This is a genomic window from Streptomyces sp. NPDC001027 (genome assembly GCF_040299045.1).
In the GTDB taxonomy this organism is placed as follows: domain Bacteria; phylum Actinomycetota; class Actinomycetes; order Streptomycetales; family Streptomycetaceae; genus Streptomyces.
In genome coordinates this window covers 1-56,532 of the sequence record NZ_JBEPBI010000015.1, presented here as the reverse complement: position 1 = coordinate 56,532, position 56,532 = coordinate 1, and the positions used below count along the sequence as shown (strand labels likewise).

Annotated in this window: 54 protein-coding genes and 1 tRNA gene (1 of these 55 only partly in view); 29 read left to right on the top strand and 26 right to left on the bottom strand. The window is 72.0% G+C overall.

Translation table 11 applies throughout. The annotated features are described in order from the left end of the window. From ABT300_RS07580 to ABT300_RS07555, 6 genes are all read left to right on the top strand, one after another. Positions 1–93, top strand: the 3' end of a protein-coding gene (locus ABT300_RS07580) for a hypothetical protein (protein WP_351673074.1). Its footprint begins 195 nt before the window's first position; the window shows 93 of its 288 coding nt (coding positions 196–288); the start codon falls outside the window, past its left edge; its stop codon occupies positions 91–93. 168 nt (positions 94–261) lie between these two features. Beyond that, positions 262–759 (top strand): DUF5949 family protein, encoded by a 498-nt coding sequence (locus ABT300_RS07575; protein WP_351673073.1) that lies wholly within the window; start codon positions 262–264, stop codon positions 757–759. Then, entirely contained in the window at positions 759–1,355 is a 597-nt protein-coding gene (locus tag ABT300_RS07570; protein WP_351673072.1) for a vitamin K epoxide reductase family protein, read from the top strand. The genes ABT300_RS07575 and ABT300_RS07570 overlap by 1 nt, the downstream gene beginning before the upstream one ends. A 124-nt stretch (positions 1,356–1,479) precedes the next feature. After that, positions 1,480–2,001: a hypothetical protein gene (locus ABT300_RS07565; protein ID WP_351673071.1), complete on the top strand. Its 522-nt coding sequence runs from the start codon at positions 1,480–1,482 to the stop codon at positions 1,999–2,001. Between the two features lie 245 nt (positions 2,002–2,246). Next, positions 2,247–2,735 (top strand): tyrosinase family oxidase copper chaperone, encoded by a 489-nt coding sequence (locus tag ABT300_RS07560; protein ID WP_351673070.1) that lies wholly within the window; start codon positions 2,247–2,249, stop codon positions 2,733–2,735. Beyond that, a complete protein-coding gene (locus ABT300_RS07555) occupies positions 2,719–3,585 on the top strand; it encodes a tyrosinase family protein (protein WP_351673069.1) in 867 nt (288 codons plus the stop codon). The genes ABT300_RS07560 and ABT300_RS07555 overlap by 17 nt, the downstream gene beginning before the upstream one ends. Positions 3,586–3,803: 218 nt before the next feature. On the opposite strand, the gene ABT300_RS07550 is transcribed toward ABT300_RS07555, so the two are convergent. From ABT300_RS07550 to ABT300_RS07535, 4 genes are all read right to left on the bottom strand, one after another. Next, a complete protein-coding gene (locus ABT300_RS07550; protein WP_351673068.1) occupies positions 3,804–4,103 on the bottom strand; it encodes a chaplin in 300 nt (99 codons plus the stop codon). 150 nt (positions 4,104–4,253) lie between these two features. Then, the gene (locus ABT300_RS07545) at positions 4,254–4,532 is read right to left on the bottom strand and encodes an acyl carrier protein (RefSeq protein ID WP_351673067.1); all 279 of its coding nucleotides are present in this window, start codon (positions 4,530–4,532) and stop codon (positions 4,254–4,256) included. Beyond that, positions 4,529–5,635, bottom strand: coding sequence for an HAD-IIIC family phosphatase (locus ABT300_RS07540; RefSeq protein ID WP_351673066.1), 1,107 nt, complete (start codon positions 5,633–5,635; stop codon positions 4,529–4,531). Before ABT300_RS07540 ends, ABT300_RS07545 begins: the two co-directional genes overlap by 4 nt. Beyond that, positions 5,632–7,458 carry a GNAT family N-acetyltransferase gene (locus tag ABT300_RS07535; protein ID WP_351673065.1) on the bottom strand — a complete coding sequence of 609 codons (1,827 nt, stop codon included), beginning with the start codon at positions 7,456–7,458 and terminating at the stop codon, positions 5,632–5,634. Before ABT300_RS07535 ends, ABT300_RS07540 begins: the two co-directional genes overlap by 4 nt. Before the next feature lie 535 nt (positions 7,459–7,993). Between ABT300_RS07535 and ABT300_RS07530 the strand changes: the two genes are divergently transcribed. Together ABT300_RS07530 and ABT300_RS07525 are read left to right on the top strand one after the other, a co-directional pair. Beyond that, a complete protein-coding gene (locus ABT300_RS07530; protein WP_319172048.1) occupies positions 7,994–8,374 on the top strand; it encodes an S-adenosylmethionine decarboxylase family protein in 381 nt (126 codons plus the stop codon). A 53-nt stretch (positions 8,375–8,427) separates the two neighbouring features. Then, entirely contained in the window at positions 8,428–9,261 is an 834-nt protein-coding gene (locus ABT300_RS07525; protein WP_351673064.1) for a 4'-phosphopantetheinyl transferase family protein, read from the top strand. A gap of 100 nt (positions 9,262–9,361) precedes the next feature. Here ABT300_RS07525 and ABT300_RS07520 read toward each other — a convergent pair whose 3' ends face one another. Then, the gene (locus tag ABT300_RS07520) at positions 9,362–10,072 is read right to left on the bottom strand and encodes a helix-turn-helix transcriptional regulator (protein ID WP_351673063.1); all 711 of its coding nucleotides are present in this window, start codon (positions 10,070–10,072) and stop codon (positions 9,362–9,364) included. A 657-nt stretch (positions 10,073–10,729) separates the two neighbouring features. Between ABT300_RS07520 and ABT300_RS07515 the strand changes: the two genes are divergently transcribed. The 5 genes from ABT300_RS07515 (at position 10,730) to ABT300_RS07495 (ending at position 14,437) form a co-directional block, all read left to right on the top strand. Further along, complete coding sequence (locus tag ABT300_RS07515) at positions 10,730–10,858, top strand: hypothetical protein (RefSeq protein ID WP_351673062.1); 129 nt, start codon at positions 10,730–10,732, stop codon at positions 10,856–10,858. Between the two features lie 90 nt (positions 10,859–10,948). Beyond that, positions 10,949–11,995 (top strand): 2-oxoglutarate and iron-dependent oxygenase domain-containing protein, encoded by a 1,047-nt coding sequence (locus ABT300_RS07510; protein WP_351673061.1) that lies wholly within the window; start codon positions 10,949–10,951, stop codon positions 11,993–11,995. Positions 11,996–12,593: 598 nt separating this feature from the next. Next, positions 12,594–13,136: a hypothetical protein gene (locus tag ABT300_RS07505; protein ID WP_351673060.1), complete on the top strand. Its 543-nt coding sequence runs from the start codon at positions 12,594–12,596 to the stop codon at positions 13,134–13,136. 132 nt (positions 13,137–13,268) lie between these two features. Then, a complete protein-coding gene (locus tag ABT300_RS07500) occupies positions 13,269–13,625 on the top strand; it encodes a hypothetical protein (protein ID WP_351673059.1) in 357 nt (118 codons plus the stop codon). A gap of 356 nt (positions 13,626–13,981) precedes the next feature. Then, positions 13,982–14,437, top strand: coding sequence for a hypothetical protein (locus ABT300_RS07495; protein WP_351673058.1), 456 nt, complete (start codon positions 13,982–13,984; stop codon positions 14,435–14,437). Positions 14,438–14,884: 447 nt separating this feature from the next. Here the strand turns inward: ABT300_RS07495 and ABT300_RS07490 are convergent. Next, a tRNA-Arg gene (locus tag ABT300_RS07490) sits at positions 14,885–14,957 on the bottom strand. Positions 14,958–15,277: 320 nt separating this feature from the next. Here ABT300_RS07490 and ABT300_RS07485 point away from each other — a divergent pair. The 8 genes from ABT300_RS07485 (at position 15,278) to ABT300_RS07450 (ending at position 25,519) form a co-directional block, all read left to right on the top strand. Further along, a complete protein-coding gene (locus ABT300_RS07485) occupies positions 15,278–16,885 on the top strand; it encodes a dynamin family protein (protein WP_351673057.1) in 1,608 nt (535 codons plus the stop codon). Positions 16,886–16,888: 3 nt separating this feature from the next. Beyond that, positions 16,889–19,045 (top strand): GTPase, encoded by a 2,157-nt coding sequence (locus tag ABT300_RS07480; protein WP_351673056.1) that lies wholly within the window; start codon positions 16,889–16,891, stop codon positions 19,043–19,045. A gap of 463 nt (positions 19,046–19,508) precedes the next feature. Beyond that, positions 19,509–19,991 (top strand): single-stranded DNA-binding protein, encoded by a 483-nt coding sequence (locus ABT300_RS07475; RefSeq protein WP_351673055.1) that lies wholly within the window; start codon positions 19,509–19,511, stop codon positions 19,989–19,991. 285 nt (positions 19,992–20,276) lie between these two features. Beyond that, the gene (locus ABT300_RS07470) at positions 20,277–21,695 is read left to right on the top strand and encodes a TQXA domain-containing protein (protein WP_351673054.1); all 1,419 of its coding nucleotides are present in this window, start codon (positions 20,277–20,279) and stop codon (positions 21,693–21,695) included. A gap of 594 nt (positions 21,696–22,289) precedes the next feature. Then, positions 22,290–22,514, top strand: coding sequence for a hypothetical protein (locus ABT300_RS07465; RefSeq protein WP_351673053.1), 225 nt, complete (start codon positions 22,290–22,292; stop codon positions 22,512–22,514). A 243-nt stretch (positions 22,515–22,757) separates the two neighbouring features. Continuing rightward, positions 22,758–24,422: an energy-dependent translational throttle protein EttA gene (gene ettA, locus ABT300_RS07460; RefSeq protein ID WP_351673052.1), complete on the top strand. Its 1,665-nt coding sequence runs from the start codon at positions 22,758–22,760 to the stop codon at positions 24,420–24,422. A gap of 6 nt (positions 24,423–24,428) precedes the next feature. Further along, positions 24,429–24,842 carry an acyl-CoA thioesterase gene (locus ABT300_RS07455; RefSeq protein ID WP_266717795.1) on the top strand — a complete coding sequence of 138 codons (414 nt, stop codon included), beginning with the start codon at positions 24,429–24,431 and terminating at the stop codon, positions 24,840–24,842. Continuing rightward, entirely contained in the window at positions 24,839–25,519 is a 681-nt protein-coding gene (locus tag ABT300_RS07450) for a DUF8185 domain-containing protein (protein WP_351673051.1), read from the top strand. Before ABT300_RS07455 ends, ABT300_RS07450 begins: the two co-directional genes overlap by 4 nt. 119 nt (positions 25,520–25,638) lie before the next feature. On the opposite strand, the gene ABT300_RS07445 is transcribed toward ABT300_RS07450, so the two are convergent. Then, entirely contained in the window at positions 25,639–26,052 is a 414-nt protein-coding gene (locus ABT300_RS07445; protein ID WP_351673050.1) for a globin, read from the bottom strand. 89 nt (positions 26,053–26,141) lie between these two features. Between ABT300_RS07445 and ABT300_RS07440 the strand changes: the two genes are divergently transcribed. Continuing rightward, a complete protein-coding gene (locus ABT300_RS07440; RefSeq protein WP_351673049.1) occupies positions 26,142–27,191 on the top strand; it encodes a methyltransferase domain-containing protein in 1,050 nt (349 codons plus the stop codon). Positions 27,192–27,347: 156 nt separating this feature from the next. Here ABT300_RS07440 and ABT300_RS07435 read toward each other — a convergent pair whose 3' ends face one another. The 4 genes from ABT300_RS07435 to ABT300_RS07420 all read right to left on the bottom strand — a co-directional run bounded on the left by ABT300_RS07435 (position 27,348) and on the right by ABT300_RS07420 (position 34,457). Beyond that, entirely contained in the window at positions 27,348–29,114 is a 1,767-nt protein-coding gene (locus tag ABT300_RS07435) for an FHA domain-containing protein (protein WP_351673048.1), read from the bottom strand. A gap of 67 nt (positions 29,115–29,181) precedes the next feature. Then, the gene (locus ABT300_RS07430) at positions 29,182–30,528 is read right to left on the bottom strand and encodes a vWA domain-containing protein (protein WP_351673047.1); all 1,347 of its coding nucleotides are present in this window, start codon (positions 30,526–30,528) and stop codon (positions 29,182–29,184) included. Between the two features lie 170 nt (positions 30,529–30,698). Next, a complete protein-coding gene (locus tag ABT300_RS07425; RefSeq protein WP_351673046.1) occupies positions 30,699–32,132 on the bottom strand; it encodes a PP2C family protein-serine/threonine phosphatase in 1,434 nt (477 codons plus the stop codon). Positions 32,133–32,135: 3 nt separating this feature from the next. Next, positions 32,136–34,457: a serine/threonine-protein kinase gene (locus tag ABT300_RS07420; protein ID WP_502977890.1), complete on the bottom strand. Its 2,322-nt coding sequence runs from the start codon at positions 34,455–34,457 to the stop codon at positions 32,136–32,138. On the opposite strand from ABT300_RS07420, the gene ABT300_RS44425 reads away from it, so the two are divergent. After that, a complete protein-coding gene (locus ABT300_RS44425) occupies positions 34,456–34,815 on the top strand; it encodes a hypothetical protein (protein WP_502977889.1) in 360 nt (119 codons plus the stop codon). The genes ABT300_RS07420 and ABT300_RS44425 overlap by 2 nt on opposite strands. A gap of 25 nt (positions 34,816–34,840) precedes the next feature. On the opposite strand, the gene ABT300_RS07415 is transcribed toward ABT300_RS44425, so the two are convergent. From ABT300_RS07415 to ABT300_RS07370, 10 genes are all read right to left on the bottom strand, one after another. Next, a complete protein-coding gene (locus ABT300_RS07415; RefSeq protein ID WP_351673044.1) occupies positions 34,841–36,169 on the bottom strand; it encodes a hypothetical protein in 1,329 nt (442 codons plus the stop codon). A gap of 147 nt (positions 36,170–36,316) precedes the next feature. Then, positions 36,317–37,351 (bottom strand): glutamate ABC transporter substrate-binding protein, encoded by a 1,035-nt coding sequence (locus ABT300_RS07410; RefSeq protein ID WP_351673098.1) that lies wholly within the window; start codon positions 37,349–37,351, stop codon positions 36,317–36,319. A gap of 14 nt (positions 37,352–37,365) precedes the next feature. Continuing rightward, complete coding sequence (locus tag ABT300_RS07405) at positions 37,366–38,760, bottom strand: GlnX family signal transduction membrane protein (protein WP_351673043.1); 1,395 nt, start codon at positions 38,758–38,760, stop codon at positions 37,366–37,368. Between the two features lie 276 nt (positions 38,761–39,036). Continuing rightward, entirely contained in the window at positions 39,037–40,008 is a 972-nt protein-coding gene (locus ABT300_RS07400; protein ID WP_351673042.1) for an N-acetylglucosamine kinase, read from the bottom strand. Further along, positions 39,999–41,264 (bottom strand): 6-phospho-beta-glucosidase, encoded by a 1,266-nt coding sequence (locus ABT300_RS07395; protein ID WP_351673041.1) that lies wholly within the window; start codon positions 41,262–41,264, stop codon positions 39,999–40,001. Before ABT300_RS07395 ends, ABT300_RS07400 begins: the two co-directional genes overlap by 10 nt. An 89-nt stretch (positions 41,265–41,353) precedes the next feature. Then, a complete protein-coding gene (locus ABT300_RS07390; RefSeq protein ID WP_351673040.1) occupies positions 41,354–42,247 on the bottom strand; it encodes a carbohydrate ABC transporter permease in 894 nt (297 codons plus the stop codon). A 4-nt stretch (positions 42,248–42,251) separates the two neighbouring features. After that, complete coding sequence (locus ABT300_RS07385) at positions 42,252–43,196, bottom strand: carbohydrate ABC transporter permease (RefSeq protein ID WP_351673039.1); 945 nt, start codon at positions 43,194–43,196, stop codon at positions 42,252–42,254. A gap of 2 nt (positions 43,197–43,198) precedes the next feature. Beyond that, positions 43,199–44,548, bottom strand: a complete 1,350-nt coding sequence (locus ABT300_RS07380) for an ABC transporter substrate-binding protein (protein WP_351673038.1) — start codon at positions 44,546–44,548, stop codon at positions 43,199–43,201. A gap of 136 nt (positions 44,549–44,684) precedes the next feature. Next, positions 44,685–45,896 (bottom strand): ROK family transcriptional regulator, encoded by a 1,212-nt coding sequence (locus tag ABT300_RS07375; RefSeq protein ID WP_351673037.1) that lies wholly within the window; start codon positions 45,894–45,896, stop codon positions 44,685–44,687. Positions 45,897–46,169: 273 nt separating this feature from the next. Then, complete coding sequence (locus ABT300_RS07370; protein WP_351673036.1) at positions 46,170–47,282, bottom strand: mechanosensitive ion channel family protein; 1,113 nt, start codon at positions 47,280–47,282, stop codon at positions 46,170–46,172. Positions 47,283–47,606: 324 nt separating this feature from the next. On the opposite strand from ABT300_RS07370, the gene ABT300_RS07365 reads away from it, so the two are divergent. After that, positions 47,607–48,143, top strand: a complete 537-nt coding sequence (locus tag ABT300_RS07365) for an HNH endonuclease (RefSeq protein WP_057574627.1) — start codon at positions 47,607–47,609, stop codon at positions 48,141–48,143. Between the two features lie 146 nt (positions 48,144–48,289). On the opposite strand, the gene ABT300_RS07360 is transcribed toward ABT300_RS07365, so the two are convergent. The 4 genes from ABT300_RS07360 to ABT300_RS07345 form a co-directional block, all read right to left on the bottom strand. Continuing rightward, entirely contained in the window at positions 48,290–49,033 is a 744-nt protein-coding gene (locus tag ABT300_RS07360) for an ATP-binding cassette domain-containing protein (protein WP_351673035.1), read from the bottom strand. After that, positions 49,030–49,608 carry a hypothetical protein gene (locus ABT300_RS07355; protein WP_351673034.1) on the bottom strand — a complete coding sequence of 193 codons (579 nt, stop codon included), beginning with the start codon at positions 49,606–49,608 and terminating at the stop codon, positions 49,030–49,032. Before ABT300_RS07355 ends, ABT300_RS07360 begins: the two co-directional genes overlap by 4 nt. Continuing rightward, a complete protein-coding gene (locus tag ABT300_RS07350) occupies positions 49,605–50,648 on the bottom strand; it encodes a hypothetical protein (RefSeq protein ID WP_351673033.1) in 1,044 nt (347 codons plus the stop codon). The genes ABT300_RS07355 and ABT300_RS07350 overlap by 4 nt, the downstream gene beginning before the upstream one ends. A gap of 315 nt (positions 50,649–50,963) precedes the next feature. Further along, positions 50,964–51,389 (bottom strand): hypothetical protein, encoded by a 426-nt coding sequence (locus tag ABT300_RS07345; protein ID WP_351673032.1) that lies wholly within the window; start codon positions 51,387–51,389, stop codon positions 50,964–50,966. Positions 51,390–51,564: 175 nt separating this feature from the next. On the opposite strand from ABT300_RS07345, the gene ABT300_RS07340 reads away from it, so the two are divergent. The 4 genes from ABT300_RS07340 to ABT300_RS07325 all read left to right on the top strand — a co-directional run bounded on the left by ABT300_RS07340 (position 51,565) and on the right by ABT300_RS07325 (position 54,577). Next, positions 51,565–51,699, top strand: a complete 135-nt coding sequence (locus ABT300_RS07340; protein WP_351673031.1) for a hypothetical protein — start codon at positions 51,565–51,567, stop codon at positions 51,697–51,699. A 119-nt stretch (positions 51,700–51,818) separates the two neighbouring features. Further along, entirely contained in the window at positions 51,819–52,040 is a 222-nt protein-coding gene (locus ABT300_RS07335) for a hypothetical protein (RefSeq protein WP_319279181.1), read from the top strand. Beyond that, a complete protein-coding gene (gene malQ, locus ABT300_RS07330) occupies positions 52,041–54,224 on the top strand; it encodes a 4-alpha-glucanotransferase (protein WP_351673030.1) in 2,184 nt (727 codons plus the stop codon). Between the two features lie 68 nt (positions 54,225–54,292). After that, a complete protein-coding gene (locus tag ABT300_RS07325) occupies positions 54,293–54,577 on the top strand; it encodes a hypothetical protein (RefSeq protein WP_351673029.1) in 285 nt (94 codons plus the stop codon). A gap of 132 nt (positions 54,578–54,709) precedes the next feature. Here the strand turns inward: ABT300_RS07325 and ABT300_RS07320 are convergent, their stop codons facing one another. Next, complete coding sequence (locus ABT300_RS07320) at positions 54,710–55,306, bottom strand: MarR family winged helix-turn-helix transcriptional regulator (RefSeq protein ID WP_351673028.1); 597 nt, start codon at positions 55,304–55,306, stop codon at positions 54,710–54,712. A 109-nt stretch (positions 55,307–55,415) separates the two neighbouring features. Between ABT300_RS07320 and ABT300_RS07315 the strand changes: the two genes are divergently transcribed. Then, positions 55,416–56,396, top strand: coding sequence for an EamA family transporter (locus ABT300_RS07315; RefSeq protein ID WP_351673027.1), 981 nt, complete (start codon positions 55,416–55,418; stop codon positions 56,394–56,396). Positions 56,397–56,532 lie beyond the last annotated feature (136 nt).

The window sequence follows — 56,532 nt, the reverse complement described above, 5'->3', positions numbered from 1 at the left end:
AACAAGGACTCCGTCCTCCACACCGTGAACAGCGCCGCCGAGGCCCTCAACACCCACAACCCGCTCCTCGGCGGGCTGCCGCTGCTGGGCTGAGACGCCCCCGTCGCAGGGCCGGTCCCGTCGCCGACGGCACCGGCCCTGCGCGCTGTTCGAGACCGGTCGAGCGGCGCGTCCCTCGTTCGTGTGGAGCAGCGCACCTGCGTCCCCCGGTCGGGTGAGAACGCGCCCGGACGCCCTCCGGCACGCCGATAAGGTCGCGCGGTGACCTCAACCCCCAGCGCAACCCGGCCCTTTCGCGTGACCGACCTGGGCACCCTCGTCGTGATGCCGTGGAGCGGCGAGGCTCCCGACGGCAGCGACATGCCCTACCTCCTCGCGTACTCCCTCGGCGACACCGCGGAGGGCCCCGAGGGGACCGCCCTCGCCGTCGCGCGGCTGCTCGGCGACAACGGCATGCCCGTCGGCGGCGTCGTCGACGGCGCCGAGCGGCCCAGCCTGCCGTTCACCCTGCTGGTCGAGTCCGGCACGGCCGTCCTGAACATGCCCGGCCTCAACGCCCAGTGCCGGCCGCCGGCGGAGTGGCTCGCGGCCGTCGAGCAGCGCGGCTACGCCTACCTCGTCCTGACCTGCCGCGCCTGGCCCGAGGCCACCCCCGGACAGCCCGTCACGCCCGAGGCGCTGGCCGCGTTCGCGGGCGCCGAAGAGACCCTGACGGCGGCGGCGCACATCGTCCTGCCCGCCCGCCGCCTGCGCGGCTGATGAGGCCGCCGCAGCCTGCGGTCGTCGGCGGCAGCCGCGCGTTCGCCCTGCTGCTGGTCCTGGCCGGCGCGGCCGGGCTGCTGGCGTCCTGGGTCATCACCCTCGACGAGTTCAAGCTGCTGGAGGACCCCGGATTCACTCCGGGGTGCAGCCTGAACCCGGTCGTCTCCTGCGGCAGCGTCATGCAGAGCGACCAGGCCTCGGTGTTCGGGTTCCCCAATCCGATGCTCGGCCTCGTGGCCTACGGCATGGTCGTGTGCGTCGGCATGAGCCTGCTCGCCCGGGCCGCCTTCCCGCGCTGGTACTGGCTGACCTTCACCGCCGGCTGTCTGTTCGGGGTGGGGTTCGTGTCCTGGCTGCAGTTCGAGTCGCTGTACCGGATCAACGCGCTGTGTCTGTGGTGCTGCCTGGCGTGGATCGCCACGATTCTCGCGTTCTGGTACGCCGTCTCGTTCGACGTGCGGCACGGACTTCTGCCCGCTCCGGCCGGCGTGCGCACGTTCTTCGCCGAATTCACCTGGGTGCTGCCGCTGTTGCACATCGGGGCGATCGGGATGCTGATCCTGACCCGGTGGTGGAGTTTCTGGACCGGCTGACCGGCGCGGCGGTAGCACTATTACGGCAGCCGGGGGAATTGTGAACTGATGCCGTTTTCCGGCTCGTTACCCGGTACGGACACAAGGCCTCCCCGCTCACCCGTCGAAAGGGACCATACCCGAGATGAAGTCGACCACCCGAGGAACCCTCGCCGCAGTGATCACCTGTGTGGCCGCCGCCGCAGGCGCCGCCGTCTCCGCGACCCCGGCCGCCGCGATCGGCACGGTGCCCGTCCCGGTTCCGCTGGACGGCGTCGAGAAGTCCCTCAACGTGGAACTGCCCACGGTCGGCGGCGAGCTCCCCCTGCCGACGCCGGGCGCGCCCGAGGGCCCGCGCTTCGTCGAGGGCCGGCTCATCCCGGACCGGGTCGTCCCCCAGCTGCCCGTCGCCGCCGGACTGCCGGGCCTCGGCCTGCGCGCGCCCCTGCCGGAGGTCCTCGGCGCCGACTTCAACCACCTCGGCCTCGACGCCCCCGCCTCCGACCTGCGCACCCAGGGGCCGGGCCTGGCGCTGGACGCCCCGCTCACCGCGCCCAACCCCGACCGCTTCGGTCTGCCGGACCTCCAGACGCCCCAGGTCGGTGTGATCACCCCCGTGCTGCAGGCCGTCCCCGGCGCGGACCTCGGCCTGAGCGAGGGGCTGTAGAGGCCGCTGCCGCGAACCCGTGAGGAACTCCTGAGGCACCTTGACGAACCGCTGAGGAATCAGCTGACGAACCGCCACGACCACGGGCCCGGACGCCTCGTCCCGGGCCCGTCGCCGTGTCCGGGCTCCCCGCCGCGGCAGCCGATCGAGGGCCGGGCGGTGACCAGTCGGCCCACCGGACGGTTACCCCCACGAAGGAAGCCGCCGGACCACGGGGGCGAGCGAACCGGGACGAGGAGAACACCATGGCCGTCAGCGCCGACTCAGTACCCCTGGCCGCGCCGGCGGCGGGTCCGGCAAGACCGGTCACCACGCGCCCCACACGGCGGCGCGACCTGCTGCGCGGTCTGCTCGGCGCGTCCGCCGCCCTCGCGATGGTCCCGGTCGTCGCCGCCACCCGGCCGCGCGGCCCGGCGGACGACGGTTCCGCGGACACCTCGTTCGACGAGACCTACCGGGGGCGGCGCATCCGGGGGCTCCTCACCACGGCCGGGACCGCCGGCGCGGGCCACGCCCAGTGGACGGTCACGGTCGACGGCCGCCCACTGCACCTCATGCGCCGCGCCGACGGCACCTGGCTGAGCATGGTCGACCACTACCGCTCGTACGCCACCCCGCTGGAGGCGGCCCGGGCCGCCGTCGACGAACTCGGCCCCGGACAGCGGCTCCGCGAGGCGGGCCCGGCACACCACGACGACACGCACATGGGGGGACACCATGGCCTACATCCGTAAGGACGTCAGCACGCTCACCGCCGCCGAACGGCGGCGCTTCGTGAACGCGCTGCTCGAGATCAAACGAAAGGGGGAGTACGACGAGTTCGTGCGCATGCACATCGACCACTACGTCGCGGACGGCGAAGGCGGCCTGCGCAGCGCCCACATGGCGCCGTCCTTCCTGCCCTGGCACCGCAGGTTCCTGCTCGACCTGGAGGAGGCGCTGCGCCGGGTCGACTCCTCCGTGACGGTGCCCTACTGGGACTGGACGCGCCGGCGCACCGCGACCGGCACGCCCTGGACGGCGGACCTGCTGGGCGGCAACGGACGGCGCTCCGACCACCGGGTGACCACCGGGCCGTTCGCCTACGCCACCGGCGACTGGACCCTCAAGGAGAACGTCACCGACGGGAAGTTCCTCACCCGGGACCTCGGCCGGGCCACCGCCCCGATCGACCTGCCCACCGCCGCCGACGTGGAGTGGGCGCTGAAGGACCCGGTCTACGACGTCTCGCCCTACGACTCGACCCTCACCCGCGGCTTCCGCAACAAGCTGGAGGGCTGGGGGACCGGTTCGGGCAGCGCCGCCTGGCGCAACCACAACCGGGTGCACCGCTGGGTGGGCGGGGTCATGCTGGGCGGCGCGTCCGTCAACGACCCCGTCTTCTGGCTGCACCACGCCTTCATCGACCTGCTGTGGACCCGCTGGCAGAGCCGCCACCGCGAGCACCGCTATCTGCCGGCCGAACCGCCGGGGCCGGCCGACGGCCAGTACCGGCGGGTCGTCGCCCGCCGGGAGAAGCTGCCGCCGTGGGACGTGACGCCGGATCAGCTGGAGGACGTGTCCCGGATCTACCGGTACGCCTGACGGGTACGCCCGACCGGTACACCCGAACGCCTGACGGGCAGGCCCGGCCCGGTGCGCCCGACCCCGGCACGGGTCGCCGGCTGCCGGGGGCGGCAGGGGATGTCGGGACGACAAGGGGAGAGCCCCGGCGCTCGAGGTGCCGGGGCTCTCCTGGTGGTGCGAACGGTGCGTACCGCAAGTACGACCGGGGTGTACGCGGGGGGCGTACGAGCGACTGCTCAGCCGCCGTAACCGCCGCCGCCGTGGTGCTTGTCGCCGCCGTGCTTGCCGTGGTCGCCGCCGACGTTGGCGCAGGTGTTGCCGAAGGCCGGGTTCAGCAGGCCGATGACGCTGATGGTGTTGCCGCAGACGTTGACCGGGATGTTGACCGGAACCTGGACGACGTTGCCCGACACGACACCCGGCGAGCCCACGGCCGCGCCCTGCGCACCCGCGTCCGCCATGGCCAGGCCGGCTCCGCTGACCACCACGGCGCTGGTGCCGAGGGCAACAGCGGCGACCTTCGCGATGCGAGACATCACGTTCTCCTTAAGTGATTCGGTACGTGCGGCAGCAGGGGGCGCCGTCGCACGCCCCGTTCAACGCCGCCGCCCCCGACCGGTCACGGGGCGTCTGTACGGATCACCCTTTTTGAACAGGCAGTAGTACAGACGGGTGGCTAGTCCCCGTCACGGCGCCGCGAGACAGGCCGCGACGAAGTCGGCCAGGGTGGCGATGGACTGCAGACTGTCCAGGCTCAGGTCCAGCGCGGCCACGTCGACGCCGTAACGCCGGTCGATCGCGCCCAGCAGGGCGACGCCGGCCAACGAGGTGAGCCCGATGCGCGGACCGAACAGGTCGGCGTCCGCGGGGAGTTCCGCGACGAAGGTCTCGTCCAGTCGGGCGGCCTCGGCGATCATCGAACGGATCTCCCGTTCCACCGCGTCCCGGTCCGGGGTGTCGCTCACGCCTCGATGTCCTCTCGGTCGGATACGTGCAGCCATGCGGGCGGCTCGGGCAGGTCGCCGTGCAGGGACCTGCCGAGGACCGCGGCGCCTGCGCCCGCCGCGCCTGCGCCCGCGGCGGTGGCGGTGGCGGCGGTGTCGTCCGTGCGGCGCAGACCTGCCTGGCGCAGCAGGATGCGCATCTCGAGGTTGGCGTCCGTCGGGCGCAGCGTCACCCTGAACTCCTCGGCGCCGGCCGTGCGGGAGCGCTCCATCAGCCGGAACAGGAAGGCCGCCGCCGCACCCCGTCCGGCCACCCGGCAGGACAGGGCCAGCAACGGCACCGACCGGACGGCGGGAGCGGTGCCGTCGACGAGCGCGGCGCCGATGACGCCGTAGTCGCCGAAGCGGTCCGTCATGGCGGCCGTGAACAGGTCGTGTCCTGCCGAGCCGACCAGCTCGCGCAGCCGCTCGGGGGTCAGACCGGAGGAGTTCAGCCGGTGCGTGCGTGCGGCGAGCTCCAGCGCGCGCGGGATCTCCTCGGGCGTGGCGGCGCCCACCGTGAGACGCATGCCGCACCAGCGCAGGAACTCCTCGCGGGTGCCCTCGAAGCGCTCGGCCTCGGCCCGGCGGGTCTCCTCGGTGCGGTAGCGGTGCACGCGCGCGCGTGCCTCGGGGGTCTGCTCCCGGTCCTCGAACGCGGCCAGCAGCGCGGGGACCTCCGCGGGGTCGAGGGTGCGCACGCCCGGCAGCAGGGCCTCGACCTCGGCGCGTTCGTAGGGCGAGTCGTCGACCAGGAGCAGGGCCTCCACGGCTATGCCGAGGTCCTTCGCGATCGCGCGCAGCGACTCGCTCTTGTCCTGCCAGGAGACCTGCGGCGCGAGGAAGCGCGCCCGCAGGTCGGGCACGCCGTCCAGGCGGCCGAGCACCGAGGGCGCGCTGCGGCTGGCGATGCTGCTCAGCACGCCGCGGGCCGCCAGTGCGTCGATCGCGGCGAGCATCCGGGCGCGGGGCGCTGGCAGCGCGTCGGTGGCCGACTCGACGGCGATCTCGTCCCAGAGCGTGCCGTCGAGGTCCCAGACGACGCACTTGACCCGGTCGGGGTCGAAGCCCTCCGTGCCGCTCACCGCACGCCGTCCTGCTCCGGCAGGAACAGCTTCATCGCCAGGCTGGTGGGGTCGAAGCCGAACTTGCGGTAGACGGTGCGCATCGGGACGTTGCCCACGTGCACCCGGCCGACGACCTCGGTGATGCCGTTCGCCAGACAGAACTCCAGGCCTGCCGTGAGCAGGAGTTCCGCGACGTCGCTGCGGTTGTCGACGGGGGACGCCGCGAGGGAGCGGAAGTTGGCGTAGCGGTCGCCGGTCATCGCGTTCTGGTTGATGCTCACCCAGCACCAGCCGACGGGCTCACCGCCCGGCGCATGGGCGACGATCATGCCCTCCTTCGACTTCTCCATGGCGCGGCCGAGCCGGGCCGCCCACCGCTCGGGGTCGTCGATGGCGTCCTCGCCGAAGGAGACCCGGGCGATCTCGGCCTCGAACCGTCCGATGGCCGGCAGGTCGCGCTCGTCGGCCTGGCGGGTGACGTACGGCTGCGCCCGCGCGGCGAGAGCGGCCCGTTCGTCGTCGGCCGGGGGACGCCAGCCGTGGACGCGTCCGGGGGCGGGGGCGGGCGTGGGGGCGGTTGCGGGCGTGGGGGCGGGCGCCGGAGCAGGGGCGGAGGCGGGTGCGGTTGCGGGCGTCGGGGCCGCGGCGGGGGTCGGCGCGGGGGCCGCGTCCTGTGGGGCCGAGGGCGCGGCTTCCTCCGCCGGGACCAGCCGGCCGGGGCGGAAGGGGCCCTTGCCGCAGTTCGGGCAGCCGTCGGCGCGCAGGGCGGCCACCGACGTCCAGCGGGCGCCGGGACCGACTCGGATCCGGGTGTCGCACGCCGCGCAGGTGTACTCGCGCTGCCGGGTCCGCTTGTCGCCCGTGTAGAGCGGGCCGCTGAACTCGCCCAGGTGGGAGGGGGCGGTCGAGGTGGTCGTCAGGAGGTGCTGGAAGAAGCCGACGCCGCCGAGGATGCCGCTGCCCTCGTACTCGTTGAAGTTGCGGATGTAGCCGTTGGTGACCAGGCCGAGGGCCATGATCTCCCGCTGCACCTCGAGCATCTCGTCCGGGCTCTTGCCGCCGAAGGAGAAGAAGACGCTGTGCGCCGGACCGGGCCGCAGACCCTCCACGGCGCGCGAGAGGAAGAGCCGGGCGCCCTCGGCGGTGTACGGCGGGTCGGTCATGGCCACGTCGTGCCGGGCGTGCAGCGCGGCGGGCAGCGGCAGCCGCAGGTCGTGCCGGACCGTCTCCACGCGTGTGCCGAGACCGGCCGCCGTCTTCTGGATGTGGTCGAGGATGTCCTGGGAGATGTCCACGACGGTGACCCGCTCGACGATCGGGCCGCCGAGCACGTCTCCCACCACGGCGACGGCGAGCGAGATCAGGTCGTCGTCGCCGATCAGCAGGAGCGAGCCGCCCGGCAGCGCGCCGGCCGTGAGCAGCGCGAGCACCCGCCGGACCTTGGTCTCGGCCGTGCAGTGCGACTGGTCGATCGCCATGTCGGCGGCGGGACCCGACTCCATCAGCGCGCGCAGCCGCCGCACGGCCTCGTCCAGCACGTCGGGGATGACCAGCTCGCGTCCGTCGCAGGTGCGGCAGGTGGCGTCGAGGACGAGGTCCATGCCGAGCCGGGCGACGAGCTCCTGACCGGCCTCGGTCAGCCGCGAGGGGCGCTGCGTGGTGACGAGGCCGCGCCGACGCAGCTCGTTGCCCAGTGCGGCGACGATAGGGACGGGCAGCCCGGTGGCCCGGCTGAGGTCCTTGGTGGAGGCGGGGGCCAGCCGGCGCAGGGCGCGCAGGACGGACCGCACTCCCGGCGGACCCTCCTGGAGCCGGACGGCGTCCGCGACTTCCGTGAGCACGGATTCGGCGGTGCTGCTCCCAGGGTGCCGACGCGCGTTGGTCACAATGCTGCTCCAGGCAAGCTGAACGGTGGATTGCGGGACCATCCAGTATACGGGCTGGTAGTCGGCCGAAGGGACCCACTCCCATACTGCGGAAACAGCGGGAAAGCGCGATGCGAAAGGGGAAGTCGAGGAATGTCCCTTGAGGTGTTTCGGAAGCGGTGTTGAAGCGTTTCCGGAGAGATGTCGGAAGATTCTCGGAAAGAATTTCACAACGGCTTGCACAGCGGCATCGGCGGCGATTCCCGTAGCGGCTTCCGTAACCGCTTCTGCAACAGCTTCACGAGGACTTCCGAAACAGTTTCGGAACGGTTTCCGCAAAAGTTTCCGCAGCGGTCCGGAAGGAGCGTCGCCGCAATGCCCCGAGTGACCCCGTACCCCCTTGACACGGGGCGCGCGCGAGCCGTAGGGCGTCCCGGATGCTACGCTGGGGGCCACCGAGCGCCTATGTGAAAGGAGACGGGGGGAAGCTGTTCGTCACCCCCGGTTCCCCATGACCAACTCCGCCAGCCTCGCCACCGAGGGTATAAACGTCGACGATCTGTGCTCTTATGCGGTCGACGTATGGGTGAGCGATCACAGCATCCTGACCGATGAGGAGCGCCTCCTCAAGGTGCTGCGCACGGCCGCCGAAAAGGGAAACGCCACGGTTCTCGGTGAGGCGTCGCACGTTTTCCCGAACGGCGCCGTCACCGCTATTCTGCTGCTTTCCGCATCGCATCTGAGCATTCACACCTGGCCTGAGTTCAGTCTGGCCAACGTCGATCTCCTGGCTTACGGCCGGCTGAACGGCGAGCGGATGATGCAGAGCGTCGAACTCGGCCTCTCGCCGACGCGGATCAACGTCACGCGCATGCTGCGCGCCGTGCACTGACCCGTCCCTTTCTCACCGGCACAGGCACAGGCGCCGGCACAGGCGCCGGGCCCGTGGTCTCCGTGCAGGTCGCGTGGGCGCGCCTCGGCGACGCCCACGCCGGTCTGCTGGCGCTCCTCGACCCCGTGGAGCGCGGCCGCCACGACGAGACCGTTCCCCCGGCCGACCGGGCCCGCTTCCTCGTCGGCTGCGCCCTGAGCCGCCTGCTCCTGGGCGAACTGCTCGATCTGCCCCCGGCCCGCGTGCCGTTGCGGCGAGTGTGTCCCCGCTGCGGCGGACCGCACGGAAAGGTCCGGCTGGACATGCCGGACGCCGCCGCGCGATACGACTTCTCCGTGACCCACAGCGGCGCGGTCATCGGCGTGGCGGTCTCCCCGGACGCGGCCGTGGGCCTCGACGTCGAGGACGTCGAGGCGCCCCTCGACGTCGAGGGCGCCGCACGGACCGCGCTGTCCGAGGCCGAGCTCGCCGCCCTGCACGCCCTGTCTCCCGCCGAACGCCGCCCGGCCTTCCTGCGCGTCTGGACCAGGAAGGAAGCCGTGCTGAAGGCCCTCGGCGTGGGCCTGCGGATGCCGTTGCGCGGACTGGAGGTCTCGTCGGCCGCAGCGCCCCCGGCCGTGCTCGTCTGGCCGCCCCCGTCGGCCGTCCCTCCCGCATCGCACCCGGCCGACCCGCGCATGGCGGATCTGCGACCGTCCGACCTGCGCATGGCGGATCTGCTGGTCGACGGCGTACACCCGGCGACCGTGGCGGCGGTGCCGACGGCGGCCGCAGGTGCGACACCGGTGAGGGGGGCCGGGCCGCGCGGCACGGTGAGCGGGCCGGGAGGGGCGGTGCGGGTCGTCCTGCGCGACGGCTCGGCCCTGCTCGCGGTCCACGGCCGCTGAGCGGCCGTCCCACAGCCGGGCTCCGCGCCTCACGCGCGTCCGCCGCCGCCGATTCGTCGGCGTTCAGGAGCCGGGGAGAGGCCGCATGCGGTGCACGACCTCATGCGGGATTCCTGGTCCGTCGCGGTGTCGGTACGAGGCCGGAGTTCGCCGGATCGGCGTTCCGGGCGGCGACCGAGGAGCCGCCCACCGGGAACTGCTCCACGTACTGCGGCTTGAGCCGGGGCGGCCAGCACTGCGGCATGAAGATGTTCAGCGTGTAGGCGCGCGCCACGAGAGCGGAGCGGTTGCGTGCCTTCAGTTTCCGCATCATCACGCTGATGTGGTACTCGACGCCGTGGCTGCTCAAGTCGAGCCGAGACGCCAGTTGCTGTGTGGACAGGCCGGCCGCCACCCCTTCCAGGATCCGGGCGGGCACGGTCGTCAACGCGGCGGGCGCCGACACCGTGCTCTGAGGGGTGCTGCCCGCGCCGTCCAGAACGAGCAGGACGACGGTGGTGCAGTCCGCCCAGTCGATGTCCAGGGCGATGCCCGTGACCATGCAGTCGGCGTATTCGCCGTCGGCGCCGATTAACTCCAGGGGAACGCTGAAATCACGGTGTCTGTCCACGAGAAGCCGAGCGAAGTGTTCCCGCAGGCTCTCCCAGGAGGCCGGATGGAAGCAGCGGGACAGGGAATCCCCTCTCGCCTCCGCCGGGGTGAGGTCGAGTTGCCGGCAGAACGCGTCGTTGGCCGCCACGATACGGAGCCCGGAGTCGCGGTCGACTGTGCCCAGAGCCGTGGCGGTCGCCGACGAGGCATTCGGCGCCATGTCTGAGCGCAGTTCTGGGAGTTCGTCGACAGTGGTGACGGTTTCGGGGTGGGGCCGAGGTGACGGGGACAAAGCGGTACCTCTTTCGGGGGGTGGCCGGAAGCGACCCGGTGCGCTGCATTCGGTCGTGACCATGAGAGGCGGCCCCGTGGATGGACGCCCTTGTCTCTTCCGCCTAGGTCGAACGGTGACGCGGAACGCTGCAGATGATCGGCCTGAGCGCTCTGAACGCATGAGGCATGAGAAGTGCTGAACGTGGGGGAAGCCGGTGGTTCCCTGTCAGTTTGCCTTGCAGCAGCGGTAGTTGGTCAAGGGTGTCCTGCCCCTGTGTGCAGAGACACGTTCGGATGGCATGCCGGCCTGCGGCGGGGGCCGCCTCCTTTGAAAGGCTTGGACCAATTACGGGGGGAACCCGCGAGTAACACCGAAGTTCATGCGGGAGCGGCGGGAGAACGGCACTCGGTGCCTTCTCGTGAAGCGGTGCTCCGTTTTGGGTGGTTTGGGGGTCCGGGACTAAGGATTCTCGTAGTCGACCGCAGATACTTGAGGGTTGTAGAGTCCGGGTGTTCTTCCGGAGAGGCGGTCGTTTCACGACCTCACGCGAAAGTGCGTGCTTCTGTCGATATTCCCTCCCGAGGAGACGTGCTGGACCTTTGCATGCCTCTGGACGGCGAATCAGGAGAATGCACGGTGAAAGTCGCGAGTTCCATCGAGCGTATTGCCGTCGGCGACGCCTTCGTCGATGTCGCAGAGTTGCCGATGCCGTCGGAAGACCGGAAACGGTGAAAGCCGCTTCACGGGAACCGGTCGTGGAGTGCGTCGCGAAATCCCCGGCGTGACCCGTCTCTCGCGTAATCCCTCTCGAAAGGAACGCAGTTGACTGACCTAGTGACCTTCGACGTCCCGGAGACCGTCACCGGGACGCCGGAAGACATCCGGCTCGGACAGCGGATGATCGAAGCCTGGCAGCGGGACGGCATCTTCCAGGTCGCCATGCGGCCCGCGCAGGAAGCCGTCGTCGCCGACGCCTACGCGGCGAGCAAGAGGTTCTTCGCGTTACCCCTCGCCGACAAGTCCCGGCACGTCAGCGACCTCACCTACAGCGGCTACGTCGCCTCCGGCGAGGAGGTGACGGACGGCGTCCAGGACGGATCGGAGATCTTCACCGTCACCAAGGACGTGCCGCTGGACGACACCAGGGTCGCCGAGAGCTGGCCCTGTCACGGGCCCGTGCCCTGGCCCGACGAGCAGTACCGGCAGGCCGTCAACGCCTACATGGAGCAGTCCGGCCACCTCGGGCACAGGCTCCTCCAGCTCGCCGCGCTCGGACTCGGCCAGGACCTCGACGCGTTCACGCGATTGACCGACGACGGCTGGCACCACATGCGCGTGCTGCGTTTCCCGGCGGCGTCGGCCGCCAGTGACCGCGGCATCGGCGCCCACACCGACTACGGTCTGCTGGTCATCGCCACCCAGGACGAGGTCGGCCAGGCCCTGTACATACGGCCCCCGATCGAAGGCGAGCGCCGCAACCGCAACTGGCTGCCGGAGGAGAGCGCCGCCGGCGTGTACGAGGACGACGACGCGTGGACCTACGTGCGGCCTGTACCGCACACCTTCACCGTGTTCCCCGGCGATCTCTTCCAGTTCCTGACCGGCGGGACGCTGCTCTCCACCCCGCACAAGGTCAAACTGGCCGACGACGAACGGTACGCCTTCGCGTACTTCCACGAACCGAGCTTCCAGGCCGCCGCCCGACCGCTCGACAGCACGGACGACGCCGAGATTCTCCACTACGGGAGCCACTTCACCTCGATGTTCGTGCGCTGCTACCCGGATCGGGTCACGACACAGCGCATCCACGCCGAGGGCAGACTGGCCGTCCTGGACAAGCTCCGGGAAAAGGCTGCATCCCGCCCCTGACCCGTTCGACGCCGAGATTCTCGACACGCACTCGACGACCCCGCCCGCAAGAACCCGGTGACGGCCGGACAGCGCCTCGGACCTTCCCCGTGATCGTCGGGGGAGGGGCCGGGGCTCGGTCGTTCGCACGGTGACTTCGGCACGCATGCGGCGCAAGGGCGGCGGACGCGTGCCGGCTGAAGCCGCCCGCCCGGGGTATCCGCCTGAACATGCTTGCTCTGATCGCCTACCGCTCATACCACGGAGCAACGACCGTGTGGGCCTTCGTCGTTGCCATCCTCATCGCGCTGGTCGCCGGTTGGTACATCCGACACCGACGCTAGCCCCGCCTCCGTTCGCTTCAGATCGTCGCGCCGCTACGGAACGGTGAGTCAACCGGCCCGATGGTTGCCGTACTCCGCTGACTCGGAGCCGGACGTGGCTGATCTGAGACACCGGATCGGTCGATCGTCGCCGAGGCTGATGTGTGCCGATTGGCGTACGGCGGTGAGCACGAACAGAGCCATGGTGCCGTCGTCCCCCGGTAGGGGAGGATGCGGGAGGGGGCAACCATCGACGGCGCGACGGGGTGGGGATGAAGCAAGGTGATTCCGAGTCTGTGGTCGGCATCGAGAAGCCGACGGGCCAGGAGGCACGCGATGCCTGGGGCTCAGAGGCGTACTCGATCCTCGTAGGCGTAGCGCAGACGTACCACGCAGTGATCACTTACAAGGAGTTGGCGGAGGAGATCCAGAGCCGGACTGGCATCCGGACCAAGAGTCTCCTGCACAACTGGATCGGTCCGATCTTGGGCCGGGTGGTGCGCGAAGCCCACCGTCGCGGCGACCCACCACTGACGGCGCTGGTGGTTCATACGGACGACGGCAAGGTAGGCAGCGGCTACAAGGAAGTGCTGATAGTCGCTGGAGAGCCGTCGGTGGATGACGAACTGGAACGCGAGCGGCACGCGGCCGACGCCCGCCTTGACTGTTACCGCCGCTTCGAGGCGACCATGCCGCCTGGCGGTGGTGTGCCGGCCCTCGCCCCCAGACTGCAGGCCGCCGTCGATCGCCGGCGCGAGCGCACCGAAAAGCCCGTCCGGGTTTGCGAGCGCTGTTTCGTCCAACTGCCGTCGACAGGCATGTGCGATTCGTGCGGTTAGCCGGCGACGGCTTCGTCCCGATAGCGCACTGGAAGATCGTCTCTTCACGGGGAAGGGGGTTGGGTGGGGGTGGTGTGGGCGGCGACGTCGCCAGAATCGGGACTTTTTCATCCGGTTGAGAGATGTTCAGAGGTGGCGGATCTGGCAGACCGTTTCAACGAACTGCGTTCCCGCGGTCAGGGATATGTCGAGGTTCGTTCGCCGAGCAGGCAGTTCCCGGTACTGAGCCTGGCTTTCCGAGATGATCACGCGGTCGTCCATCTGATGAGCGGCACCGAGCGGATGTCTCTGCTGGCAGGAGACGGCAGCGTGTCCTCGGGTGCGGAGGTCGAAGTCCCGATCATGGATGACCTCACCGCCTTCACGGGCGACTTCGTTCTGGATGTCGACCGAGCGTGGGACGTGTTGCACAGCTTCACCCAGACGCGGGCGGCCGATTTTGTGGGTGAGTGGCGGGAGTTGGAGCTGAAAGCCCGTGACACAACATGATGGCTGCTTCTTCAGTCGCCTCCAGGAGATGAGGCCGCTGGCCATTGTGGCGAAGGCGAGTTCGACATCGGCCTCGACGGCAATCAGGCGGCGATCTGGTCCAGGAAGCGTCACCGCCGGATCCTGCTCGAAGCTGCGGGGATCCTCCCGAGGTGTCGGGGCTTGGTCGTCTTTCCTGCACGGGCCTGCCGTCCGCCAGGAACTCGTCCGGCGTACCGACGCACGGCCCGCCCCCCCCGCAGTGCCCCGCCGTGCCGCGATCTCCGCCGGTGTGGGCGCCTTGGCGTCCGGGCGGGGCCGCAAACGTGCCCGGCGTGGCACCATGCCCCCTTCAGCACACCGTTCATGGGGGACACATGCGCACCCGCGCCACCATCGCACTCGGCACCGCCCTGCTCGCCACCCTCGCCGCCTGCTCCTCGTCCGGCGACGACAAGGCAGACACCCCGAAGAGCAGCCCCACCGCGGCCGCCGAGACGGCGGCAGACGCCACCCCGGCGGCGCCCGGCGCCGCCGAACTCGAGCGCGTCGCGGACACGTACGTGAACCTCTACTTCGGAGGAGCCGGGGAGGCGGCGTACGCCTTCCTGTCGAAGCGCTGCCGCGCCAAGGCGGACCCGGCCACGTACGCGGCCACCGCGGACCGGGCGGCGAAGGGCTACGGGCCCGACCATCCGGCGACGGACGTGCACGCCACGGTTTCGGGGGACATGGGGCGCGTCTCGTACAAAGTGAAGGGCCTGCCCAAGTTCGACCAGCAGGGGCAGCCGTGGAAGGTCGAGGGCGGCGCCTGGAAGTACGACGCCTGCTGACCCCGCGCGCCACCCGGGGCCCGTCTACCGGCGTCGGCGGGCCCTTGTCGTGCCCGGCGGACTGCAACCCTCAAGATCGCGTCCCGCCCGACCCCGGCCGACGTCAGCCCGCCACGTCTTCGATTCCCCTACGGGGAGGCGGTTCACGACGACCGGCACACGCGCCTTACGCAGTGGCTCAATGACGGAATTCCAACCGCCCAGGTGGCCGACTGGGCCGGGGCTTGGAGGCCGCAGGGGATCTACCCGAGCTGCCCGACGTGGGCTGAGGGTCCGCGGTGAAAACGTCGACACGCATTCGACGGGGGCACTCGCGAGGACCCGGTGACAGGCGGACGTCGTCGGACCGCCCCCATGATCATCGAGGGAAGGGTCGGGACTTTGTCACGTCATCTTTAACGTGCTCTGAGCAGCAAAAATGCCCTCCCGGAGGAGGGCGGAGACTTGCGCCCCCGGCAGGACTCGAACCTGCGGCCAAGCGCTTAGAAGGCGCCTGCTCTATCCACTGAGCTACGGGGGCCGGTGTGGTGGCCTCGTACGTGCTGCCCGGGTGTGGGCTGATCCGTGACGTTGCCGGGGACAAGGATAGGGCTCCCGGTTCCTTGTCCTGGTTGCTTCGCCTCCGTGGCTCAATGTGGAGGTTCGGTGAAGCGGTCCTGATAATCGCAGGCAGGTGCGAATCGTGCACCGCTTTTGGCGTCCCTGGCCACGGGTGTTGTGCACTCGTTATGCCTGCGCAGTGCCTCTGCCCCACTCGCGCCTTCCGTCCCTTGTGTCCTATCGGCGCGCAGACATGCCTATATGCTTCATAAATCCCCTAAAATTGGGCATTCTTCGCGTGTGGTGACCTTGGACGTAAGGCCTCAGCTGCTCGACGCACTCTCCGCCCTGCGCGACCGTGTCGCCGCCGCACGCTTCCCGCTGCCCCTGACAGGGGCCCCGCGCGCGCGTGCCAACCGCGACGAACTGCTAGCCCAGCTCGACGACTACCTGGTGCCGCGGCTGCGGCAGCCCGACGCGCCGTTGCTGGCGGTGGTGGGCGGTTCCACCGGCGCCGGCAAGTCGACGCTCGTCAACTCCCTGGTGGGGCGGCGGGTCAGCGAGGCGGGCGTGTTGCGGCCGACGACACGGACCCCGGTGCTCGTGTGCCACCCGGAGGACCATCACTGGTTCAGCGGCATGCGGGTGCTGCCCGGCCTCGCCCGCGCGTGGGCCCCCCGTCGGGAGTCGGCGGACGATTCCCTCCTCACCGGTGAGAACGGCAGACCCGTGCTGCGGATCGAGACCGCCGACACGCTCCCGCCCGGTCTCGCTCTTCTCGACGCGCCCGACATCGACTCGCTCGTCGCCGACAACCGGGTACTCGCCGCCGAACTGATCTGCGCCGCCGACATCTGGGTGATGGTGACGACGTCCTCCCGCTACGCGGACGCCGTGCCCTGGCACCTGTTGCGCACCGCCAAGGAGTACGACGTCACCCTCGTGACCGTCCTCGACCGGGTGCCCCACCAGGTCGTCTCCGAGGTGTCCCGGCAGTACGGCGCGCTGCTCAGCAAGGCCGGTCTGGGCGACGTGCCGCGTTTCACCGTCCCAGAACTGCCCGAGTCCGCCTGGGGCGGCGGGCTTCTTCCCGCCACGGCCGTGGCGCAGCTGCGCGCCTGGCTCGTCCACCACGCCCAGGACCCTGCCGCCCGTAACCACGCCCTCGCCCGCACGGCCCACGGCGTCCTCGACTCCCTCAAGGCGAGGATGCCCGAACTGGCAGGCGCCGCCGCCGCGCAGCACGCGGCCGCGCTGCGGCTCACCTCGGCCGTCGAAGGGGCGTACGACAGCGAGTACACGCGCGTGCGGGGGCGTCTGCAGAGCGGCGCGGTCCTCGCCGGAGACGCGCTCAAGCGCTGGCGGGCCTTCCCCCTGGACTGCACCGCCGACGAACTCCTCGACGCCCTCGTGGAGAGCCTCGTCGCACTGCTGCTGTGCGCGGTGTCCGCCGCCGAGGATCGCGTCGACGAGGCCTGGCGTCGCGAACCGGGCTCCAGCGCCTCGGCGCTGATGGACCGTGACGCCTCGCAGGAGAGCGCCGAGCACCGCATCGGCCTCGCCGTTCGCCGGTGGCGGCGCGAGCTGGAGGAGTACGCCGAGGACGAGGTGCGGGGCCTGGAGCGGAGTGCCGCGCCCGACCCGGAGTCCGTCGCCGCTCTCGTCGCCACGGCGCTGCTGGGCGGCCGCAGGGCGCGTTCCGCGGGTGAGGGACTCGCCGAGCGGATCGGCGCGCACGGGGCGCTGCGGCTGCGCGACCGGGGCGGGCGGCTGCTCGCCGAACACCTCGACCGGATCATGCACGCCGAACGCGAACGCCGGCTCGCCCCCCTCGACGGACTCGAAGTCCACCCCGAACCCCAGGCCGAACTCATCGCCGCGCTGTCCGTACTGCAGAAGGAGAGGTGACCGGTGACCGCCGTCACTGACCAGGACCACACGGACCGGACAGGCCACACGGACCGGACCGTCCACACCGACCAGACAGGCCACACGGACCAGCCCGCCCACTCGGATCAGACAGACCACTCCGAGAGTCACTCAGAGCACCAGGAACAGCACGAGCAGCACGGGCAGCCGGATCGTGACGGTCGTGACGGTCGGCGGCATCAGGACGGTCGCGGGGGCCAGGAGGGGGCCGGGAGCCCGGGGTCGGAGGGGGCGGAGCCGGAGAGCGGCGGGGACCTGTCCGAAGCGGCGGACGCCCCGGCGCAGGAGCCGGGCGACGGCCACGCGCGCGTACTCGACGGCACCGAGGACGCTCTGCCGCGCCCGAACGCGGGCCCCGCCCCGGAGTCGTCCGGGCCGCCGGCCGCGCGCCCGTCCCGTGCGGACGCCGACGAGGACCCGGCCGACGCCTGGGACGACGGTCTCATCGCCCGCCGCGTGAACGAGGCCGCCGCCGCCGAGCAGGCCGCTGCGGCCGACAAGGCGGCCCGGTCCGGGGGAGGCGGCGGGGCCCTGCCCTCGACCCCGCTCGTCTACGACGGACCGCTGCGCTCACGGCTGGAGGCGCTGCGCGAACTCGTGGGCCTCTCCCGCACGCGCCTCGACAGCAGGACGCTCGCCCAGGCCGGCCGGGTCCTGGACGAGGCGGCCGCCCGGCGCAGGCACTCAGGGCAGCACACCGTGGTGGCCCTCGCGGGCGCCACCGGCAGCGGCAAGTCGCAGCTGTTCAACGCCCTCGCCGGCGTCGCGCTCTCGGAGACGGGCGTGCGTCGGCCGACCACGTCGTCGCCCATCGTGTGCACCTGGAGCGACGGTGCGTCGTCCCTCATCGACCGGCTCGGCATCCCGGGACGGCTGCGCAGACGGCCGGTGCAGACCGCGGAGGCGGAGGCGCAGTTGCGCGGGCTGGTCCTGATCGACCTGCCCGATCACGACTCGGCGGCCGTGCAGCACCGTGAGCAGGTCGACCGGGTGCTGGCGCTGGTGGACGCCGTCATCTGGGTCGTCGACCCCGAGAAGTACGCCGACGCCGTCCTGCACGAACGGTATCTGCGGCCCATGGCCGGACATGCGGAGGTCATGTTCGTCGTCCTCAACCAGGTCGACCGGCTGCCCGGCGAGGCCGCGGAGCTGGTCCTCGACGACCTGCGGCGGCTGCTCGACGAGGACGGCGTCGCCCTCGGCGAGTACGGCGAACCGGGCGCGACCGTGCTCGCGCTGTCCGCGCTCACCGGAGACGGCATCGGTGAACTGCGCGAGGCGCTGGGCCAGTTCGTCGCGGAGCGCGGCGCCGCCGCCCGGCGTATCTCGGCCGACGTCGACGCCGCCGCCTGGCGACTGCGGTCCGTGTACGCCACCGGACGACGCGTCGGTCTGAGCGAGCAGGCGCGGGACGAGTTCGCCGACCGGCTGGCGGACGCGGTGGGCGCCACCGCGGCGGGCGAGGCCGCCGAGCGAGCCTGGCTGCGCAACGCCAACCGCGCGTGTGGGACGCCCTGGCTGCGTCTGTGGCGCTGGCACCAGGACCGGCGCGACCCTCCCAGCGGGCGGTTTCCGGTCCGCGCCCAGGCCGACGAGGAGGCCACGGCACGGCAGCGCGTCGAGCAGGCGGTGCGCACCGTGTCCGAGCGGGCTTCTGCGGGGCTGCCGGCGCCCTGGGCGCAGGCCGTCCGGGAGGCTGCGGTACGCGGAGCGCAGGGGCTGCCCGAGGCGCTGGACGACCTGGCGGCGCGGGCCGGACTGCCCCCGGGACGACCGCCCCGGCCGGGCTGGTGGCCGGTCGCGGTCCTGGTTCAGGCGTGCATGACGCTCCTGCAGGTCGTCGGCGGTCTGTGGCTGGTCGGCCAGATCGTCGGAGTCATGGCCCCGAACCTCGGGGTGCCGGTGCTGCTGATGGTGTCCGGCATCGTCGGCGGCCCGCTGGTCGAGTGGAGCTGCCGGATGGCGGCACGGGGGCCGGCCCGGCGGTACGGGCACGACGCGGAACGCCGGCTGCGGGAGGCCGCGGCCGGCTGCGGACGGGCCCGGGTGCTGGACCCCGTCGCCGCGGAGCTGCTGCGCTACCGGGAGGTGCGGGAGCAGTACGCCAGGGTCACGGGGGCGGTGTCCGGGGCGCGGTGAGGGGGCGCCGGCGCGTGGCTTAAGGGCCGCGCGGGGACCGGATGACTGGGACCGGATGGCCGGGAGGCTGCGGCCGGATGGCCGGATGGCCGGATGGCCGGATGACCGGGTGACTGGGTGACTGGGTGACTGGCACCGGATGGCCGGAGGGGGAGTGAGCGCCTGAGGCCTGGGCGGTGGGCGGTGGGGCGGTTCCGCCGGGTGATCACGGGGAGCGCCGGCGGGGATCACTCTTCCGGGTGGTGGGATTTTCCCCAGGCGGGCGGTGGTCCACAGCGCTCGGCGGGCCCGGCCCGGCAGAGGCAGTCTGGTTTCGCGGCGGTCGCGACGGACGCGGTCGCCGCGGACGGCGCTGACAGCACGCGGTGAACGCCACCGCGGCCTTCGCGGCGGACGCAGCCGTACGGGAGGGGCCCGTGCGCGTGACCGGGCGGCAGGACGTCCGGGCGAGGGAGGGGTTCGCATGAACGAGACGATGGTCTGCGCAGTGGGCAACGTGGCGACGCAGCCGGTCTACCGGGACCTGGCGGCGGGCGCGTCGGCGAGGTTCCGGCTGGCGGTGACCTCGCGCTATTGGGACCGGGAGAAGAGCGCCTGGACCGACGGCCACACCAACTTCTTCACGGTCTGGGCCAACCGGCAGCTGGCCCAGAACGCGATGGCCTCGCTGAACGTCGGGGATCCGGTGATCGTGCAGGGCAGGCTGAAAGTGCGCACGGAGTCGCGCGAGGGGCAGCAGGTCCGGACCTCGGCGGACCTCGACGCCGTGGCGATCGGTCATGACATCGCGCGGGGCACGTCGGCCTTCCGGCGGCAGGGCCGTGCCGAGCCCGCGGGGGCGGGGCCGCCGGCTCAGCCCGAGCCCGACTGGGAGACGCCGGTCGCCGACGCGGCGGACGCGAAGTCCGACGACGCACGCCGTCGCGAGCCGGCTGCGGTGACCTGAGCGGCCCCCACGATCCGCAGCGGAGTGCGATGGTGACGGTCAGTCAACAGTGGGCTGCGGCATTTCAGCGCATCTGCACGAAGCCGCGAGGTGGACAAGTCGACATGCCCTACGCGCGACCGATCTTGGGATAACGATTCCGAGTCGGATCGGTGATCCGACGAGATGACCGGTAAGCGTGGTGCGCGGCGTCTCTAGGATGCCGGACGTAGCTCACTGTGGCTTCTGATTCTGCTGGTGGGACCGTACCCCCACATCAACGGGTCCTGCTCGAAGGGGAATTGTGTGATTTCTTCGATCTCCGCGTTGTTCGCGCGCGGGCGGGGCCCGGTCCGACTCGCGGCGGCGGCCGTGGCGTCCGGCCTCGTCGCCGTCGGCGTGCTCGCCACTGCCGGCACGGCCGCCGCAGCAGAGGTGACGCAGAGTCAGGGCGGGGCCACGGCGACGATCGGCGGTCTCAAGACCTACGGCGCTGCCCTGGTCCACGCCAAGAGCGGGGACCAGGAGGTGTCGGCCGGCCTGTTCGAGATGTCCGTCGAGGGCGGCGGCACCCTGCAGACGTACAGCGTCGACCTCTACAACCCCACGCAGAGAGACGCCAAGTACCACGAGACGCCCTGGAGCGGGACGCTGCTGGCCGCCAACCGGAACGCGGGCCGCATCCGTTGGATCCTGCAGAACTCCTACCCGCAGGTGAACGATCTCGCTTCGCTCGCCGACAAGGCGGGCATCGGCGCCGGTCTCACCGAGCAGGACGCGGCCGCCGGCACCCAGGTGGCCGTCTGGCGCTACTCGGACGGCGCGGCGGTCGACGCCGTCGACCCGCAGGCCGAGCGGCTCGCGGACTACCTCCAGAAGGCAGCCCGGGTGGTCGCCGAGCCGACGGCGTCCCTCACCCTCGACGTGCCCGCCGTGGCCGGCCGCCCCGGCGGGCTGCTCGGCCCGGTGACGGTCCACACCGGCGCGACGAGCGCCACGGTGACGCCGCCGCTGGACGCCGCGACCAGCGGCGTGCGCATCGTCGGCAAGGACGGCAGACCGCTCACCGCCGTGTCGGACGGCAGCCAGCTGTTCTTCGACGTGCCCGCGGACACGGCCGCGGGATCGGCCGAGCTGACCGTGCAGGCCTCCACGACCGTCCCCGTCGGCCGCGCCTTCACCTCCGACAGCCGCAGCCAGACGCAGATCCTCGCCGGCTCCAGCGAGTCCACGGTGTCGGCGACGGCGAGCGCCACCTGGGCCCAGAAGGGGGCCATACCGGCACTGTCCGCGGCGAAGAACTGCTCGAAGGCCGGCGTCGACATCGCCGCCGCCAACCAGGGCGACGAGGCCTTCACGTTCGAACTGATGGGTGTGCAGCACACCATCCCCGCCGGCGGGTCCCGGACGGTGACGGTCCCGCTGCAGGAGGACCAGGCCTACGACTTCTCGATCGTCGGCCCGCGGGGCGACCAGAGCAGGTTCACCGGCGTCCTGGACTGCCGGACCCAGGCCGACGAGATCGCCGGCCTGACCACGCAGACCCTGAGCGAGCCGAGCCCGGCAACGGTTGGCGGCGTCTCCGCCGCGGACGACACCGATCTCGCCGCCACGGGCGGCAGCAGCGCCACCCCGCTCATCGCGGGCACGGCCATCGGCCTGGTGGTCATCGGCGGAGCGGCGCTCGTGCTCGTCGGGCGGAAGGAGAACGGCTCGCAGGGCTGACGGATCCGGAGCCGCGGGGCTCCGGACGGACGCGGTGCCGTGCGCTTCCTCGTCCGGATCTCCGGAGTCCGGTTGCGCACCGCCGCGTGCACGCGGCGATGGTCCGTTCGACGTTCGAATCCGTGTGGTCTGCGATGTCTGCCGTGTCTGCGAACACTCCCGCGAAGACTCCGAGAAGCAGAATGTCGGCGGGCGTCGTCCCGGCCTGGTGATCGAGGAGCGACGCGTCGGCGGCGGCCTCGCTTGGGTGGGACCGGCCGACGGGACGACGTCGAGGGCCGCGCCGAAGTGGTGCCGATCAAGCTCCGCCGGTCGCGCCCGCACCTCCTCGCGGCATCGACGACCAGGCAGAACGCCCAGCAGGTCGCGTCCTCGTCCGGCGCGGGGACCCGTCGCCCGGCGCGGGCGGGGCGGGGCGTCGTCCGGCGTCGGCCGCACTCGTTCCCGCGCCTTCTACTGCCGCCGGGCGAACGTCGAATCCGGGGCGTCGTACCGGTCGTGCCACCTGTTTCGGTCCATCCGCGAGCCCCCTGCGGACCCCGGACCGCGGACTCCAGCCGATTTCCACCCCGATCCAGGCGCATACTGAAGGCAATGACAAAACCTTCTGCACCGAAGCGTCACTTGCCCACCAGCCCCTTCAAGGCGCCGGCCACCCTCGTGCCGAAGCACTTTGCCGTGGGTGACCAGGTGACACACGACATGTACGGCCTCGGCCGAGTGATCGGCATCGAGGACGGGATCGCCGCGCTCGTGGATTTCGGCTCGGCACAACCAGAGCGAATCCTGAGCCCCTACGCCAAGATGACCAAGCTCTAGCACCGCACGGCACCACACGGCACCACGGGCGGCGTGCCGCGACGGAGCACCGCCGCGGCCGCCCGCCGACCATCGGCGCCGCTTGCCCGTCAACGGCGCCGCCGGCGCCCCGCCCCGGGACCTCCCGGCGAAAACCCCAGATCAAAGCCCCCCGGCCGGACGGGTTTCCCCCGAGGGGCGGCCGTCCGGCAAGATGGGGTGTATCTGCCCACTGCCAGATTTCAAGCTGCCGGACGGTTTCTCTTGGCTGAGTACATCTACACCATGCGCAAGACGCGCAAGGCACACGGCGACAAGGTCATCCTTGACGACGTAACGCTGAGCTTCCTGCCCGGCGCGAAGATCGGTGTGGTCGGGCCGAACGGCGCCGGTAAGTCCACCGTTCTGAAGATCATGGCGGGACTGGAGCAGCCTTCCAACGGTGACGCGTTCCTGTCGCCGGGCTACAGCGTCGGGATGCTGCTGCAGGAGCCGCCGCTCGACGAGTCCAAGACCGTTCTGGAGAACGTGCAGGACGGCGCGGCCGAGGTCATGGGCAAGCTCAAGCGCTTCAACGAGGTCGCCGAGCTCATGGCGACGGACTACTCCGACGCGCTGCTGGACGAGATGGGCAAGCTGCAGGAGGACCTCGACCACGCCAACGCGTGGGACCTGGACACCCAGCTCGAGCAGGCCATGGACGCCCTGGGCTGCCCGCCCGGCGACTGGCCGGTCACCAACCTCTCCGGCGGTGAGCGCCGCCGCGTCGCGCTGTGCAAGCTGCTGCTCGAGGCCCCCGACCTGCTGCTTCTCGACGAGCCCACCAACCACCTGGACGCCGAGTCCGTGCAGTGGCTGGAGCAGCACCTCGCGAAGTACCCCGGCACCGTCGTCGCCGTCACCCACGACCGGTACTTCCTCGACAACGTCGCCCAGTGGATCCTCGAGCTCGACCGCGGTCGCGCCCACCCCTACGAGGGCAACTACTCCACCTACCTCGACACCAAGGCCAGCCGCCTCAAGGTCGAGGGGCAGAAGGACGCCAAGCGTGCGAAGCGTCTGAAGGAAGAGCTCGAGTGGGTGCGGTCCAACGCCAAGGGGCGTCAGGCCAAGTCCAAGGCGCGTCTGGCCCGCTACGAGGAGATGGCCGCCGAGGCCGACAAGATGCGGAAGCTGGACTTCGAGGAGATCCAGATCCCGCCGGGCCCGCGCCTGGGCTCCATCGTCGTAGAGGTCAACAACCTCTCCAAGGCGTTCGGGGACAAGGTCCTCATCGACGACCTGAGCTTCACGCTGCCGCGCAACGGCATCGTCGGCGTCATCGGCCCGAACGGCGCCGGCAAGACGACCCTCTTCAAGATGATCCAGGGCTTCGAAGAGCCCGACTCCGGGTCCATCAAGGTCGGCGAGACCGTCAAGATCTCGTACGTCGACCAGAGCCGCGAGAACATCGACCCGAAGAAGTCGCTGTGGGCCGTGGTCTCCGACGAGCTCGACTACATCAACGTCGGGCAGGTGGAGATGCCGTCGCGTGCGTACGTCTCCGCGTTCGGCTTCAAGGGTCCCGACCAGCAGAAGCCGGCCGGCGTGCTCTCCGGCGGTGAGCGCAACCGCCTGAACCTCGCGCTCACCCTCAAGCAGGGCGGCAACCTGCTCCTCCTCGACGAGCCGACCAACGACCTCGACGTGGAGACGCTGTCCTCCCTGGAGAACGCGCTGCTGGAGTTCCCGGGCGCGGCCGTGGTCGTCTCCCACGACCGGTGGTTCCTGGACCGGGTCGCCACCCACATCCTCGCCTACGAGGGTGACTCCAAGTGGTTCTGGTTCGAGGGCAACTTCGAGTCGTACGAGAAGAACAAGATCGAGCGGCTGGGTCCCGACGCCGCGCGTCCGCACCGCGCCACCTACAAGAAGCTGACCCGGGGCTGATCGATCTTGCGGCACATCTACCGCTGCCCGCTGCGCTGGGCGGACATGGACGCGTACGGCCACGTCAACAACGTGGTCTTCCTCCGCTACCTGGAGGAAGCCCGTATCGACTTCCTGTTCCGTCCGGAGAAGGACTTCCAGCAGGGGTCCGTGGTGGCGCGCCACGAGATCGACTACAAGCGGCAGCTCGTCCACCGGCACACGCCCGTGGACATCGAGCTGTGGGTCACGAACATCAGGGCGGCGTCCTTCACCATCTCCTATGAGGTGAAGGACGACGACGTGGTCTATGTGCGGGCGTCCACCGTCATCGTGCCGTTCGACTTCGCGACGCAACGGCCGCGCCGGATCACCGCCGAGGAGCGCCTCTTCCTCGAGGAGTACCAGGACGACGACGCCGAGAAGGCCGTCGCCGCATGACGGTGCTCCATCTCGCCGACGAGGGGGAGGCCGCGGATCTCGCGGCCTTCCTCTCCCGGCTGCTCCACTACGACCGCGGAGCGGCGGTGCGACTGCAGGCGGCCGGCACCGCGCTCGCCGTCTTCGGACGGCCGCCGTCCTTCGAGGTGCTCGCGATCCGCGCGGTGCGGCTCGCGAAACCCTACGAGGACGGCCTCGACGTCACGCTGGACGTGACGGTGTCGGCGGGCGAGCTGCTGGAGTCCGTGGCCGAGAGCGCCGCCACGGCCGGCGTCCCGGCAGCGGTCACCGGGCCGCCGTGGGCCGGCGTGCTGCCGCCGCGCGGCGGCTGGCGGCCCGAGGCGGGCCTGCCCGCGCCGGACACGCTGCGGGCGGCGGTCGGTTCGGCCGTCGCCGAATTCCGCTCACGCACCGAGGAACTGGCGGCCGAACTGCGAACCCGTGCGGAAGTCGACCGGATCGGACGGGAGATCTGGTCCCGGACGATCGGGGACACCGCGCTTCCCGTGCGGGCCGTGCACGCGGCCCAGTCGCTCGGCTTCCTCCGGCCCGCGGCCGCGCCGGGCGACCTGGCGCTGCTCTCGCTCGGCGCGTGGCTGCGGCTGCGCACCCCTTACGGGTCCGTCGCGGTGCGGCGCGCGGGGCGGCTGGGAACGCTCGACGTCAGCGTGCGCTGACACCCCTTCGACCTCGACGTCAGCGTGCGCTGACGCGCTTCGACGCCGTCCGACACGGTTCGATGCCGTGCCCGACGCCGTCGTTTCTGTGCGCCGCGCCCGCGTCTCGTCGTCGGCGCCTACTCCGGGGTGTTCACCATCGACGCCGCCGCGTACGTCAGGTACTTCCACAGCGTGTACTCGTGCTCCTCCGACAGGCCGAGCTCGTCCACCGCGACCCGCATGTGCTTCAGCCACGCGTCGTGCGCCGCCCGGTCCACGGCGAAGGGGGCGTGCCGCATGCGCAGCCGCGGGTGACCGCGCTGCTCGCTGTACGTCGTCGGGCCGCCCCAGTACTGCATGAGGAACAGCGCGAAGCGCTCCTCGGCCGGGCCCAGGTCCTCCTCCGGGTACATGGGCCGCAGCAGCGGGTCCTCGGCGACCCCCTGGTAGAAACGGTGGACCAGTCGGCGGAAGGTCTCCTCCCCGCCGACCTGCTCGTAGAAGGTCTGCTCCTGAAGCGTGCCGCGCCGAATCTCTGTCACGCCTCCCATGGTCTCAGACGGCGCGACGGAGGACTCGAGGCGTAGGACCACCCCCACGGGTGCTCGCTTCCGGGGGCCGCGCGCCGCACAGTGGAGTCATGGGCGCCCACGATCCCGACCCCGCCGACGCGGCCGCTCTCGCCGCCTCCGCTCGGGCCCTGCTGGTGCGGGAGATCGAGGCGAGCGGAGCGTTCGCCGGGGATCCGCGATGGCGGGAGGCCTTCACTGCGGTGCCGCGCCATCTCTTCGTGCCGTACTACTACGTCGCCGGCGCCGGCGGCTACGAGCGGCGCTGGGGCGAGAGTCCCGACCGGCGCGCCAGGGAGCGCTGGATGCGGGGCGCGTACGAGGACACCCCGCTGGCGACCCGACTGCGCGACGGGGTGCTGCTCACGTCCAGCAGCCAGCCCTCGCTGATGGCGCTCATGCTGACCGAGCTGCGCGTCGAGGACGGCGACCGGGTCCTGGAGATCGGCGCGGGCACGGGGTACAACGCGGCGCTGCTGTCGTACCGGCTCGGCGAGGAGAACGTCACCACCGTCGACCTGGATCCGGAGATCACCGAGTCCGCCCGTCGGCATCTCGCGGACGCCGGGTACCGGCCCGCCGTCGTCACCGGGGACGGGGCGCGAGGGGTCTCCGAACGCGCCCCCTTCGACCGGATCATCGCGACCTGCACGCTGGCGTCCGTGCCGCGCGCCTGGCTCGCCCAGTGCGCCCCCGGGGCCCTGATCCTCGCGCCGCTCGCCACCGGGCTGATCGCTCTGACGGTACGGGACGCCGGACACGCGGAGGGACGCTTCCTGCACACCCCGGCGTACTTCGTGCCGCTGCGCGGGTCGGACCGGCCCGACCCGGAGCCGGTGGCCTTCTCGGGGGCGCCCCGCAGGGCCAGGGAGAGCGACCGGTTCCGCTTCCTGCTGACCCTGACCCGCGAAGCCCTCGACCCGCAGGAGGCGTACTCCCTGTGGGAGCGCGAGGGCATGCCGGGTCGGGAGCGTTACGGAGTCACGGTCGGCGACGGGCACGCGTGGGCGTGGCTCGACGATCCGGAGGGCCCGTACGCCTGGCCGCTGCCGGGTGCGCAGGGCCTCGACCCGATCGAGCGTCGACCCGACCGCCGCCCTGACCGCCGTCCCGATCGCTAGAACGAGCGGAACGGCACGGCGGCAGGACGGCACGACCACAGGACGGCAGGACCACGTGGACGGCAGGACCACGTGGACGGCCCGGCCGGTGTCTCCGTCAGCCGGTCGCCCTCGGTCCGGTCGCCTTCCGTGCGGTCGCCGTCCGTCCTGTCGCCGTCAGCCGCGGCGGACGGTGATCGTCGTCCAGGCGCCCACGTGGACCTGGTCGCCGTCCTGCAGCGGCACCGGGACGAACGGCTGGATCGGCTCCTCCGAGCCGTTGACGGTCGTGCCGTTCGTCGAGTTCTGGTCGACGACGGCCCAGCTGCCGTCGGGCTGCTGGACCAGCACCGCGTGCTGGTGCGAGACGCCCGGGTCCTCCGGCGGCACCGACAGGTCTATGTCGGGGGTCTCGCCGGTGGAATGACGGCGGCGGCCGATGGTGATCTGGTTGCCGGTGAGCGTGCGCTGCTGCTCGGGCGAGTACGCGGGCAGGTTCAGCCCCGCGGCCTCCGGACCCGAGCGGTGCATCATCGCCATGAAGTACGAGCGGTCCGGGCCGATCGTCGCCGTCCAGGTCGCCGGCTGCTGCGAGTACGCCGGGTTGGGCGGGGGCGGGGCCTGGGTGGCGCCGGTCTGCGGGTAGCCGTAGCCACCGCCTCCCTGGGGCGCGCCCTGACTCCTCGGGTCTCCCTGGCCGGGGCCCGTGTGCGACGGGGGAGAGATCACCCAGTCGTCGTCACCGCCGCCGCCGAAGGGCCGGCCGCCGGGCTGCTGCCGGCCGGTCTCCTGCGGGTAGCCGGGCGGGGACGTCGGGCCGGACGGCTGGTAGGCCTGCGGAGCTCCGGGACCACCCGGGCCGCCGGGGCCGCCCGGACCACCATGACCTGCGGGACCGCCCTGGCCCGGGAATCCGCCGGTCGTGGGCGCCGGCCCGGGAGGGCCAGGCCGCGAGGGCTCGCCGCCGAAGCCCGAAGGGCCGCCGTCACCGGGGCGGGCCGGGCCGGGCGGACGGCCGCCGGGGCCGGAGGGCTCGCGTCCGAAGGGGTCGCCGGACGGGCCGGTGGGCTCGCGTCCGAAGGGATCGGCGGACTGCCCGCCCTGCTCACGCCGGTACGGGCCCGAAGGCTGCCCGAAGGGATCGCCGGCCGGGCCGGGCGGACGGCCGCCGGGACCGGAGGGCTCGCGTCCGAAGGGGTCGCCGGACGGGCCGGAGGGCTCGCGTCCGAAGGGATCGCCGCCCGGAGCGGTGGGGGGGCCGCCGAAGGCGCCCGCCGGGGGACCGCCGGCCGGACCGGAGCCGCCACCGGGCCTGCCCGGAGCGCCCGGGCCGCCCGGCTCACGTCCGAACGGGCCGCCGGCCTGTCCCGCGGGGCCGCCCACGCCGCCGGGACCGCCCTGCCGTCCCGACGGCTCGCCGCCGAACGGCGGACCCGAGGGAATCGGTTCCGCGGGACGGTTCACCTGCGACGGGCGGGAACCCTGGTACTCGAAGGAGTCGCCGCCCCCGTACGACGGCGGTGGCTGGAAACGCCCGCCGGGACCCTGACCGCCGGGACCGCCCGGACCGCCGGGACCGGCTCCGCCGGGGCCCATGGGCCCGGGGCCACCCGGGCCCGGGCCCGGAGTGCGGGGGGCGGCCGGGGTGTACGAGGTCGCCGTGTTGGTGAGGAAGTTCCACCGGCACTCCTCGCAGAAGGGCGCGCCGCCCTCTCGGGGCGTGCGGCACTGCGGGCAGAGCTCGGACTCGTGACCGGGCGCCGAGGACAGATGGCGACCGTCGGGCCGGCCGCCGCCCTGACCGGGCGGGGGCGGCGGGAAGCCGTAGCCGCCGCCCGCGGCGGGGGGCGGCGGGGGCGGAGGCACGGCACCGGCCATGCGGTGACCGCAGACCTCGCACCAGTCGTCGGAACCCGACTGGTGTCCGTTCGGGCAGGTCGGCATGTCGGCGCGTCCCCCTCTCTTCTTCGGTGTCCCGGAAGCCTTTCGGCGCCCCGGGAGCTCGTTCAGGTCACTTCTTTACACGAACAGTCTTTGTGGACCGGGTCTCGAGCGTCATCTCGTCGGCGTCCGCGACCTTCGCCTTCAGTCGCACAGTACCTGTCGTGGCGTCGACCACGTCCACCACCTTCGCAAGCAGTTTCGCAGTATCCGCGTTCCCCGAGACGCTCGCGAGCTGGACAGCACGCCCCAGTTTGGCCGTCGCCCCATCCATATCGCCTGCTTTGCGAAGGTCGAGACCTTGTTGGATGACCTGTGCCAGTTCGGCCTGGCCGGTGTAGTGGGCGACCTGGGGGTTGATCGACGTGGAGGCGGCCATGTCGTCGGTCCAGACGGCCTTCACGAGCCCCTGCGCGCCCAGGTTCCGGACACTGCCCCCGGTCTCCGGGATCACCAGCGAGACCCGTGCGGCGAGCATCTCCTGGCCGACGTTCGCCGCCGGGACCTCGACGCACACGTGGTAGTCACGGGACTCGTCGCCCCAGGAACCGGTGGGGTAGTCGCCCGCGCGCGGGCCCGCTTCCGTACGGCGTCCGGTCAGCTCCTCGACCGTCGGGGCGACCTGCTTGACGAACCTGACGGCGGTGCCGACCGGGGTCCAGAGCCGCAGCGCGACGTCCGCGACCTCCTTGCCCATCGCCGTCTCCATCATCTGCGTGAAGTCGGCGGCGAGGCCGGCCGGGTCGGCGACGATGTCGGCGGTGCCGAGCAGGGCCGACGCGATCCCTGTGACTTCTTTCACTTCCCAGTCGGTGCCCACGCCGCGTGCGTCACAGGTGAAGCGCCCGGCGCAGTCGTCGAGGGCGGCCTTCAGGTCCTGCGGCGACTCGTGCTCGTTGCGGCCGTCGGTCAGCAGGATGCCGTGCCGGATGGCGACGTCCGCGGTGGACAGCAGCCGGTCCGCCAGCCGCAGCCAGGTGCCGATCGCGGTGCCGCCGCCCGCGCTCAGCCGGCGCAGCGCCTGCTTGGCCTGCGCGCGGGTGGTGGCGTCGGCGACCGCGAGGCGGCCCCCGCCGGGGTAGACCTCCCTGGCGACGTGCGTGCCGTCGACCACCGAGAAGTGCACCCCGTCGCGCAGGGTGTCGACGGCGGCGGCGGTGGCGTCGCGGGCGTTGCGCATCTTGGTCGGCGGGTAGTCCATCGAGCCGGAGCAGTCCACCATGATCACCACGGCGGCGGACGGGCCCTGACTCGGCGAGTAGAGGTGCGGCGAGGCCACGGCGCTGCCCACCGTGCCGCCGCCGGTGGCGGTCACCGTCACGATCGCGTTGACCTCGCGGCCGCCTTCCGGCAGGTACTCGTTCTGATAGACGTCCACCGAGAACTGCGGCACGTTCGACTTCGAGAAATTGGCCATGCCTACTCAAATCCCCCTCGGAAACCCCACATCGGTGGGGCGATGTCTGGGCACGGACCGGTCCCCTCCGGTCCGCACGCGTGCTTCCCCGTGATTGCCGTGGTCGCCGTGAATCCCGGGGTTCGCGTGCTGCCCGTGATTACCGGTTTCCCGTAGTTCGTTCTGCGGCCTCAGGCCGATCCTGCCCCCTGCACGGGGGCGGGGAACGGCACGACGGCCACTGTTACGTTGTCGTGGCCCCCGCCGTCCAGGGCGTGGCCGACCAGTACGCGCGCACTGTGCAGGGGCCGGGCCGAGGCGTCCGGCGGGACGACGCCCGCCATCTCCTCCGCGGCCTCGGCGTAGTTCCACAGGCCGTCCGTGCACACCACCACCACACCAGGGCGGTCCGGCTTGAAGGAAGCCGTGTGCGGCTCGAGTTCGTAGGCGTCGGCGCCGAGCCAGCCGGTGATGGCGTGGGCGCGCTCGTCGGCGTAGGCCTCCGCCTCGTTCATCAGGCCCGCGGCGACCATCTGCGCGGCCCAGGAGTCGTCCTCGGTGAGGCGGGCCGGGGGCGAACTGCGGTCCGCCGGGACCCAGTAGGCGCGGCTGTCGCCGACCCATCCGACGACCAGCAGCCCGGCGGTGACCACCGAGCCCACCAGGGTGCAGGCGGGGGCGTTCTGGTGCGGGGCGTGCTCGCGGGCCGTGGCCGGTTCCTCGGCCAGCGCGTTGACCGCGTGCGAGGCGGCGACGATCGCCTCGTGCATGGCCTGTTGGGGGTGCGTGCCCCGCGGCAGGGCGGCCAGCAGCGTCTCGCTCGCCGCCCTCGACGCGGCGAGGGAGGCGTCGTCCGGGCGGGTGGCGGAGGACACGCCGTCGCAGACGATCGCCACGAGCGCCGGGGAGCCGTCGGGCAGGGCGGCGCAGCCGAGGCCGAAGGCGTCCTCGTTGCGATGGTGGCGCAGGCCGCGGTCGCTGACGGCGGCGATCGGGCCCGACTCCAGTTCCATGTGGTCGCGTTCGCGCGGCTGGGCGTGGCCGCAGTTCTCGCAGTAGCCGTCGTCGTCGACCCGGCCCGCACGGCAGGCCACGCACACCTTCGCGCTCTCCGCCGCGACGGCGGCCTCGGCCGCGACCCGCGGGTCCGGCGCCTGCAGGGCGTACTCGTCCGGCTCCGCGGGCCGGTCGAACCGGACACCGGAAACGCCGGGAGCGCCGGGGACGTCAGCCGCACCCTGGACGCCCGAGACGCCGGGAGCTCCGGAGACATCGGAAACACCGGAAACACCGGAAACGTCGGGAGCGCCGGAGACGTCGGCCGTACCCGGGTCGCCGGGAACACCGGAAACGCCGGAAACAGCGGGGGCGCCGGGGGCCGCGGGGGCGCCGGGGGGCGTCTCCTGGGCTCGCCGGTCCTCCCCGGCCTCGCGGACCGCGCCCGAGGTCTGCGAAGGAGCCGGCAGGGCCGAGCCGTTCATCGTCAGGGTCGGGTGGTCGTCCGGGCTCGGCGGCACGACGGACAGGTCGTATCCGCACGCACCGCAGAAACGGTCACCCGCGTCGAGCGGCTCCGCGCAGCTCGGACACGTCGGCAGGGCGGCCTGCCGGGGCATCTGCGACATCAACTACACCCACGTCCGGGGGCGGTAACGATTGGCACGTTCCACCAGGTCGACTCTCTCCTCACCGCCGGTCGCCAGCCGGGCCAGCGTGCGGTACGAACGCTCCAGTCCGAAGCGCAGCCCCCGTTCGTCCAGTCGGCTGCCGAGCAGCACCCGGGCGGCGGGACCGGCGCCCTGGCCTCCGGAGAGTATCCAGTCGAGGGCGCAGCCGAGGACTTCGGCGGACAGCTGCTCGCGCCGCGTCGGGTCCAGACCGTACGCGTCCAGCGCCTCGACCTGGGCCGCTGCGGCGGTGAGATCCTCCAGGAAGGGTACGTCGGAGGCGGCGGCGGTCCGCTGCCGGAGCCTCGCGCGCACGGCGGCCACCCGGGCCGCGGTGTAGTGGATGGAGGACTCGGGCACCGACTCCAGCGTCCGTACGGCGCCGGCCCGGTCGCCGGCCGCGAGCTGCACGCGGGCGAGCCCGAACGCCGAGCTCACATAGCTCGGGTCGGTCGTCCACACCAGCCGGTAGTACTCGGCGGCGTTGTCCAGCTGTCCCAGCACCTCCGCGCACAGGCCGAGCGCCAGCTTCGGCGTGGTCTCGCCGGGGAAGGCGTCGTAGATCGCGTCGAAGGCCAGCGCGGCGCCCTCGTGGTCGCCGGTGACCAGCGAGGCCATGCCCCGGTACCAGACCACCCGCCAGTCGTCGGGCCGTTCGCCCTCCAGTTTCGCCAGCGACATGAGGGCCGCCTGGTGGTCGCCGTTCTCCAGCCAGGCGCGGATCTGCCGCAGCCGGGTCTCGACCGACGGCGCCGGCGCGGCCGCGAGGGCCGTGATCAGTTCGCCCGGCGCGGACGCCAGCAGGCCCGCGAGGAAACCCGCGTTGGGGTCGGCGGGGTCGACATGGGGGGCGGGCAGCGCGAGGGCCGCGGCGGGCGCGGGAACGGCCCTGACGAGGCCCGGGGCGACGACCGGCGTGATCGGCGCGCCGGGCGCGCTCGCGCCGCCCGCGGCCGGCAGCGCGGCGCCGGCCGCGACCGGAGACGCCGTGCCCGCGAGGGCGAGAACGGCGCCGCCCGGCGGCGCGGAGGACGAACCGGCCGTGGCGGCGGGAACGCCAGGAGCGGCGGCGAGGGCGGGCGGGTGACCGGCGCCGCCGGCCGTCGCCGTCGTGGACCGTGAGCTCCCGAACAGCCTGCGGGACGTCACGGCGACGCGCGCGCCCAGTTGTGACACCTCCCCGTCCAGTCTCGGGAACAGCTCGGTGTCCGTGACCTTGACCTCGGGGCCGAACAGCGTCGACAGGGCGGGCCGCGCCCGGCCGCTCTGCAGGGAGACGACCTCGCGCAGCACACCCGTCAGCTGCTCCGCCATCTCCTGGGCGGAGGCGAACCTGCGGTCCGGGTCGGGGTCCGTGGCGCGGACCAGGAACCGGTAGAAGGACTCGTACTGCCGGAAGACCTCGATGTTGTCGGGGTCGGGCAGCGAGTCCGCGAAGACGGTCGTGTAGCCCTGGAAGTCGAAGGTCAGCACGGCGAGCGTGCGGCCCACCGTGTACAGGTCTGAGGCGACTGACGGGCCGACCTCGGCGACCTCCGGCGCCTGGTAGCCGATCGTGCCGTAGATGGCCGACTCGTCGTCGTCCATGCGCCTGACCGCGCCCATGTCGATCAGCTTGAGCTCGTCCTGGCTCTGGATCGCGTTGTCGACCTTGAAGTCGCAGTACAGCAGGTTGCGGCTGTGCAGATGGCCGAGCGCCTCCAGCGCCTCGATGCCGTACGCGCAGGCCTGCTCGACGGGGAGCGGGTCCCGCTTGCCCTGCGCCGTGCGGCGGTCGTTGGCGATCTCCTTGAGGGACTTGCCGCCGATGTACTCCATGACGATGTAGCCGTCGAGGGAGCCGGTGCGCTGGTCGAGGTGTTCGACGAAGCTGTAGATCCGCACGATGCTGGCGTGCTCGATCTCGGCGAGGAAGCGCCGCTCGGAGATGGCCGCGGCCATCGCGTCCTGGTCGCCGGTGTCCAGCAGGCCCTTCAGGACGACCCAGCGGTCGCCCACCGGACGGTCGATGGCCAGGTAGATCCAGCCGAGGCCGCCGTGCGCGAGGCAGCCCACGACCTCGTACTGGCCGTGCACGACGTCGCCGGCCTTCAGCTTCGGAGCGAAGGAGTACGGGTGGCCGCACTTGGTGCAGAAGCCCTCGGTGCGGCCCTCCCGCTCGCCGCGCGAACGGCCCACCGGAGCGCCGCAGTCGGAGCGCGAGCAGAACCGCTTGCGCTCGGGCACCTCGGGGTTCTCCAGCACCATCGAGCGCGGGTCCGGCTTCGGCACCTGCGGCACCATGACCAGTCCGGCGCCCAGCCGGGCCCGCCCCGAGGAGCTCGACGTCGAGCCGGAGCTGCGCACCGACACCGACCGGCCGGTCGACGTGCCCGAGAGGGAACGCGACAGCCGCCCGGACACCGAGCGGCGGGACTTCGCCGACTGCGACGTCGTACGGGAGCTGCGCGCGCTCTCACGCGAACTGGAACTGCCCGACGAGCCCTTGCCGCCGCCGGTCACCCCGGTCGGCGGCGAGCCCACCAGACCCTCCCCGGAGGAGGGGCCCCCGGACGCCACGACGGGGGCCAGACCGCAGGTGTCGCAGTACAGCTCGCCGCCGCCCACGTCCTCGTACGATCCCTCGCAGCCCGGCCGCTGACACGCCTGCCCTGCCTGACTCATGGCTACTGCTCCCCCCTGTGGTCCTGAGGCCCGCCCTGCTCCGGCACGCGTGGCGCGCTGAGCAGTTCGGCGGCCGCCTGCTGGAAGCGCAGGACGGCTTGTTCGGCGACGCGCAGATCGCAGGGCGCGCTCCACAGCATGCGCCGCGCCGCGTCGTAGCGCTCGATGAGGAACGGGTCCTCGGCGAGCCCGTGACGGGCGACCTTCGCCTTGTACGCGTCGAGACGGCCGCGCAGCTCCGCGCGGACCGCCAGCGGCTGGGTGACCGCGCCCAACGACTCGCGGGCGCGCAGCAGTTCGTCCTCCGCCTTCTGCTCCAGGGACTCCAGGAGCGGGGACAGACGGTGCCACTGGGCATGGCGGCGGTACTCGGCGGCCGTCGCGAGCTGCTCCTGCAGCACGGTCGGCGGGCCGCTGACCACCGGCACCTCGATGGCGGCGATCTTCGCCAGCACCTCGCCGCGCGCGGCGCGCGCCTCGGCGAGGGTGCGGTCGGCGCGACTGAGGACGTCCCGCAGCCGCACCAGCCGCTGCTCGGCGTCCTGGCGGACCGTCAGGACGGCGTCGATCTCCCTGCGCACGTCGTCCAGGGCGCGGGCCTCACGGTCGTACACCGTGGTGTCGGGACGACCGCCGCCCGGCGCCGAACTGCCCTGCGTCGGCGTCCAGTACGCGAGGGGGTCCGACACCACCTGTTCGCGCAGGGCGGTCAGCGTGTGCGTGATGCGCTCCAGGTCGTCGCCCGCCGGGTGCTCGCCGGGACGGACGCCGACGGAGTGCGCCAGCCGGCGGGTGCGCTGGAGCTCCGCGGCCAGTAAATCTATCCGGGCGGGCAGCGCCGACCACACCGCGTCGGCGGCCACGACCATGTCCAGCGACGACGCGTACAGCTCGTTCATCCGGTCGACGAGCGTCGTCAGCGAGAAGCTCTGGCTGAGCTTGCCCGCGCCGTGCAGCGTCGGCGCGTTGGCGCTCGCACCCGCCAGGGAACCGGCGACGGTGACGGACTCGCCGCGCAGCAGCTCCGTCAGCTCCACCAGGTCCTCACGGCTGGACCAGCGGCGACGCGAGCGGATCTCGCGGGCGCCGCGCAGGGCGGCCGTGTACGCGTCGAAGTACGCCCACAGCAGGGTGATCGACGCCTCCGCGGACGCCCAGCGCTCCTTGGTGACGCCGGTGAGCTCGGCGCCTTCCAGGAGCCTGCGGCCCGCGTGGTCCTGCAGGGCGAGGAGCGAGGTCTCGATCGCCTCGTGTTCCGCGCCGAGCCGCGCCAGCGCACGGTCGACCTCGTCCCGGTCCATGACCGGCCCGGGGGGTCCCGTGACGCCCATCGATCACCTCTCGCTGCTGGTCGGTCCGCTGATCTGTCTGCCTGCCCTGCCCGCCGGCCCCGCTCGTACCGTCGGTCCCGCCTGTCCCGCTCGTGCCGGCCGGCCCGCCCGTCGGCGGTCGCTGCGGCGTGCCGCCGGCGGTGGCCGTCAGCTCGTGCGCAGGTACTGCGGCGGTGTGGGCGGCCTCGAGGTGGCCGCGTCACCGCCCAGTGTGGCCGACAGCCACTTGTCGTACGACGTCTGCCAGCCGCTCGCGCTGTACGACACCAGGATCTGGTTGACCCGGCGCACCAGATCGCTCGCGCTGCTCTTCATCGCCACGCCGTAGTACTCGGTCGTGAACGGCGCGCCCTTGAGCTCCACCGTCGGGTCCTGAGCGGCCTGACTGGCCGCGAGCGCACCGTCGGTGACCACCGCGTCCGCCTCGCCGAGCTGCAACCGCACCAGGCAGTCGAGCTGGTTGGGGACGGCGGCGATCGTGGCGCCGGCGGCGAGCTTGCCGGCCTTCTGGTCGTCGGTCAGCCTGGTGTAGGCCGTCGAGCCGGCCGCCGCGCAGATCTTCTTCTTCGCCAGCGTGGCGTCGTAGCCGTCCACGGACGAGGACTTGGGGGCGAGGACCTGCTGGCCGGTCTTGAAGTACGGCGCGGAGAACGCGACGTCGCCGAGCCGGCTGCAGGAGATCGTCATCGTGCGCACCACCATGTCGACCCGGCCCTCCTGGATGGCCGGGATGCGCTGGTTGGTCGGGATGGCCTTGAACTGGACCGCGTTCGGGTCGCCGAGGATGTCCTGCGCGATCCGGTGGACCAGGTCGATGTCGAAGCCCTCGAGCTCCGCCACGGAGTTGTTGGGGTCGCGGTAGCCCCAGCGGTAGCTGTTCTGGTCGACGCCGACGATCAGCTTGCGCTTCTCGCCCTGCCGGGCCTTGATCGCGGCGATGGTCGCACCGTCCGCGCTCGACGGGGCCAGCGTCTGCTTCTCCGGGTCGGTGCAGCCGGCGTCGGCCGCCGCAGCGCCCGAAGCGAGGCCCCGCCCGCCCTGGCCGGCTCCCGTGTCGGAGACCGGTCCTGAGCCGGCCGACGGCAGCAGCAGCACGAAGGCCAGCGCGAGGGCGCACAGGCCTGCCATCGCGCCTACGCCGCCCCAGCCCTTCAGGCCCGCCCGCACCCGTCGCACAAGCATCGTCACGCCCCCCATCACCGGTACTCCGACAGTCTGCGGCCGATGCCGAGGACCGCGCCCGCCGCGCCCAGGACGGCGAGCACGGCGGCGCCGACCGCCAGCCCCGTCATCGCGTCCAGACCGCCGCTCGCCGCCTTCCGGAACTCGAGCCGCTCGTGCTCCAGCGCCGTGGCGAGATTGTCGTCGACGCTGTCGAAGCACGCGCCGGTCGCGTCCTTCCCGCCGATCACCAGGGCCAGCGCCTGCTCGTAGTTGCCGTTGTCGTCCTGCGCGCGGGCCGCGGCGTGGCGCTTCTTCCACTCCGTCATGTTGCTCTCGGCCGAGGCGACCGGCTTCTCGCCGGACTCGTCGTCGGCGAGCTTCGCCGCCCGGGCGAGACCCTTGCCGAGGTCGGCCATGTCGGTGGTGAAGTCGTGGTCGTACTTGTCGAGCGTCACGTCCTTGCCGTCGGCCGTCACCTTCACCGTCTCGGCACCGCGCGCCACCAGGGTGAGGTTCTCGTTGCCCCGGGCCTTCAGGGAGGCGATCCGCGCGTCGTGCAGCACGTTCAGCGAGCGGACGCCGTGTTCGTAGGAGTCGTCGAGCCCCGCGCGGGCCACACTGTGCCCGACCACCAGCCAGAGCAGCACGACCGTGGTGGCGGCCGTCGCGGCGACCAGGCCGTGGTTCAGGACCCGGTTCGTACGGCGGTAGTTGCGGTGCTGCGCCCAGGCCAGGCCCGCCAGCGCGACCACGCCGAGCGCGATCGCCGCCCACGGGTAGGGGGTGGCGTCGCCGTAGTCGTCCTGCAGCCGCCGGTTCTCGCTGTCGTAGAGCTCCTGGGCAGCCGGGAGCATCTCGTCCTGCATCTTCTGGTTGGCGTAGCGCAGATAGGCGCCGCCGACCGGGAAGCCCTGCCGGTTGTACGTCCGTGCGCGCTCCACCAGGCCCTTGTACTCGGGCAGCATCGTGTTCAGCTTGACGATGTACTCGTTGGAGGCGGAGTCGGGGTCGGCGCTGTTGGCGGCGTTGACGAGCTTCTCGGCCGCGTTGTCGATGTTCTCCTCGTAGCGCTGCCGGGACGTCGCCGTCTCCTGGCCGCCCGCCAGGAAGCCGCTGGAGGCTGCCGTGTTGGCGCCGGCCAGCGACCGGTAGATGTCGGCCGCGGCCGAGCTCAGCGGCTGGCTCTTGTGCAGCACGTCGTCGGCTGCGGCCGCGCGGTCGGTGGTCTGCCACGCGGTCACCGCGCCGAAGGCGAGGACGAGCAGGGCGAGGACGGCGCCGATGACCCGCAGCCGCCCGGGCTCGGTGGTCGCCGCGGCACGGGCCTTGTCGAGGCCCTCCGCGAAAGCCGTCCGGCGCGGGCCGGACGGCGTCGGCGCGGGCGCCTTGACCGGCGGTGGTGCCGTGCTGGTTGCCGGATCTGCCACTGTTCGACCTCCCCCATGGTCATCTCCCGCCGGTCAGTATCCCTGGCGGGAACCGTACTGCGCACCGGCCTTCACTGGATCTTGATCAGATCGCAGCTACCCCTGACCATGAATACGCCTGGGGCGGGTGTTCGGTTCCTTCCCGGGGGTATGCGCCGGTTTCGGTGCGGGGGGCGTCGTGGCTGGTCGCGCGCCCCCGCGGCGGAGCCACGGCCCGCGCCCCCGCGACGCCGCCCGCGCCCCCGCCGCACAGCCCGCGCCCCCGCCGGGGGAGGCTCAGCCTTCGAAGAAGGCGCGCGTCCTGTCCTGCGCCGCCACCTCCGCTCCCGTCCGGTCCATGCCCAGCAGTGCCGCCCCCAGCACCGGCCGTGCCCGCACCACGCGCGCGACGGCCTTCGGGGCCCGCGCGGCGAGCAGCTCCCGGACACGGTCGTCCAACTGCCCGTGCCCCGCGGTCAGGACGCCGCCGCCCAGCAGCACCGGCGTCTCCTCCGCCAGCAGATCCAGCCGGGAGAGGGCCACCGCCGCCATCGTCACCACCTCCTGGGCCAGCCGGTCGACGATCGTGCGCGCCACCGGGTCGCCCCCCGCCGCCGTCGCGAAGAGGACCGGGGTCAGCTCGTGGCGGCGGGACGCCGGGACGCGCTCCAGGTGCAGGGCCTCGATCAGCGCGTACATGGACGGGAGCCCGAAGTGGGCCGGGAGCGCACGCGCCAGGTCCGTCGGCTCGCCCCTGCCGTCCGCCGCCCGGGCCGCGTGCCAGAGGGCCTCCTCGGCCAGGCCCCAGCCGCCGCCCCAGTCGCCGGACACCCGGCCCAGGGCGGGGAAGCGGGCGGTGCGGCCGTCGGGGCGCATGCCCACGCAGTTGATGCCGGCGCCGCAGACCACGGCCACGCCCCGGGGCTCGGCCACGCCCGCCCGCAGGATCGCGAACGTGTCGTTGCGGACGTCGACCGACGCGCCCCACGCGCGCGCGTGCAGCGCCGCCGACAGCTCCTCCTCCTCCACGGGCAGGTCCGCGTTGGCCAGACAGGCCGAGACATGGGCCGCCGCCGTCACCCCGGCCGCCCCGTACGCGCGCGTGACGGTCTCGGCGAGGGCGTCCATCGCCGCCGTCACGCCCACCGCGGGAGGACGGAAGCCGTCGCCGCGGGCCGTGGCGAGGACCTCCCCGTCGGCCGCGACCACCGCGACGTCGGTCTTGCTGTTGCCCGCGTCGATGGCGAGGACACTTGCCGTCAGGCCCACGCGAGGTGCTCCCGGTTGTGTGCGATCAGCCGGTCGGTCAGCTGCTCGGCGTACGCGAACTGGCCGATCAGGGGGTGTGCCAGCAGAGCCTTGAACACCCGGTCGCGGCCGCCGTGCAGGGCCGCCCGCAGGGCCAGGTCCTCGTAGGCCGTCACCTGCGCCGTCAGACCCGCGCAGAGCGGATCGAGCGGCGTCACCGGGAGCGGCGTCGGTCCCTTCGGGCTCACGGCCGCCTGGACCTCGATCACCGCGTCGTCCGGGAGGAAGGGCAGCGTGCCGTCGTTGCGCGTGTTCACCACCTGGTAGGGGCTGCCCGTCCCGGTCAGCAGCGCCGCGGCCAGGTCGACCGCGGCCTCCGAGTAGTAGGCGCCGCCGCGCTTGGCGAGCAGCTCCGGCTTCTCGTCCAGCGCGGGATCGGCGTACAGCGACAGCAGCCGGCGTTCCATCTCCGCCACTTCGGAGGCCCGCGAGGGCTTGGTGCGCAGCTCGCGGACGACCTCGTCGTGCGCGTAGAAGTAGCGCAGGTAGTAGGACGGGACCAGACCGAGGCGGTCCAGGAGCGGGCGGGGCAGCCTGAGGTCGGCGGCGATGGCGTCGCCGTGGCCGGCCAGCAGGCGGGGCAGGACGTCCTCGCCCTCGGGCCCGTGCAGCCGCACCCCGGTCTCCCAGGTGAGGTGGTTGAGGCCCACGTGGTCCAGGTGGACGTCCGCGGGGGCGACGTCGAGCAGCGCGGCGAACTTGCGCTGGAGCCCGATCGCCACGTTGCACAGGCCGACGGCCTTGTGGCCGGCCTGGAGCAGCGCGCGGGTGACGATGCCGACCGGGTTGGTGAAGTCGATGATCCAGGCGTCCGGGTTCGTCCGGCGGACCCGCTCGGCGATGTCCAGGACCACCGGGACCGTGCGCAGCGCCTTCGCCAGGCCGCCCGCGCCGGTCGTCTCCTGGCCGACGCAGCCGCACTCCAGCGGCCAGGTCTCGTCCTGCTCACGGGCCGCCTGGCCGCCGACGCGGAGCTGGAGCAGCACGGCGTCGGCGCCTTCGACGGCCCGGTCGAGGTCGTTCGTCGTCACGATCGTGCCGGGGTGGCCCTGGCGGGCGAGGATGCGCCGGGCCAGGGCGCCCACCAGTTCCAGGCGTTCGGCCGACGGGTCGACGAGGACCAGTTCCTCGACGGGCAGCGTGTCGCGCAACCGGGCGAAGCCGTCGATCAGTTCGGGGGTGTAGGTCGAGCCGCCGCCGACCACGGTGAGTTTCACTGGGAGCCGCCTCGCTTCGCTGTGCCGGGGTCGGGGATCATCGGCCGGGGGTACGGGGGTTGTCCCCCGTGAAGACTGCGCATGCCTTGTTAACCCTTCACTCCGGTGAGGGTGACACCTTCGACGAACGCCTTCTGCGCGAAGAAGAACACGAGGATCACGGGGGCCATGACCAGCACGGTGGCCGCCATGGTGAGGTTCCAGTCGGTGTGGTGCGCTCCCTTGAAGGACTCCAGGGCGTAGGAGAGGGTCCACGCGTCCGGGTTCTCGGAGGCGTAGATCTGCGGGCCGAAGTAGTCGTTCCAGGCGGCGAAGAACTGGAAGAGGGCCACGGCGGCGATGCCGGGCTTCGCCATCGGCAGGACGACCTTCAGCAGGGTGCGCAGGTCGCCGCAGCCGTCCACCTTCGCCGCGTCCAGGTACTCGTTCGGGATGGTCAGCAGGAACTGGCGCAGCAGGAAGATCGAGAACGCGTCGCCGAACGCCAGCGGGATGATCAACGGCCACAGGGTGCCGGACAGGTCGAGCTGCTTGGCCCAGAACAGGTACATCGGGATGACGACCACCTGCGGGGGCAGCATCATCATCGAGATCACCAGCATGAGCGTCAGGTTCCGGCCCCGGAAGCGGAACTTGGCCAGCGCGTAGGCGACCGGGATCGACGACACCACGGTGAGGACGGTGCCGAGGCCGGCGTAGATCAGCGTGTTCCGCCACCAGGTGAGGAAGCCCGGGGTGTCGAAGACCTTCCGGTAGTTGGCCCATTCCCAGGTGTGCGGGATCAGGTCCCGGCTGAGCGCCTGCGAGTCGCTCATCAGGGAGGTCAGGAACACGAACACGAACGGGAGGGTGAAGAAGAGCGCGGCGGCGACGCCGAGGGAGTGCACCGCGATCCACTCCAGCAGCGCTCTGCGGCGGGCGGTGCGCTCGGCGGGCGTGGCGGGCGCCGTCAACTCCGCCGGGCGGTCGAGTACTTGCGTCATGGGGTCAGTCACCTGCCTGGATGAGCCCGCCCCGGCGCCGCATCAGCAGCGCGGTGAACGCCATCGACAGGGCGAACAGGACGAGGGCCACGACGCACGCCGAGCCGTAGTCGAAGCGCTGGAAGCCGAGGTTGTAGACGAGCTGGGGGAGGGTGAGGGTGGAGTGCTCCGGGTAGCCGGGCTCGAACATGGTGCCCGCGCCCTGGATCACGCCCGAGGCGACCTTTCCGGCGACCAGGGGCTGGGTGTAGCACTGCATCGCCGCGATCACGCCGGTGACGACCGCGAACATGATGATCGGCGAGATGTTGGGCAGGGTGACGAACCGGAACCGCTGCCATGCCGAGGCGCCGTCCAGCTCAGCCGCCTCGTACTGCTCCTTCGGCACGTCGAGCAGCGCGGCCATGAAGATGACCATCAGGTCGCCGACCCCCCACAGGAACATCAGCGTGAGGGCGGGTTTGGACCAGTGCGGGTCGTTGAACCAGCCCGGCGCGGGGATGCCGATGCTCCCGAGGAGCGAGTTGACGGGTCCGGTGCCCGGGTTGAGCAGGAACGCGAACGCCATGGTCGCCGCCACCGGCGGGGCGAGGTAGGGCAGGTAGAACAGGGTGCGGAAGACTCCGGCGCCGGTCTTGATCTTCGTGATCAGCATGCCGATCCCGAGTCCGAACAGGACCCGCAGGGTCACCATGAAGACGACCAGCCACAGGGTGTTGCGCAGCGCCGGCCAGAAGAAGGGGTAGTGCTCGAAGACGTACGTCCAGTTCTGCGTGCCGCTCCAGGTCGGCGGCCGGAAGCCGTCGTAGTGCATGAACGAGAAGTAGACGGTCGAGATCATCGGGTACGCGAAGAACACCGCGAAGCCGATCAGCCAGGGCGAGAGGAAGGCGAGGGTGCGCAGGGCCGAGCGCCGGTGCTTCGCCCTCAGCGTGTGGGTCGTCGCCATCGTCACTTCGCCTGCGCGATGTCCGTGTCGATCTGCGCGGCGGCCTTCTTCAGCCCGGCCGTCAGGTCGGTGACCTTGCCGCTCTCGTAGTCGTAGCCCAGCTGCTGGATGGTCGTCAGGTAGACGCCGCCGTTGACGGAGGCCGGGGAGGTGGTGGAGTTCGGGTTCGCGGCGATGTCCAGGAACGTCTTGAACCGCGGGTCGTACTTCAGGGCGGGGGACTTCAGGGCGGCCAGGGTGGAGGGCACGTTGTGGATGGCGTTGGAGAAGGCGACGACCGCGTCCGTGTCGGTGGTCATGTACTTCACCAGTTCCCAGGCCGCGTTCTGCTTCTTGCTGGTGGCGGCGATGCCGGCGATGGTTCCGGTGATGTAGCCCTTGCCGTACCGGGCCGCCTGGTCGTCGGGGACGGGCAGCGGGGCGACGCCGATCTCGAAGGCGGGCTTGGCTTCGAGGGCCATGCCCAGGCGCCACTCGCCGTCCAGCTGCATGGCCACCTGGCCGGTGTGGAAGGGGTGCTTGGGGCCCCACTCGTCGCCGAGGCCGGCGCGGAAGGTCTCCAGCTTCTTGAACCCGCCGAGCTCGTCGACCAGCTTCTTCTGGGTGGCGAAGGCCGCAGCGACGGCCGGGTCCGTGCCGATGGTCGACTTGCCGGACGCGTCGAAGTAGGTCGGCCCGAACTGGCCCATGTAGTGCTCGGTGGTCGTCTCCCAGCCGTGGTAGTTCGGCATGAAGCCGAGCTGCTTGTACGTGGCGCCCTGGGTGATCGTCAGCTTCTTGGCGTCGGCCTCGAACTCGGACCAGGTCTTCGGCGGAGCGGTGATGCCGGCCTTCTCGAACGCCGTCCGGTTGTAGTACAGGCCGTAGGCGTCGCCGAGCAGCGGGACGGCGCACCGGTCGCCCTCGAACTGGGTGTACTCGTTCATCGCCTTCGGGAACGTCGTCGCCGGGTCGATGTTCGCCTTCTTGAAGAAGGGGTTGAGGTCGACGAGGGCGCCCGACGAGCAGAACTTGCCGACGTTGTTCGTGGTGAAGGACGAGATCACGTCGGGCGCCGTGCTGCCGCCGGCCCGCAGCGCCTGGTTGATCTTGTCGTCGGTCATGTTGCCGACGACCTTGACGTGGATGTTGGGGTGCGTCTTCTCGAAGCCGGCGACCAGCGCCTGCACGGCCTTCACCTCGTTCGGCGCGCTCCAGGCGTGCCAGAAGGTGAGGGTCGTGTCCTTCGACGCGTCGTCGCTCGCGTCGGAGGCGGACTGGCCGGTGCAGGCGGTCGTGCTCAGCAGCAGGGCGGTGGAAGCGGTGAGGGCGAAAGCCGCTTTTCGGACGACCTCGGGTATGCGTACGGGCATGGCGGAGCCTTCCAGGGGCAGGGCTGGGTGGAGGTGAGGTGAAGTGAGGTGAGAGGAAGAGGCGGAGGAGGAGTCCGCCGCGGGGTTACGGGGTTGCCGGGTTACGGACTGGCTGGCGAGGGGTGCGGGGTGTGGCTCAGCGCGAGGTGTCGAAGACCTCGTCGCGGGTGGCGGCCAGCGCGCTCTCCAACGCGCCGCGCAGCACGGGCCGTTCGGTGACGTCGCCCATGACCAGCTTCGGCCGGGACGCCGCCAGCTCCTCCAGTTCGTCCTGGACGAGGGCGCGCAGCACCTCGCCGCCGGCCGTCAGGGAGGCGCCGCTGAGGACGACGAGCTCGGGGTCGAGCACGGAGACCAGCGAGGCGAGACCGGTCGCGAGCCGGGTCGCGTAGGTCTGGAGCAGCAGTCGGTGCACGGCGGTGTCCTCGGCTGCGGCCCGCCGTACGAGCGCGGCGGCGACGTCGGCGTACGGCCCCTCGGGGACGTCGTCGATGCCGAGCTCCCGGGCCAGCCGGGGGACGGCCTGCGAGCCCGCGAGCTCCTGGTAGCCGCCGCTGTTGGCCTTGGTGACCTGACGGACCAGGGGCGCGCCCGGCACCGGCAGGAAGCCGACCTCGCCCGCGCCGCCGGTCCAGCCGCGGTGCAGCCGGCCGCCGAGGACCAGGGCGGCGCCGAGCCCGCCCTCGTTCCACAGCAGGACGAAGTCCTCGTGGCCGCGGGCCGCGCCGAGCCGCTGTTCGGCGACGGCGGCGAGGTTGACGTCGTTCTCGTACTCGACGGGCATCGGCAGGGCTGCGGCGAGTTCGTCGAGCAGCGCGGGGGAGTGCCAGCCGGGCAGGTGGGAGGCGTAGCGCAGCCGACCGGTGGTGGGGTCGAAGGCGCCGGGGGTGGCGACGACGAGCCGGCGCACGTCGTCCCGGGTGAGACCGGCGGCCTTGACTGCGCCGTCGAGGGCGTCGGCGACCTGCCGTACGACGGCCCCGGCGGTGTTCCTGCCGGGTGTGGGCACCTCGTGGGCGCCCACGGTCCGGCCGGTGATGTCGGCGACGGAGGCGAGGACGCGTTCGGGGGTGACGTCGAGCCCGGCGGCGTACGCGGCGACCGGGTTGACCGCGTAGAGCTGGGCGTTGGGGCCGGGTCGCCCCGCGGTGGTGCCGGTCGCGAGGACCAGCCCCGCGGCCTCCAGGCGGGCCAGGAGCTGCGAGGCGGTGGGCTTCGACAGGCCGGTGAGCTTGCCGATGCGGGTGCGTGACAGCGGGCCGTGCGCCAACAGGAGGTCGAGCGCGGCGCGGTCGTTCATGGCGCGCAGGACGCGCGGGGTGCCCGGCGTGCCGGCGGTTGCTGCCATGGGGTCGACACCTGCCTCTCTGAACTGCCCAGCTTCTCAAGTCCGTCGGACGCACGTCCACATCCGGTCACTGTTAGGAAAGTTTCCTATCGGTGGAAGGGAACGTAAGCCCGGGGCGAAGGGGTCGTCAAGGTGCGAAACGACAAACGCCCCCGCGGCAACGCAGTCGTTACCGGGGGAGCGCCTTGTTCGCCGTGGGCGGGAGACCCCGACGCCGTCGGAATCCCCGCCCTTGTCCCGAACGGGTGTGCTGAGCTGTTCCGAAGTGTTCCGCTACCTCGGCGAGGGGGTGGTCGTCGCCGCGCGGGGCTGGGCGATCGGCGTCGCCGCCGCCGACTGCGGGGACTCCGCGTCGGCGAACGCGGAGGGGGCCGCGACCGCCGGGGACGGGTCCGCCGGGTCCTCCGCCGCGGTGGCGGTCGCGCCGCCCACGATGCGGATGTCGGCCGCGTCGAAGGCGCGCTTGACCCGCCAGCGCAGCTCCCGCTCGACCGTCGCGGACTTGCCCGGCATGGTCTTGGCGGAGACGCGGACCACCATCGAGTCGAGCAGGACGCTGTCCAGGCCGAGGACCTCGATCGGGCTCCACAGGAGCTCGTTCCAGGGCTCTTCCTTGCTCATCTTCTCCGCGACCTCGTCGAGGGTGGCCTTCACCCTGTCCAGGTCCTCGGACGCCTTGACGGTCACGTCGACGCCTGCCGTCGCCCAGCCCTGGGAGAGATTGCCGATCCGCTTGACCTCGCCGTTGCGGACGTACCAGATCTCCCCGTTGTCGCCGCGCAGCTTGGTCACCCGCAGGCCCACCTCGATGACCTCGCCGGCGGCCACGCCCGCGTCGATCTGGTCGCCGACGCCGTACTGGTCCTCGAGGATCATGAACACGCCGGAGAGGAAGTCGGTGACCAGGTTGCGCGCGCCGAAACCGATTGCGACGCCCGCCACACCGGCCGAGGCCAGCAGCGGGGCCAGATTGATCTCGAAGGTGCCCAGCACCATCAGCGCGGCCGTGCCCATGATCAGGAAGCTCGCCACCGAGCGCAGCACCGAGCCGATCGCCTGCGAGCGCTGACGCCGCCGCTCGTTGTTGACCAGCAGCCCGCCCAGCGCCGTGCCGTCGACCGAGGCCACGGTGCGGTTCATCCGGTCGATCAGCTTGGTGATCGCCCGCTGCACCACCACTCTCAGCACCACCGCGATCACCAGGATCAGCAGCACCCGCAGACCGATCGCCAGCCAGGTCGACCAGTTCTGCTCGACCCAACTGGCCGCGTTCGTGGCGCTCTCCTGGGCGTCCTGGAGCGACGGGACCGTCACCGCGGACGGCGACTCCGAGGGAGTCGGCGTCGGCGACGCGTCGGCGGCCAGTAGGACGGCGGGCAAGGACACGGCAGGTACCTCCAGGTGCTGCACTGCTCCATCCGGTGCGGCGGTCGGGGGCGACGCGCTCGGCGAGGTCACGGAAAGGTCACCGGACGGACAGAACCACCACACTAACGGGGCATTGTGAGTGGTTCGGCGCGATCGGTGAAGGAGAGACGGTGCTCACCTGGGCTTGAACAGGCCATGATCCCGGGGAGACGACAGGGTGTGGTCGAAAACACTCCCAGCCCGTTACCGGGACATGGTGGCGCGTCCAGCGGGCGAGAGGGGACACTGACCACAGATCGTCCCGGCGCGAGCCACGCGCCGCCGACGCCCAAGGAGGCATCCGTGCCGCACGTCCTGGTCCTCAACGCGTCGTACGAACCACTCGGCGTCGTACCGCTCCGCCGCGCGCTCGTCCTCGTCCTGGAGAACAAAGCGGTCTCCCTCGAGGAATCCGGCGCCTTCCTGCACAGCGCGACCGTCACAGTCCCCGCACCCAGCGTGGTCCGGCTCAAGCGATTCGTCCGGGTCCCCTACCGTGGGCCCGTCCCGCTGACCCGTCGGGCGCTGTTCGCCCGGGACGGGGGCCGGTGCATGTACTGCGGTGGCGTCGCAACCAGCGTCGACCACGTCGTCCCGCGCAGCCGCGGGGGCAAGCACGTGTGGGACAACGTCGTGGCGTCCTGCCGCCGCTGCAACCACACCAAGGCCGACCGGCACCTCGTCGAGATCGGCTGGCGACTGCGCCACAAGCCCGCCCCGCCCTCCGGTCTCGCGTGGCGCATCATCGGCACGGGCCACCGGGATCCGCGCTGGCTGCCGTACCTGCAGCCGTACGGCGCGGACGACGCCCTGGCCAGGATCGACGGCATCTCCGCCTAGGGCCGTGGCCGCGAAGGCACGTCGTGAGCTTCGCGGCAGACCCTTCCGGTCACGGCGCCAAGGCGTGTTTCGCGTCGCCCCTGGCCGCCATGGGCGACGCGCGCCGCCCGGGTTCCGTGTGCGACCCCGGCGGTCGGCCCCGGGCTTCAGGCGGCGACGTTGTGGCTTCTCAGCAGCGCGGTGTACGCCGCTTCGGCGGCGCGCCCCTCGAGGGTTCCCGGCGGAGTGTGGGCCAGGAACGTGTGGGTGGTCCCGTGGTGCAGGACGGCTCCGCCGAACATGACGGTGACGTGGTCCGCCTCCTCCGCGAGGTCGGCGACGTCGTGCGTGGACAGCAGGACGCGCACGTCACCGGTGAGCCCGCGCAGGATGTCGCGGAACACGCGACGCTGGTAGGGGTCCATGCCGGCGGTCGGCTCGTCCAGCAACAGGACCCGGGCGCCGTGCACCAGCGCCCCGGCCACGCCGACGCGCCGCAGCTGGCCGCCGGAGAGCTGGCTCGTGCGGGCGTCGATCTTGTCGGTCAGCTCCACACGGGCCAGGGCCTTGCGGGCCTGCTTCCAGGCGTCCGTGCGGTTCATGCCCTTGAGCCAGCCGATGTAGGCGACGTACTCGCGGGCGGTGAGCGTCGGCATGGGCACGATGTCCTGCGGCATCCAGGCCACGGCCTGCCGGTACGCCGCGGTGCCGGCCGGCGCCCCGTCCAGGGCGACGCGCCCCTTCTGGGGGGCGGTCACCGAGGCCGCGAGCTTCAGCAGCGTCGACTTGCCGGCCCCGTTGGGACCGAGCAGCACGGTGAGGCCTCCCGGCAGGCTGTAGGAGAAGTCCTGCAGCACGGGCTGCTTCCAGCGCCGGTAGCCGTAGGTGCAGTTGCGGAGTTCGAGTGTCACGCTGTTTTCCTCGACGAGCGGATCTGGGCGGCGAGTCCGAGGGCGAACACCACCAGGGAGGCGGCTGCTGCGAACAGGTCGTCCGCAGGAAGCGCGATGACGCTCCACGAGCGCGGGACGTTCCCCCGGAACCCGATGACGGCGACGGTGACCAACCATCCCACGGGGAGCATCACGGCCCCCTGGCCGACCCAGGCGCGTCCGATCAGCATGAGGCCGGTCAGGAACAGGGCGTTGCGCCCTCCGGTCGTGGCCGTCCCGGTTCCCTCCAGGGCGGCGACGACGAGGCTGCACAGCACCGCGGTCGCCATGACCCCGGTGACGAGCAGGTTGTCGAGCCGGGTGACGGACCGTACTCCGGAGACCTCGGCCGCGGGCAGCCGGGACTCCAGCGTCGCCATCAGGATGGCGAACAGGGGCACGGGGACGAACAGGGCGAGCGCGACCCGGGGACTGCCGGTGATGGCCGGCAGCAGCACCGTGGTGTCCTGGACGGCGTAGAGGGCGGCGGTGAAGACGACGAGGGCGAGCGGCAGCAGCGTGTGCCCCCGCCGGGCCTTGAACCACCACCTCACGACGCGTTCGCCTGACAGGTGTCGAGCTTCTGCTTGATCCACTTGGTCTGCTCGGCCGCGGGTTCGGCCAACACGCGAGTGACGTCCGTCTTGATCTGCTTCTCCAGCTGCCGGTCCTCGGGGTTCATGCCCTCCTGCTCCCGGCGCATCTGGTAGGCCTCCGCCTGCCCGGTCTTCGTGGCGGCCCACAGCCAGGCCGAGTGCGCGGTACGGACGTCGACCTCCTTGCAGCGGAACTTCAGCGAGCGCACCACGACCTGGTACACCGCGTCGCCCCGTTGCATGGGCACGGTCAGCATCATGCGCCATTCGGTGTCCGTGGACGCCTTCTGGTGGCGGCCGTCGACGTAGCCGTCGGTGATCAGCTGAGGCTGGGCGGAGGTCGCTCCGGCGTCCCGCAGCACGCTGAGCGCCTTGGCGCTGGCGCTCTGCGCCTTGGAGAGATAGCGCTCGTTGAACTCCGGCACGCACATGCGCGGCGCGCTGCCGGTGCACGCCATCGCCACGTTCCCGGTGGTGATCGGCGGGGTGGCCGACCAGTCGGCGGTCAGCCGGTAGGCCCCGAAGGCGCCGCCCACGGCGACCGCGGCGGCGAGGGCGACCCGGAGCAGGCGCCACCCGAAGGGCAGCCAGAGGAGGAGCAGTCCGACGGCGATGCCGCCGGCCAGCAGCATCGGGGCCGCCGTCGTGACGAGCCGGGGCACCTCGCCGAAGCCGATCGTGTCGAACTGCCCGGACACGTGACGGGGCCAGTACGGCAGCATCGCCCGGGTGAAGGAGACGAGGAGCCAGTCGCCCACGGCCAGGATCGGCGTGGCGATGATGCGGGGAGCCCAGCAGCCCACGGCGAATCCCACGGTCGCGTGTGCGACGCATATCACCATCGCGGCGAGCGGCAGCCGCAGGCTGTCGAGGCTGGGCATGGTCGCCGACCAGGCGAGGGAAGCCGCGGGGGGAAGAAGGATGACCAGCCACGAGAGCACGATCACCGGGGCCAGGACATTGGCCGCGATCCGATAGCGGGAACGGGCCGGAGCCAAGGCCCATATCCGTGCGCTCTTCAGGCGGCCACTCTCCCAGCAGGAAAATCCAGCAGCCGTCGCATAAGCCAGCGAATAAAGTGTCGTCAATGGCTCTGCGACAATACTCGGCGCGTAATGGAAATAGCTCGAGAAGGGGGCTTTCTGGCCTACGACATAGTAAAACGATGTCAGTAGGAGAACGATGGGTGCAGCCCATCGCACACTACCGCTGCGCAGAGTGGTGCTGAATTTCATGCAGTCTCACCGAACCACTTGTCGGCCGGAGAGGGGCGCCCCGTGCGGGACGCCCCCCAGGGCTGGTCTGTCAGCCGTCTAGTCGGCCTTGGTGGTGTCCACCGACACCGAGCGCACGCTCAGCTGCGGGCCGAAGGTGGAGCCCGCGATCTTCTTGATCTGGAAGTAGTAGTCCCGCATGCCGGACGGCAGGTCGGTCCACTCGCCGTTGCTCGTACCGCCGTTGAAGCACGCGGTGAACGTCTTGTTGTCGTAGGCCTGGTCAGGCTGGAACGAGATGTCGTTCCAGATCTGCACGTCGGTGCTCTTGGTGACGCCCGGGTCGGTGGTGCACCCGGTGAACTTCACCTGCGAGTACAGCTCGTCCGACCAGCGGCGGGACTCGAAGCCCACGCTCGCGCCGGTTATGGAGCTGCTCCAGTTGGCCTCGGCGATGGGGGCCATCGCCAGAGTGATCACGGCGGCCGTGCCGACGATCGTGGAAATACGCGTACCGCGCTTCATGCTTTCCCCTGTTCTGTGCGCGTGAAGCACGGGGTCAGGCACTTGTGAAGTTAAGGGCACACTTCCCCCACATCCCCGTCCCCCGTGCAGCTGAGGGCCTTTCAGCCTGCGTCTGGAAAGTATCAGTCCACTTCGTGAAAGGTCAACTTCTTTCAAAGGCTGCGCGGTTGGCCCCATGGCCGTCGTCGAGTTGTCTAAAGTGGGGCGATTTTTCACCGTCTGGATTGTGGCGGGGTGTTCCGAATCGCCCATTGATTTCACCGACGCCGACAGCCCGGCTCGCCCAGGGTTCGCCGCGTCGCAGGTGTGAACCCGACGCGTCCGCCGCCGGGACGCGCGGATGTGGCAGCGTGTGACGCGGTGCGGCGGCAGCGGGTCGTTCGACGGGACGTCTGGCCCGGCGTTCGCTGGGTAGGGCTGCGGTAACCGATGTCGTATCCGATGAGGAGGCCACCCGTGATCGCGCCGCCCCGGTCCAAACGCCCGGCGGAGCTCTCCGCCGCCACCGAAGACGTCCTGCTGTGCGCCTTCAGCGCCGAAGGAACCTGCGCCGAACCTCCGCTGACCAGCGAACCTCCGCTGCCCGACGCCGAGCCCCTGACCAGCGAGCCGCCGCTCGCCGCCGCGGACTCCGACTCCACGAGGCCGTAGATGACCGCACCCCCCGGGGAAGAGCTCGCCCGGCTCGCCGCGCTGCACGGCGTGGCCACCTCCTACCAGCCCTCGGCGGACCGCACGGTCACGGCCTCCGCCGCCGCCGTCACCCGCGTCCTGGCCGCCCTCGGCGTCGACGCGAGCGCGCCGCAGGCCGTGCGAGCCGCGCTCGCGGCCCGGGAGGCGGAGCTGCGCGAGCGGCTGCTGCCGCCGACCGTGGTGTGCTGGAGCGGCAGCCCGCCCGAGGCGCTCGCGGCCCTTCCCGCCGGCAGTCGGCTGCACGTCGAGACCGAGCAGGGCGAGAGCCGGGAGGACGAGACCCGGGAGGGCGTCGGCGAACTCCCGCTCGGGGTGCACCGGTTGACGGTCACCGCGCCGGACGGGCGGACCGGCCGGGCCCACCTAGTCGTCGCCCCGGCCCGCCTGCCCACGCCCGCGGGACGGTCGTACGGGCTCCTCGTCCAGCTGTACTCGCTGCTCTCGCGCCGCTCCTGGGGCATGGGCGACCTGGGCGACCTCGGGGAGCTCGCCGGCTGGGCGGGACGGACGCTCGGCGCGGGATTCGTGCAGGTCAACCCGCTGCACGCGGCCGTGCCCGGCTCCCCGACCGACCCCTCCCCCTACCGGCCCTCCTCGCGCCGCTTCCCCGATCCGGTGCACCTGCGCGTCGAGGACGTCCCCGAGTACGCGTACGTCCCCGACGACGCCCTGCGCGCGGCGCTGCTCGAGCGGGCCGGCCGGCTGCGCGAGGCCGTCCTGGACGAGGGCGAGCTGATCGACCGGGACGCGGTGTGGCAGCTCAAGCGCAAGGCCCTGGAACTCGTCGCCCATGTGCCCCTCGGCCCCGGCCGCCGCGCCGCCTACTGCGACTTCCTCGCCGAGCAGGGCCGGGCGCTGGAGGACCACGCCACCTGGTGCGCCCTCGCCGAGGTGCACGGCCCGCAGTGGCGGCAGTGGCCGTCCGCGCTGCGCGACCCCCGCTCGGCCGAGACCGCCCGCGCGCGGGGCGAGCTGATGGACCGCGTCGACTTCCACTCTCGGCTCGCCTGGCTCACCGACGAGCAGCTCACCGCCGCCCAGCGCGCCGCGCGCGAGGCCGGCATGCCCGTCGGGATCGTGCACGACCTGGCGGTCGGCGTGCACCCCGAGGGCGCCGACGCATGGGCGCAGCAGGAGTACTTCGCCGCCGGGATGTCGGTGGGCGCCCCGCCGGACGCCTTCAACGCCCGCGGCCAGGACTGGGGCCTGCCGCCCTGGCGTGCCGACCGGCTGGCCGACTCCGGCTACGCCCCCTTCCGACGACTGCTGCGGGCGCTCTTCCGGTACGCCGGCGCGCTGCGCATCGACCACGTCATGGGCCTGTTCCGGCTGTGGTGGGTCCCGCAGGGCGAGCTGCCGACCGAGGGCGCCTACGTCCGCTACGACGCCGAGGCCATGCTCGCCGTCCTGGTGCTGGAGGCGGCCCGGGCCGGCGCGACCGTGATCGGCGAGGACCTCGGCACCGTCGAGCCGGGGGTGCGCGAGGCGCTGCGCGAGCGCGGGGTGCTCGGCACGTCCGTCCTGTGGTTCGAACGGGACTGGGAGGGCGACGGACGTCCGCTGTCCCCCGACCGCTGGCGGGCCGACTGCCTGGCCACCGCGACCACCCACGACCTGCCGTCCACGGCCGCCCGGCTCACCGGCGAGCACGTCGAACTCCGCGACCGGCTGGGCCTGCTGACCCGGCCGCTGGAGGAGGAGCGCACCGCGGCCGCCAACGACACCGCCGAATGGCTGGCCGAGCTCAGCCGTCTCGGCCTCCTGGCCGGCGCCGGGGGCGGCGGCGACGCCTCCTCGGAGGAGGCCGAGGTCCAGGCCGTCCACCGCTTCCTGGTGCGCAGCCCGGCCCGCATGATCGGCGTCTGGCTGCCGGACGGCGTCGGCGACCGCCGCCCGCAGAACCTGCCCGGCACCTGGGACCAGTACCCCAACTGGCGACTGCCGATCGCGGACGCGGAGGGCCGCCCGGTCGCCCTGGAGCAGCTGGCGGCCTCACCGCGACTGCACGCGCTGATGGACGTCCTGCGGGAGCCGGGCGAACCGGTCGGCGACGGGGGCGGCGAGCCGCCCGGGGACACCGTGCACCGGCCGTTCGGCGGCGTGCGGGGCGCACCGTCCGGCGATGCCCGGGAGGGGGCGTGAGGGCCGCACGCCTCTCGGACGGCACCCCGGACGCGCGCGCCCCGACGCCGTTCGCTAACTTGGGCACCGTGGACAAGAAGAACGCCCTGCGCGCCGGCGCCCTGGCTGCCGGTACGACGCTGATGATGCTGCTCATGTCGTCCCCCGCGCTCGCGGTGGCCCGAGACGACGGCGACGACCCCGGCCCGGGTCTCAGCGTCGTCGAGACGCTGGGCCTCTTCGTCGTGGCCCCTCTCGCGCTGTTCGCGCTGATCGCCGGACTGGTGTGGGTCCTGGACAGGTCCAAGGACCGGGGCGACGACACTGGCTCCAACATCTCCGTCCGGGGGAAGGCCAGGGCCGGCCAGGCCTAGGCTCCCGTTCTCGGCACGCTCCTCGAGGGCGCCGCTCCCACCGCGCGTACGCACAGGCCGTACCCGGCGGGACCGGCGCCCTCGCTGTGTCCGCGGCCCGGCGGGCCCGACATGCCCGGCCGGCGTGCGCCGTCAGCCGCGCGGGGCTTCCGTGGACAGCAGCAACTCCCTCAGCAGGTCGGCCAGTCGGCCGGCCTGTTCGGCGTTCAGGGCAGCGGCGAGGGCATCCGTCTGGACGACGAGGCCCGCGACGACGGCGCCGTCGACGAGTTCCAGCCCGCGCTCGGTCAGCGTCACCTGCAGGCCCCGGCGGTCGTGCGGGTCGGGGGAGCGGCGCAGCAGCCCGGCCCGCTCCAGCTTGTCGAGGCGGCCGGTCATCCCGCCGGTGGTCAGCATCAGCGTCGCCGACAGCTGACGCGGCGAGAGGGTGTAGGGCTCGCCGGAGCGGCGCAGAGTGGCGAGCACGTCGAACTCGCCGCGGGCGATGCCGAACGCCGCGTACGCCTGCTCCGTGCGGTCGCCCATCGCGCGGGCGATCCGGCCGATGCGGCCGAACACCTGCATGGCGGCCGTGTCGAGGTCCGGCCGCACCGACGCCCACTGCTCGGCGATCGCGTCGACCGGGTCCTTGCGCGAGGGCTCCCTGTGCGACGGCTCCCTGAGTGCGGGCTCCCTGTGCGGGGACGCCGCGGGCGGGGGGTCTGCGGGCGTGGGGGGCTGGCTGTTCATGGGGGTGAGTATCCGTCCCCCTTCGGTGACCCGCAAGAAAGTGGCTCGCGAACCAGCGGATGACCGACAAGAAGCTTGTAAGTAAGTAGCTTAGTGCTAAGCTATTTTCATGAAGAGGTCAGCCACTGTCCTGCTCACCGCCCTCGCCCCGGTCTCCTGGGGCACCACCTACGCCGTCACCTCCGAGTTCCTCCCGGCCGACCGGCCCCTGTTCACCGGCCTGATGCGGGCGCTGCCCGCCGGGCTGCTGCTGCTCGCTCTCGGCCGGGTGCTGCCGCGCGGCGCCTGGTGGGGGAAGGCCGCGGTGCTCGGCGCGCTGAACATCGGCGCCTTCTTCCCCCTTCTCTTCCTCGCCGCCTACCGGCTGCCCGGCGGCATGGCGGCCATCGTCGGCTCGGTCGGCCCGCTGTTCGTGGTCGGCCTGTCGGCGGTGCTGCTGAGACAGAAGCCCACCGCGCGGACCCTGCTCACCGGGGTGGCGGCCGTCTTCGGCGTCAGCCTCGTCGTGCTGAAGGCCGCCGGTGCGCCGGACGCGCTCGGGGTGGTCGCCGCGCTGGCCTCCACGGCGTCGATGTCGGCCGGGACGGTCCTGACGAAGAAATGGGGGCGTCCCGAAGGGGTCGGGCCGCTCGCTCTCACCGGCTGGCAGCTGACCGCGGGCGGTCTCCTCATCGCCCCGCTGGCCCTGTTCGTCGAGGGCGCCCCGCCCGCGCTGGACGGCCGTGCGGTCGCCGGATACCTCTACCTCGCCCTGGCGAACACGGCGGTCTCGTACTGGCTCTGGTTCCGCGGCATCGGCCGCCTCAGCGCCACCCAGGTCACCTTCCTCGCCCCGCTCTCGCCGCTGACCGCGGCCGTCGTCGGCTGGGCGGCGCTCGGCCAGTCGCTCACCCCCGTGCAGCTGACGGGCATGGCGCTGGCGTTCGCCGCGACGGCGGCGGGTCAGCTGAGTCCGCAGCGACCGGCCGCACCGGCCGCGCCCACGGCGCCGGTCGTGGCCACCGCGCCGGTCGTGGCCCGCTCCCGCCAGGGCGTCGAGGGCGTCGAAGCCCCCGACCGCTCTCCCGCGCGGACGGCCGCGGGGAAGTGAAGGGACGTGAAGGGATGTCAGGCGACGCAGACGTGACGTAAGGCGACGCGAGCCAGGCGAGCATGCGGCGAGGGCGCCCGGTGTGATCACCGGGCGCCCTCGCCCTCGTCCAAGCCCCGACGCCGAAAGGAAAAAC

Bases quoted from the DNA above. Each gene is read 5' to 3' on its own strand.
- ABT300_RS07415 (WP_351673044.1), bottom strand. From the start codon at position 36,169: ATGGGCGTCACGGGACCCCCCGGGCCGGTCATGGACCGGGACGAGGTC.
- ABT300_RS07335 (WP_319279181.1), top strand. From the start codon at position 51,819: ATGTCGTATCCGATGAGGAGGCCACCCGTGATCGCGCCGCCCCGGTCC.
- ABT300_RS07520 (WP_351673063.1), bottom strand. From the start codon at position 10,072: ATGGCGCCGAATGCCTCGTCGGCGACCGCCACGGCTCTGGGCACAGTC.
- ABT300_RS07340 (WP_351673031.1), top strand. From the start codon at position 51,565: ATGGCCGTCGTCGAGTTGTCTAAAGTGGGGCGATTTTTCACCGTCTGG.
- ABT300_RS07425 (WP_351673046.1), bottom strand. From the start codon at position 32,132: ATGTCGCAGATGCCCCGGCAGGCCGCCCTGCCGACGTGTCCGAGCTGC.
- ABT300_RS07530 (WP_319172048.1), top strand. From the start codon at position 7,994: ATGACCAACTCCGCCAGCCTCGCCACCGAGGGTATAAACGTCGACGAT.
- ABT300_RS07515 (WP_351673062.1), top strand. From the start codon at position 10,730: ATGCCTCTGGACGGCGAATCAGGAGAATGCACGGTGAAAGTCGCGAGT.
- ABT300_RS07435 (WP_351673048.1), bottom strand. From the start codon at position 29,114: ATGCCGACCTGCCCGAACGGACACCAGTCGGGTTCCGACGACTGGTGC.
- ABT300_RS07320 (WP_351673028.1), bottom strand. From the start codon at position 55,306: ATGAACAGCCAGCCCCCCACGCCCGCAGACCCCCCGCCCGCGGCGTCC.
- ABT300_RS07495 (WP_351673058.1), top strand. From the start codon at position 13,982: ATGCGCACCCGCGCCACCATCGCACTCGGCACCGCCCTGCTCGCCACC.
- ABT300_RS07380 (WP_351673038.1), bottom strand. From the start codon at position 44,548: ATGCCCGTACGCATACCCGAGGTCGTCCGAAAAGCGGCTTTCGCCCTC.
- ABT300_RS07430 (WP_351673047.1), bottom strand. From the start codon at position 30,528: ATGGCCAATTTCTCGAAGTCGAACGTGCCGCAGTTCTCGGTGGACGTC.
- ABT300_RS07420 (WP_502977890.1), bottom strand. From the start codon at position 34,457: ATGGTGCCGCAGGTGCCGAAGCCGGACCCGCGCTCGATGGTGCTGGAG.
- ABT300_RS07550 (WP_351673068.1), bottom strand. From the start codon at position 4,103: ATGTCTCGCATCGCGAAGGTCGCCGCTGTTGCCCTCGGCACCAGCGCC.
- ABT300_RS07315 (WP_351673027.1), top strand. From the start codon at position 55,416: ATGAAGAGGTCAGCCACTGTCCTGCTCACCGCCCTCGCCCCGGTCTCC.
- ABT300_RS07445 (WP_351673050.1), bottom strand. From the start codon at position 26,052: ATGGGAGGCGTGACAGAGATTCGGCGCGGCACGCTTCAGGAGCAGACC.
- malQ (WP_351673030.1), top strand. From the start codon at position 52,041: ATGACCGCACCCCCCGGGGAAGAGCTCGCCCGGCTCGCCGCGCTGCAC.
- ABT300_RS07410 (WP_351673098.1), bottom strand. From the start codon at position 37,351: ATGCTTGTGCGACGGGTGCGGGCGGGCCTGAAGGGCTGGGGCGGCGTA.
- ABT300_RS07475 (WP_351673055.1), top strand. From the start codon at position 19,509: ATGAACGAGACGATGGTCTGCGCAGTGGGCAACGTGGCGACGCAGCCG.
- ABT300_RS07565 (WP_351673071.1), top strand. From the start codon at position 1,480: ATGAAGTCGACCACCCGAGGAACCCTCGCCGCAGTGATCACCTGTGTG.
- ABT300_RS07440 (WP_351673049.1), top strand. From the start codon at position 26,142: ATGGGCGCCCACGATCCCGACCCCGCCGACGCGGCCGCTCTCGCCGCC.
- ABT300_RS07450 (WP_351673051.1), top strand. From the start codon at position 24,839: ATGACGGTGCTCCATCTCGCCGACGAGGGGGAGGCCGCGGATCTCGCG.
- ABT300_RS07560 (WP_351673070.1), top strand. From the start codon at position 2,247: ATGGCCGTCAGCGCCGACTCAGTACCCCTGGCCGCGCCGGCGGCGGGT.
- ABT300_RS07465 (WP_351673053.1), top strand. From the start codon at position 22,290: ATGACAAAACCTTCTGCACCGAAGCGTCACTTGCCCACCAGCCCCTTC.
- ABT300_RS44425 (WP_502977889.1), top strand. From the start codon at position 34,456: ATGACCAGTCCGGCGCCCAGCCGGGCCCGCCCCGAGGAGCTCGACGTC.
- ABT300_RS07390 (WP_351673040.1), bottom strand. From the start codon at position 42,247: ATGACGCAAGTACTCGACCGCCCGGCGGAGTTGACGGCGCCCGCCACG.
- ABT300_RS07385 (WP_351673039.1), bottom strand. From the start codon at position 43,196: ATGGCGACGACCCACACGCTGAGGGCGAAGCACCGGCGCTCGGCCCTG.
- ABT300_RS07345 (WP_351673032.1), bottom strand. From the start codon at position 51,389: ATGAAGCGCGGTACGCGTATTTCCACGATCGTCGGCACGGCCGCCGTG.
- ABT300_RS07555 (WP_351673069.1), top strand. From the start codon at position 2,719: ATGGCCTACATCCGTAAGGACGTCAGCACGCTCACCGCCGCCGAACGG.
- ABT300_RS07570 (WP_351673072.1), top strand. From the start codon at position 759: ATGAGGCCGCCGCAGCCTGCGGTCGTCGGCGGCAGCCGCGCGTTCGCC.
- ABT300_RS07375 (WP_351673037.1), bottom strand. From the start codon at position 45,896: ATGGCAGCAACCGCCGGCACGCCGGGCACCCCGCGCGTCCTGCGCGCC.